The sequence below is a fragment of the Bacillus sp. FMQ74 genome (assembly GCF_001875785.1).
Taxonomy (GTDB): domain Bacteria; phylum Bacillota; class Bacilli; order Bacillales; family Bacillaceae; genus Bacillus; species Bacillus stercoris.
On record NZ_MOEO01000002.1, the window covers coordinates 286757 to 343970 of the forward strand.

Genomic DNA, 57214 nt, shown 5'->3' on the forward strand with positions numbered 1-57214 from the left:
ATCAATTATTTCCTGCTTGGAAGCCTGTCGCAATTCCATTGGTTCAGTTAAACGATGTCCCAAGCAGATTCGGGAGGAAAGAAATGATGAGAACGATTAAAGTAGGTTCCAGACGAAGCAAACTCGCTATGACTCAAACAAAATGGGTTATCCAAAAACTGAAGGAAATCAACCCTTCGTTTACTTTTGAAATTAAAGAGATCGTGACAAAGGGTGACCGGATTGTCGATGTCACACTCTCAAAAGTGGGTGGAAAAGGGCTGTTTGTCAAAGAAATTGAACAAGCGCTTTTAAACGAAGAAATTGATATGGCAGTGCACAGCATGAAGGACATGCCTGCTGTTTTGCCTGAAGGCCTTGTGATCGGCTGTATTCCTGAACGGGAAGATCCTCGTGATGCCCTTATTTCAAAGAATCGCGTAAAGCTTTCAGAAATGAAGGAAGGCGCTGTCATTGGCACAAGCAGTTTAAGAAGAAGCGCACAGCTTTTGATTGAGCGGCCTGACCTTACAATTAAATGGATTAGAGGGAATATAGATACGAGACTTCAAAAGCTTGAAACAGAGGATTATGACGCGATTATTTTAGCCGCTGCCGGCCTTTCCAGAATGGGGTGGAAGCAGGATGTCGTAACCGAATTCCTTGAGCCTGAGCGCTGTTTGCCTGCAGTGGGGCAAGGAGCACTGGCGATTGAGTGCCGAGAATCGGATGAAGAGCTGTTGACGTTGTTTTCTCAGTTTACAGATGAATATACAAAACGGACTGTTTTGGCAGAACGTGCTTTTTTAAATGCGATGGAGGGCGGCTGCCAGGTTCCGATCGCAGGCTACTCGGTGTTAAACGGACAGGATGAAATTGAAATGACAGGGCTTGTCGCTTCTCCTGACGGCAAAATCATTTTTAAAGAAACCGTCACCGGAAACGATCCGGAAGAAGTAGGAAAGCGCTGTGCCGCTCTTATGGCTGACAAAGGAGCAAAAGATTTAATTGATCGTGTAAAACGGGAGCTTGATGAGGATGGAAAATGATTTTCCCCTGAAAGGAAAAACAGTGCTTGTCACCCGGAATAAGGCACAGGCAACATCATTTCAGCAAAAAGTGGAGGCGCTCGGCGGAAAAGCGGTTTTGACCTCTTTGATTACGTTTCGCCCCGCTTTGCCGAATGATGTTGCGGAACAGGTGAGAGAGGATCTTGCCGCGCCAGGCTGGCTTGTTTTTACAAGCGTGAATGGGGCAGACTTCTTTTTTTCTTATCTGAAGGAAAATCAGCTTATTCTCCCTGCACATAAAAAAATTGCGGCTGTCGGTGAAAAAACCGCCTGCCGTTTAAAAACGCATAACGTATCGGTTGATGTAATGCCACAGGACTATATTGCTGAACAATTGGCTGCCGCTCTTAAGCAGCATGCTGAACCGGGGGAGCGGATTACCGTGATGAAGGGGAATTTGTCACGTGATGTGATAAAAAAAGAGCTTGTTCCGCTCGGTTTTGAAGTGACGGAATGGGTTCTCTACGAAACGATTCCGGACGAAGAAGGCATCAAGGCACTGAAAAAGGCTGCGGGTCAATATTCCTTTGACTATGTAACATTTACAAGTTCATCAACCGTACATACGTTTATGCATGTCTTGGGAGAAGAATTAAAAAAGTGGAAGGCGAATGAGACTGCCTGTATTACCATCGGACCTTTAACAAGGGACGCCCTTCTGACGTATGGCATTACATCGTATACACCAGATACATTTACAATAGATGGCATGCTTGAGTTAATGTGCAGCATGTCTAGAGAGGAAGAGAGAATATGAGTCAATCATTTAATAGACACCGCCGCCTGCGGTCATCAAAAGCAATGAGAGAGATGGTAAAGGAAACACGTTTGCATCCATCAGATTTTATATATCCGATTTTTGTCGTTGAAGGGCTTGAAGGCAAAAAAGCTGTTCCGTCAATGCCTGATGTTTATCATGTATCATTAGATCTATTGAAGGATGAAGTAGCTGAGCTGGTCAAACTGGGAATTCAATCTGTTATCGTGTTCGGCATCCCGGAAGAAAAGGATGATTGCGGAACTCAAGCGTACCATGATCACGGTATCGTTCAAAAAGCCATCACGGAAATTAAAAAACACTTCCCTGAAATGGTTGTTGTCGCTGACACGTGCTTATGCGAATATACAGACCACGGCCATTGCGGACTTGTCAAAGACGGGGTCATCCTCAATGATGAATCGCTTAAGCTATTAGCGCAGACAGCTGTCAGCCAAGCGAAGGCAGGTGCGGATATCATTGCGCCATCAAACATGATGGACGGATTTGTTACAGTGATCAGAGAAGCGCTCGATAAAGAAGGATTCGTCAATATTCCAATCATGTCTTACGCTGTAAAATATTCAAGTGAGTTTTACGGTCCGTTCCGTGACGCAGCAAACAGCACACCGCAATTTGGTGACCGCAAAACATATCAGATGGATCCTGCCAACCGTATGGAGGCACTCCGCGAAGCACAGTCAGATGTCGAGGAAGGCGCGGACTTTTTGATTGTCAAACCTTCGCTTTCATATATGGATATCATGCGTGACGTGAAAAATGAGTTTACTTTGCCGCTCGTCGCTTATAATGTAAGCGGAGAGTATTCAATGGTGAAGGCTGCAGCACAGAACGGCTGGATCAAAGAAAAAGAAATCGTGTTGGAAATTTTGACAAGCATGAAGCGCGCGGGTGCCGACCTGATTATTACGTATCATGCGAAAGACGCAGCGAAATGGCTTGCGGAGTAATTTTATTCAGTTGACAGGAGTTGAGGCAGATGAGAAGCTATGAAAAATCAAAAGCGGCTTTTAAAGAAGCGCAAAAACTCATGCCGGGCGGTGTGAACAGTCCCGTTCGCGCATTTAAATCGGTAGACATGGACCCGATTTTTATGGAGCGCGGAAAAGGCTCGAAAATCTTTGATATTGACGGGAATGAATATATTGACTACGTCTTGTCATGGGGGCCTTTAATTTTAGGGCATACAAATGACCGCGTCGTAGAAAGCCTCAAAAAAGTGGCTGAATACGGGACAAGTTTCGGTGCTCCGACTGAAGTGGAAAATGAACTGGCTAAGCTCGTCATTGATCGTGTGCCATCTGTAGAAATTGTACGAATGGTAAGCTCCGGAACAGAGGCTACAATGAGCGCCCTCCGTTTGGCAAGGGGCTATACGGGCCGCAACAAGATTTTAAAATTTGAGGGCTGCTACCACGGACACGGCGATTCCCTCTTGATTAAAGCAGGTTCAGGTGTTGCCACTCTCGGTCTGCCTGACAGCCCGGGGGTGCCTGAAGGCATTGCGAAAAACACCATCACCGTTCCGTACAATGATTTAGAAAGTGTAAAGCTTGCTTTCCAGCAATTCGGTGAAGACATTGCGGGAGTCATTGTAGAGCCGGTTGCCGGAAATATGGGCGTTGTTCCGCCGCAAGAAGGCTTCCTGCAGGGTCTGCGTGATATCACTGAGCAGTACGGCTCCCTGCTGATTTTTGATGAAGTGATGACAGGCTTCCGAGTCGACTATAACTGCGCTCAAGGCTACTTCGGCGTAACGCCTGATCTGACTTGTTTAGGAAAAGTAATCGGGGGCGGACTTCCTGTCGGCGCTTATGGCGGGAAGGCAGAAATCATGGAGCAGATCGCTCCGAGCGGTCCGATCTATCAAGCGGGTACATTGTCAGGCAACCCGCTTGCGATGACGGCTGGCTTAGAGACATTGAAACAGCTGACACCTGATTCCTACAAGAATTTCATCAAAAAAGGCGACAGGCTGGAAGAAGGAATTTCAAAAGCCGCCGAGGCACATGGCATTCCTCATACCTTTAACCGTGCAGGTTCCATGATTGGTTTCTTCTTTACAAACGAACCTGTCATCAATTATGAAACAGCGAAATCATCAGATTTGAAGCTGTTTGCAAGCTATTATAAAGGGATGGCAAATGAAGGGGTATTCCTTCCGCCGTCACAATTCGAAGGACTGTTTCTCTCAACGGCCCATACTGATGAAGATATTGAAAACACAATCCAGGCAGCTGAGAAAGTATTTGCTGAGATCAGCCGCAGATAAGAGTGAAAACCGGCATCAAGGACTCCTTGTGCCGGTTTTTTCGTGCGCTCCCACTCATATTTTCTCCAGTTCATACATACACCTTTAGTGACATCTAATTTTAAGGATTAGATGAAAGGAGGATATGAACTTGCCGCAAAATCATCGATTGCAATTTTCTGTAGAAGAATCGATCTGTTTCCAAAAAGGACAGGAAGTTTCTGAACTGCTTTCAATTTCATTAGATCCTGATATCAGGGTTCAGGAAGTAAATGATTATGTATCAATCAGAGGATCGCTTGAACTTACAGGTGAGTACAACATAGATCAAAACAAACATACCGAAGAGATGTATACAGATAAGCGGTTTGTTGAGCAAGTCAGAAAGAGAGAGGATGGAAGCGCGGAACTGGCTCACTGTTTTCCTGTGGATATTACCATCCCAAAAAATAAAGTGAGCCATTTACAGGATGTCTTTGTTTTTATTGACGCATTTGACTATCAATTAACGGATTCGCGCATTTTAACTATTCAAGCTGATTTAGCGATCGAAGGTCTTTTGGATGATACGCAAGACAAAGAACCGGAGATACCTTTATATGAAGCTCCTGAGGCATTCAGGGAGGAAGAGCTTTCAGAGCCGCCGGCACATAATGTAGAAGAACCAGGTGCAGCATCTGCTGAGAAAGCAGTTCTTCAGGATGAACCGCCAGAACTTTTTGTCTCAAAAGCAGGGCTCCGTGAAGAACTTGAGACAGAAAAAGCAGAATCTGAGCCGCCCGAATCGGTTGCTTCAGAACCAGAGGCCAGAGAGGATGTAAAAGAGGAAGACGAGGCTGAAGAGCATGCAGTGATGGAAGCAGAGGTTCGTACAGAATCGGAAACAGCAGAATCTGACCCAGAACCCAGTCCTTCACAAATAGAGATTCAAGAGATCGTTAAAGCAAAAAAAGAACTGCCAGAGCAAGCATCTGCAGCAGATGTTCGTGAAAAAGCAGACTCTCCAGCGGAGCCTGAGCTTCGTGAACACGCTGGCGCAGAAGAATCGCCTGTATTGGAAGCTGAACATCATTCAGAGACTATGATTACAGAGGAAAAAGCAGAAACGTCTATTCATGAATACGCCTTGCGTCAAGAGGCTCAAAATGAAGAAGCTCCTCAATCGGATCAGGCTGGTACTGCGCTTTGTCAAGAAGAGACGGAACCGGCTGAAGCTTTGGAGAATGTATCAGAGGCCGTTCTCTCCATAGAAGAAAGCAGAGAGAAAAAAACAGCTTCAGCTGTATATGCGGAGAATGACAAAGCCGATTTACACTTCAATCAAAAAACAGGCTCAGAGGAGGCTCAAGAAGAATGGCCTGAACCGGCCTATCGTACCTTCCTGCCCGAACAAGAAGAGGAGGATTCTTTTTATTCAGCGCCTAAGCTGCTGGAGGAGGAAGAACAAGAGGAAGAAAGCTTCGAAATTGAAGTGAGAAAAACACCACCGGCTGAAGAACCTATGGAAGAAACATCTTTTCAATCCTTCCAGCTGCCTGAATCCTCTGAGAATGAAAGGAAGGAAACGAATGCTGTTCCTAGGGTTTCTCCTGCTGCTGAAACGAAGGAACCTCAAACAAAGGAAAGTGATAATTCTCTTTATCTAACGAAACTTTTTACAAGAGAAGAGGATGAGTTTTCGAGAATGAAAATCTGCATTGTGCAGCAGGAAGATACGATCGAACGTTTATGCGAACGGTATGAAATTACATCCCAGCAGCTGATCAGGATGAATTCTTTAGCCTTGGATGATGAATTAAAAGCAGGACAGATTCTCTATATTCCTCAATATAAAAATAGCCATGCATAAACCGTAAGCGATCGGAAAATGTGGTGAATGAAATGGAAGATACCCAATCGGTTCTTCAGGAATACGGACTGACTGCTCAATTTATTGAGCCTGTCAGTCCTCTTGTTTGGAAAGTGTATACAGACTACGGCGTATTTGCCCTGAAAAAGTTGAAAGAGGGTCGCGACAGGCAATTTACAGATCATATGGTGGCGATTGAGGAAAAAGGTTTTCGTTCATTTGTTCCTGTTTACAGAACAAATAGCGGTGAGTTTTTCTCAGCAGGCAGGCAAAACGGAGATACCTACTATTTAATGCCTTGGCTTCAATTTGACCAAGAAGAAGAACGTGATCAGAAACATGCTTATTTATTTAGAGAAACAGCCCGCCTTCACGAAAGAACCACGCAGGAACTAAAGGTTAGGCGTGATGAGATTGAACGTTATTACGGTCAAACGAAAAAAAAGTGGGAACATGATAAGATCTTCTATGAACAGTTTGTGGATAGAGCAGAGAAGGAATGGTACCTTTCTCCTTTTGAACTCCAGGCCATAACCTATTTTTCAGAAACCATTTCCGCGGTGAACTTTGCGCTGGAGCGGTTGGAGGACTGGTATGAGTCGGCAAAGGAAAAGGACGTTTCAAGGGTTGTAATGAACCACGGCAGCCTGTCTATACACCATTTTCTATATAATGATACCGGGACCGGATATTTTACAAACTTCGAAAGAGCTTCTGTCGGTCCGCCGCAAAACGACCTGCTCGGATTTTTCACAAAAATGTTCAGAGGCTTTCCGAAAGCTTGTCCGGAATGCGTCGAATGGTTTTATGGATACACGAAATCATTTCCTTTACGTGAAGCGGAAGTCAGTCTATTTCTCAGCTATATGGCTTATCCGCAAGCCATGTACAAGGTGCTGTACGGTTATCAGGCCGGGAAAAGACAGCATGAAAAAGAGGAATGTACACAATTATTAAAGGCGTATTGGCAAATGAAAAATATAGAGCCGTTTGTGATGAAAATTCATCAGATTGAACAAGAGAAAAAATTTCAGGCTGAAAACGAGTCCACGTCTTAATGGCGCGGACTTGTTTGTTTATATCCATTCTAAATGAAGGGCGCAAGCTAAAAAGATTAGGATTGCGAGCAGCAAAACATCAAAGGTTGTCGGAAAGAAAATGGTTCTGATTCCTTGAAAAATCGTAATGGGAATTATCACTTGTGCGGATACAAGCCGAATTTGCCTGACCCATGGCGGCAGCGAATAAGAGCTGAAACGTTTCTTCACAGTGCATCCTCCTCTACGCATTTACAAGCATCATATGTAAACTTGGGCAATAGGTGCCTGCCCATCTGTATAGAAAGCGGTGTTTTTGGAAAAGATGATTGACGAATCAAAAACACTTTTACTATAATAAAGAACATAAATAATGTATACAATGAGCTGATAAATACACCTGCTTAGAACGGGAAGAGTACAAAAAAGGCGCATGCAGAGAGAGAGGCCGTTTGCTGAAAGGTTTCTTATGTTGTCTGATTGGAAGGTCGCCCGGGAGCATAATTTCTTGAAAGAAGAGTAGAGAAATTCGGGAAACACCCGTTATCCGTTATAAGTGCATGAACTGAAAGAGTTCATGAAAAAAGGTGGTACCGCGAAAGAGCTTTTCGTCCTTTTATAGGGATGAAGAGCTCTTTTTTCGTTCTCAGCCATTTTTAAACATGCTGGAGGGTTATGATGGAAACGAATGAACAAACAATGCCGACGAAATATGATCCGGCAGCGGTCGAAAAAGACCGATATGATTTTTGGCTAAAAGGCAAATTTTTTGAAGCGGGCAGTGACCAGACAAAAGAGCCATACTCTGTTGTCATCCCGCCGCCAAACGTAACTGGAAGACTACACCTTGGCCACGCATGGGATACAACGCTGCAAGACATTGTAACAAGAATGAAACGCATGCAGGGCTATGATGTGCTGTGGCTACCTGGCATGGACCACGCCGGCATCGCGACACAGGCTAAAGTGGAGGCGAAACTTCGTGAAGAAGGCAAATCCCGCTACGATTTAGGCCGTGAAAAATTCCTCGAAGAGACATGGAAGTGGAAGGAAGAGTATGCTGATTTTATTCGCAGCCAGTGGGCAAAATTAGGACTTGGCCTTGATTATTCCCGGGAACGTTTTACGCTGGATGAAGGCTTAAGCAAAGCGGTACGGGAAGTATTCGTTAAGCTTTATGAAAAAGGCCTGATCTACAGAGGCGAATATATTATTAACTGGGACCCAGCGACAAAGACAGCCCTATCCGACATCGAGGTGATTTACAAGGATGTTCAAGGCGCGTTCTATCATATGAGCTATCCGCTTGCTGATGGGACAGGTTCCATTGAAATTGCGACGACACGTCCTGAAACGATGCTCGGTGATACAGCAGTTGCCGTTCACCCTGAAGACGAACGCTATAAACACCTTATCGGAAAAACGGTGATCCTGCCGATTGTAAATCGTGAAATTCCGATTGTCGGTGATGACTATGTTGATATGGAATTTGGTTCAGGTGCGGTGAAAATTACGCCTGCTCATGATCCGAACGACTTCGAACTTGGCAACCGCCACAATTTAGAGCGCATTCTTGTCATGAATGAAGACGGAACGATGAATGAAAATGCATTGCAATATCAAGGTATGGATCGTTTTGAATGCCGCAAAAAGCTCGTAAAAGATTTACAGGAAGCGGGAGTGCTCTTCAAAATCGAGGATCATATGCATTCTGTCGGCCATAGTGAACGAAGCGGGGCTGTTGTGGAGCCTTATCTTTCTACACAATGGTTTGTGCGCATGCAGCCGCTTGCTGATGCAGCGATTGAGCTGCAAAAGAAAGAAGAGAAAGTTAACTTTGTGCCTGACCGTTTCGAGAAAACGTATTTACACTGGATGGAAAACATTCGCGACTGGTGTATTTCCCGTCAGTTATGGTGGGGGCATCGTATTCCTGCCTGGTATCATAAAGAAACAGGAGAGCTTTATGTCGGACTTGAAGCGCCGGAGGACAGCGAAAATTGGGAACAGGATACAGACGTGCTGGATACATGGTTCAGTTCTGCGCTATGGCCTTTCTCCACAATGGGCTGGCCTGATGTAACGGCTGAAGACTTTAAACGCTACTATCCGACAGACGTTCTCGTGACAGGGTATGACATCATTTTCTTCTGGGTGTCACGCATGATTTTCCAAGGCATTGAATTTACAAACGAGCGCCCGTTCAAGGATGTTTTAATCCACGGCTTAATCCGTGACGAGCAAGGCCGGAAAATGAGTAAATCTCTTGGCAACGGTGTCGATCCGATGGATGTCATTGACAAGTATGGAGCTGATTCTCTGCGTTATTTCCTTGCGACTGGAAGCTCTCCTGGCCAGGATCTGCGCTTCAGCTATGAAAAAGTGGAATCGACATGGAATTTTGCCAATAAAATTTGGAACGCTTCTCGTTTTGCATTAATGAACATGGACGGCATGACGTACGATGAGCTTGATCTGTCAGGCGAAAAATCAGTCGCTGACAAGTGGATTTTAACGCGATTAAATGAAACGATCGAGCACGTGACCCAGCTTGCTGACCGATATGAATTTGGTGAAGTCGGACGCCATTTATATAACTTTATTTGGGATGATTTCTGTGACTGGTATATTGAAATGGCGAAGCTTCCGCTTTATGGAGAAGACGAAGCGGCTAAGAAAACTACCCGTTCCATCCTTGCTTACGTGCTTGATCAAACGATGCGTCTGCTCCATCCGTTTATGCCATTTTTAACGGAGGAAATTTGGCAGCACCTTCCTCACCAAGGGGAATCGATTACAGTAAGTCAATGGCCTGTTGCCGTGCCGGAGCATACCGATACTGAAGCGGCAGCTGACATGAAGCTTCTTGTTGAGCTGATCCGTTCTGTGCGTAATATCCGCAGTGAAGTCAATACGCCAATGAGCAAGCAGGTTGAACTGTATATTAAAACAAGCACAGAAGAAATAGCAGCCCGCCTCGAAGCGAACCGTTCATATGTTGAACGCTTTACGAATCCGAGCGTGCTTAAAATCGGCACGGATATCGAGGCTGTTGATAAAGCGATGACTGCCGTTGTCTCAGGAGCAGAGGTTATTCTTCCGCTTGAAGGCTTAATTAATATTGATGAAGAAATTGCCCGTCTGCAAAAAGAATACGATAAGCTGACGAAAGAAGTCGAGCGCGTCCAAAAGAAACTTGGAAATGAAGGATTTATGAAAAAAGCGCCTGCACACGTAATTGATGAAGAACGTGAAAAAGAAAAAGATTATGTGGCAAAGCGTGACGCTGTTCAAAAACGAATGGCTGAGCTGAAGGGCTAATGAAAAGCCGGGGCGGTTTCTAGAGAAACCGCCTTGTCTTATAAAAGAGGGGATTATCATTGTTTACTGCATATCAAGAAGCGCGCAGCTGGATTCACGGGCGGCTGAAATTCGGGGTGAAACCCGGACTGGGCCGAATGAAGCAGCTGATGGCGCGGTTAGGACATCCTGAAAAAAAAATCCGCGCGTTCCACGTCGCAGGAACAAACGGTAAAGGATCAACTGTCGCTTTTATCCGTTCTATGCTGCAGGAAGCCGGGTATACGGTAGGAACGTTTACATCGCCTTATATCATTACGTTTAATGAACGGATCAGCGTAAACGGGACACCGATTACAGATGAGGAATGGACAGCTCTCGTCAATCAAATGAAACCGCACGTTGAAGCCCTTGATCAAACCGAATACGGACAGCCTACAGAATTTGAAATTATGACGGCCTGTGCATTTTTATATTTTGCAGAATTTCATAAGGTCGATTTTGTGATTTTTGAAACAGGTTTGGGCGGCAGATTTGATTCTACGAATGTAGTAGAGCCGCTTTTAACTGTGATCACAAGCATTGGACACGATCATATGAATATTTTGGGAAACACTATTGAAGAAATTGCAGGAGAAAAGGCCGGTATTATTAAAGAAGGTATTCCAATCGTTACAGCAGTTACCCAGCCGGAAGCTTTACAGGTCATCCGCCATGAAGCTGAACGGCATGCTGCGCCGTTCCAGTCATTACATGATACCTGTGTTATTTTCAATGAAGAGGCTCTGCCTGCAGGAGAACAGTTTTCATTCAAAACGGCCGAAAAATGCTATGAAGATATTCGGACATCCTTGATTGGCACCCATCAAAGACAAAATGCTGCTTTATCCATTTTGGCCGCGGAGTGGCTCAACAAGGAGAATATTGCCCATATCAGTGATGAAGCGTTAAGAAGCGGGCTTGTGAAGGCTGCTTGGCCGGGACGGTTAGAGCTTGTTCAAGAAGATCCTCCGGTTTACTTAGACGGTGCGCATAACGAAGAAGGTGTTGAAAAACTGGCGGAAACGATGAAGCAGCGTTTCGCCAATTCACGCATTTCTGTGGTATTTAGCGCGTTAAAGGATAAACCGTATCAGAACATGATTAAAAGACTGGAAACCATAGCTGATGAGATTCATTTTGCTTCTTTTGAGTTCCCGCGTGCTTCTCTTGCAAAAGATCTCTATGATGCAAGTGAAAACAGCAATAAAAGCTGGAGTGAAGATCCAGACGATGTGATCAAATTCATAGAAAGCAAAAAGGGCTCACATGAAATTGTGCTGATTACCGGGTCTCTTTATTTTATTTCTGACATTCGCAAACGGTTGAAATAAACGCATCCGGCTCCGGCAGAATCGAAAAAAGATTCTGCCGGCTTTTTTATGTGTAAAATTGCATAATCCCGATTGGAGTTCAGGTTTCTCATTTTGCTACAATCCATACCATAACTCAGTGAGTAAAGGTGTGTTGTCTATGCTATTCATTCTTTTTATCTTTGGGCTTATCCTTGGTTCTTTTTACTATACGGCCGGGCGCCGTATTCCCTTACATCTATCTATTATCGCGCCCCGTTCATCATGCTCGTTTTGCCGGCGGGCTTTAACTCCTGCAGAATTAATTCCTATCCTGTCATTCCTATTTCAAAAAGGTAAATGTAAAAGCTGCGGGCATAGGATTTCTTTTATGTATCCCGCGGCAGAGCTCGTGACAGCGTGTTTATTTGCCGCCGCAGGAATACGCTTTGGCATGTCGCTGGAATTGTTTACCGCTGTCGTGTTTCTCTCTCTTCTCATTATTGTTGCAGTGACAGATCTTCATTATATGCTGATTCCAAATCGAATATTGATTTTCTTTCTTCCCTTTTTGGCGGCCGCGAGATTGCTTTCTCCGCTTGATTCCTGGTATGCAGGTCTGTTAGGTGCGGCAGTCGGATTTCTAATACTGGCTTTAATTGCCGCAATCACCCATGGCGGAGTAGGGGGAGGAGATATTAAATTATTTGCGGTGATTGGCTTTGTGCTTGGTGTGAAAATGCTGGCGGCTGCATTTTTCTTTTCTGTTTTGATAGGTGCATTGTACGGGTTGGCAGCTGTTCTGACTGGTAGACTCGCCAAAAAGCAGCCGTTTCCCTTTGCCCCCGCAATAGCGGCAGGGAGTATTTTAACTTATTTATACGGGGACTCTATCATTTCGTTTTATATCAAAATGGCATCGGGATGACTGCTGAAAAATTTGACGAACGTTTTTTGGACAAGACGACAAAAGTCTTGTTCTTTTTTTTTTCGCCTGTGCTAAAGTGTGTAGCATGAAAAGCCGACAAGAACGGTCAAACAAATGAAGGGAGGAAGCGGAATTGAAAAAAAGAAAGAATAAAAAAAACAGTAAAGCCGCAGAAAAAGCCCTCAAGGTGACGATTAATGGAAAAGAAGAGACAGTTTACGAACAAGAGACACCAGATACAGAGGCAGATAAAAGCATGACATTTTCAAATTGGGAGGAAAAAAGAAAGGCAGAACAAGAGGTTGCGGCATCCCAGGAACATCCTGATGAAGATGAATTCAATTGGGATTCCGAGGAGGACAAGGTGTTTAAAGAGGACCCTAAAGTTGTTCCTCCTTATCAAAAGAAAAAAACAAAGCTTTATGCAAAAGGAAAGACCGGGGGTGCCAAACCAGTAAAAAGAGTGGCTGCGACGATTGCCTTCGCGGCTGTCATTGGCACTGGATTAGGGCTATTCGCGTTAAGCATATCGGGGAATAAAGAAGCGTCAGCACCGGCCTCTTTAGAAGATTCTCTAGGCAGCCAAACGGCAAAAGCCGGAGATGCTTCTGCTGATAAACAAACCTCAGGCACAGAAAAACAAGCGGCACAAACTGAAGGTACATACAAAACATACGCTGTGCAAGCCGGAAAATTTTCAAATGAAAAGGGTGCCGAAACGTTAACAGAACAACTAACCGAAAAGGGTTATTCTGCCGTTTCGCTGTCAAAGGATGACGGGTATACGTATGTTATTGCAGGCTTAGCAAGTGAAAAGGAGGTCTCACAGCAGTTAGGACAGCTTTTAATCGACAGTGATTTTGAAGCCTGGGGAGGAAAGGAGCTTTCTTTATCAATAGAGTCAGATATGACAGATTCTTTTAAGGAAACAGCGGAGCTTGCAGCAAAGGCGATTCTCGGCGAAGACATTACAAAAGCGAGTGTAGAAAAAATTGAAAAGTCGCTTGGTGAAACAAAAGCGTCAGAAACAGGAGAGAAAAAAGCGATTCTGCAGGCATTAAAGGAATTAGAGGAGCCAAGTGCTGCAGCCGGATGGAAGGCTCAGCAGCAGCTGTTAGCCGTCGTTAAATAAGAGAAAGTGCATGAGCCTTCGTCCTATAGTGACAGGCTTTTTTTATTTTGTCATGAAAAAGTTATTTTTCTGAAATTGTGACAAGCCCCGTGATTTGGTAGGATAAACGAGTATCTTTTTTTCTTAAGCAAACCCTGAAAGGATGACGAACATGACAAAACCGCTAATACTTGCATCACAATCTCCGCGCAGGAAAGAACTCCTCGATCTTCTCCAGCTGCCCTACTCTATTATTGTCAGTGAAGTAGAAGAAAAATTAAATCGAAACCTTTCACCTGAAGAAAACGTCCAATGGTTGGCAAAACAAAAAGCTAAGGCTGTTGCTGATCTCCACCCGCATGCAATTGTTATCGGTGCTGATACAATGGTATGCCTTGACAGCGAATGCCTCGGAAAACCGCAGGATCAAGAAGACGCTGCTTCCATGCTGCGGAGGCTTTCAGGCCGAAGTCACTCAGTAATAACCGCAGTCAGCATTCAAGCTGAAAATCACAGCGAGACTTTTTATGATAAGACAGAAGTTGCGTTTTGGCCCCTCAGTGAAGAAGAGATTTGGACGTATATTGAAACAAAAGAGCCGATGGATAAAGCAGGTGCATACGGCATCCAAGGAAGAGGCGCGCTTTTTGTAAAGAAAATAGATGGAGATTATTATTCAGTCATGGGCCTTCCTATATCAAAAACAATGAGAGCTCTACGTCATTTTGATATAAAGGCATGATGATTTTATAAACGGGAAGGGAAAGAAAAGGAGTGCTTGGTCATACACGATCTGCCATTAAAACTCAGAGATTTCCCAACGAAAGAAAAGCCAAGAGAACGGCTCCTGAAAGTCGGAGCCGAGAACTTAGCGAATCATGAACTTTTGGCTATATTATTGCGGACAGGGACTAAACACGAATCTGTTTTGGATCTGTCAAACCGGCTCCTGCGCTCTTTTGACGGGCTGCGTCTGCTGAAGGAAGCATCGGTTGAAGAGCTGTCAAGCATCCCGGGAATCGGTATGGTAAAAGCGATTCAAATACTGGCTGCAGTGGAGCTCGGAAGCCGAATTCATAAATTAGCCAACGAAGAACATTTCGTCATTCGCTCCCCGGAAGACGGCGCTAATCTTGTCATGGAGGATATGCGCTTTTTAACCCAGGAGCATTTTGTCTGTTTATACTTAAATACAAAAAATCAAGTCATCCATAAACGCACCGTATTTATCGGAAGCCTGAATTCATCTATTGTCCACCCGCGAGAGGTGTTTAAAGAAGCGTTTAAACGATCTGCCGCTTCCTTTATCTGTGTTCATAATCATCCATCTGGAGATCCGACGCCGAGCAGGGAAGATATTGAAGTGACAAGACGGCTGTTTGAATGCGGAAACCTGATTGGCATCGAGCTGCTCGACCATTTGGTGATCGGGGACAAAAAATTTGTGAGTTTAAAGGAAAAAGGATATTTGTAACACTTTTTTTTTCGTCGAATTAAGCTATAATAGAGTTTATGAGTTTTTCCCTTTAGGGTATTTTTGCTTTAAGAAAGGAAGATACATACATATGTTTGGAATTGGTGCAAGAGACCTTGGTATAGATCTTGGAACTGCGAATACGCTTGTTTTTGTAAAAGGAAAAGGAATTGTTGTGAGAGAGCCGTCAGTTGTCGCTTTGCAGACGGATACGAAATCGATTGTTGCTGTCGGAAATGATGCGAAAAATATGATTGGACGGACACCGGGCAACGTGGTGGCTCTGCGCCCGATGAAAGACGGCGTTATCGCTGATTATGAAACAACGGCGACGATGATGAAATATTACATCAATCAGGCCATAAAAAATAAAGGCATGTTTGCCAGAAAACCATATGTAATGGTATGTGTTCCATCAGGTATTACAGCTGTTGAAGAACGCGCTGTTATCGATGCGACAAGACAGGCGGGAGCGCGTGACGCGTATCCGATTGAAGAGCCATTTGCCGCAGCAATCGGAGCCAATCTGCCAGTTTGGGAACCGACTGGAAGCATGGTTGTTGATATCGGGGGCGGTACGACAGAAGTTGCAATTATTTCCCTCGGAGGCATCGTAACGTCTCAATCAATCCGCGTAGCCGGTGATGAGATGGATGACGCGATTATCAACTACATCAGAAAAACGTACAACCTGATGATCGGTGACCGTACGGCTGAAGCGATTAAAATGGAAATCGGATCTGCAGAAGCTCCTGAAGAATCCGATAACATGGAAATCCGCGGACGTGATCTGCTGACAGGTCTGCCGAAAACAATCGAAATTACAGGAAAAGAGATTTCCAACGCTCTGCGCGACACTGTATCTACAATTGTCGAAGCCGTGAAGAGCACACTCGAAAAAACACCGCCTGAGCTTGCAGCAGATATCATGGACAGAGGTATAGTGTTAACCGGCGGCGGAGCGCTTCTTCGCAATTTGGACAAAGTCATCAGCGAAGAAACGAAAATGCCGGTCCTTATCGCCGAAGATCCGCTTGATTGTGTAGCGATCGGAACAGGAAAAGCACTGGAGCACATCCATCTTTTCAAAGGGAAAACTAGATAATCGGGAGTTCAATAGAAGAGGTGTAACACGATGCCGAATAAGCGGTTAATGCTATTACTTCTGTGTATTATCATATTGGTGGCTATGATTGGATTTTCGCTGAAGGGCGGCCGCAATACCACCTGGCCTGAGAAAGTGATCGGCGATACGACGGGAGTATTTCAAAATATTTTTCATACGCCTGCCGAATTTTTTGCAGGAATATTCGAGAACATCAATGATTTAAAAAACACATACAAAGAAAACGAGCGTCTGAGAGAAAAGCTTGACGGACAGACACAATATGAAGCCAAGCTTCAAGAGCTTGAAGAAGAAAACAAATCCTTGCGTGACGAGCTTGGCCATGTCAAATCGATTAAGGATTACAAGCCGATTTTGGCAACAGTCATCGCCAGGAGCCCTGATAATTGGGCGAAACAGGTCACCATTAACAAGGGGACTCAGCAAAACGTAGCGAAAGATATGGCCGTTACAAACGAAAAAGGCGCATTAATCGGCAAGATCAAAAGTTCCGGACTGAACAATTTCACTTCAACTGTTCAGCTTTTAAGCGATACTGACCGCAATAACAGAGTAGCGACGAAAATTTCCGGAAAAAAAGGCAGCAAAGGCTACGGCTTGATCGAAGGATATGACAAAGAGAAAAAACGTCTTAAGATGACAATTATTGAGCGTAAAGATAAACAAGACGTGAAAAAAGGCGATCTTATTGAAACATCAGGCACAGGCGGTGTTTTCCCAGAAGGGCTGACAATCGGTGAAGTGACTGATATCGAGTCGGATTCCTATGGATTAACGAAAGTTGCTTATGTAAAACCTGCGGCTGACCTTACCGATTTAAATAATGTGATTGTTGTTAACCGTGACGTGCCGACTGTCGATACAGAGGAGGAAGGATCGTGAAACGTTTCCTTCTCCCTTTCGTTATGATGCTAGTTTTTTCTGCGGAAAGCATTTTTACAGATTTGGTGCATTTTCCTTTCGTTACAGATGACCAAGTGCTCGCCCCGCGTTTTTTGATGCTTGTATTGATATTTATGTCGGCTTTCATCAACCAAAAACACGCGATGATTTACGGATTTATATTTGGTTTTCTATATGACATGAACTATACAAGTCTATTAGGCGTTTACATGTTTGGTTTTGCCGGGTTATGCTATTTGGCTTCAAAAGCGTTTAAAGTGCTGCATACAAACGCTTTTGTAGTGATATTGATAGCGGTTCTCGCTGTGTGCCTGCTCGAATTTTACGTATTCGGCATTCAGTCTTTGATTCATAAAGACATTATGACGTTTAACGGCTTTGTGCTTGACCGGTTTATACCGACAGTTTTATTGAATATTGCAGCAGCTCTTATTCTTGTTCTGCCATTTAGATTATTTTTTATGAGTCTAAAGAAAGAATTGAGAGATGAGTAAAAAGGATTTTATCTTTTTTTGACGAAATGAGTATGTTGTTGAGGTGAATATTGTGAAGACCAAAAAGCAGCAATATGTAACAATAAAAGGAACAAAGAATGGATTAACATTGCATCTTGATGATGCGTGTTCTTTTGATGAGCTTCTCGATGGTCTTCAGAATATGCTGTCAATTGAACAATATACCGATGGAAAAGGCCAGAAAATCAGCGTCCATGTTAAGCTGGGAAATCGCTTTTTATATAAGGAGCAAGAGGAACAGCTGACTGAATTGATTGCGTCAAAGAAAGATTTGTTTGTTCATTCTATTGACAGTGAAGTCATTACTAAAAAAGAAGCACAGCGGATAAGAGAGGAAGCCGAAATTATTTCTGTTTCGAAAATTGTCCGTTCAGGCCAGGTGCTGCAGGTAAAAGGCGACTTGCTCCTGATCGGTGACGTGAATCCCGGCGGAACAGTCAGGGCCGGAGGGAACATTTTTGTTCTGGGCTCCCTGAAAGGAATCGCGCACGCCGGGTTTAATGGAAATAATCAAGCGGTCATCGCCGCCTCTGAAATGCTGCCGACACAACTAAGAATCAATCATGTGTTAAATCGCTCCCCAGACCACATTCAAAAAGGGAACGAAATGGAATGTGCTTATTTAGATACAGACGGAAATATGGTCATTGAACGCCTTCAACATTTGGCTCATTTAAGACCTGATCTAACAAGGCTTGAGGGAGGAATGTGAATTGGGTGAGGCTATCGTAATAACTTCGGGAAAAGGCGGAGTAGGTAAAACAACAACATCTGCGAACCTCGGTACCGCCTTAGCCATTTTAGGGAAGCGCGTATGCTTAGTGGATACTGATATAGGACTGCGTAACCTTGATGTTGTAATGGGTCTTGAAAATAGAATTATTTACGATCTTGTAGACGTTGTAGAGGGCAGATGCAAAATGCATCAGGCGCTCGTAAAAGACAAACGTTTTGATGATCTGCTTTATTTAATGCCCGCTGCTCAAACGAGCGATAAGACAGCTGTTGCTCCTGAACAAATTAAAAACATGGTCCAAGAGCTCAAACAGGAATTTGACTATGTCATCATAGACTGTCCTGCGGGAATCGAGCAAGGGTACAAAAATGCCGTTTCCGGAGCTGATAAAGCGATTGTGGTCACTACGCCTGAAATCTCAGCCGTTCGTGATGCTGACCGTATTATAGGGCTGCTGGAGCAAGAAGAAAATGTTGAATCGCCGCGCCTTGTTGTAAACAGAATCAGAAATCACCTGATGAAAAACGGTGACACGATGGATATCGACGAAATCGTACAGCATCTGTCGATCGATTTGCTCGGAATCGTGGCTGATGATGATGAAGTCATTAAAGCTTCCAATCATGGCGAACCGATTGCGATGGACCCGAAAAACCGCGCTTCCATTGCATATCGAAATATTGCCCGCCGTATTTTAGGTGAATCTGTTCCTTTACAAGTGCTTGAAGAGCAAAACAAAGGAATGATGGCTAAGATTAAGTCATTTTTCGGCGTAAGATCTTAATATGATAGAATCAAAGAGAAGAATCTGACAAAGCAAATGCTGTGTCAGGTTTTTTTGTTTTTGTCTGCTTTGTTCCTGACTAAACCGAATATTTGCCATGGACAAGACATATGATGTACAAACCCAACGAATGCAAAGGATGATGGCAATGAGTCACAGAGCAGATGAAATCAGAAAACGATTAGAGAAAAGAAGAAAGCAGCTTTCCGGCTCAAAGCGTTTCTCTACTCAGACAGTTTCTGAAAAGCAGAAACCCCCGTCCTGGGTGATGGTAACGGATCAGGAAAAGCATGGAACACTTCCGGTCTACGAAGATAACATGCCAACATTCAACGGAAAACACCCATTGGTGAAAACAGATTCAATTATCCTGAAATGTCTTCTTTCGGCCTGCCTTGTTCTCGTTTCCGCTATAGCCTATAAAACAAACATTGGACCCGTCAGCCAGATTAAACCCGCCGTTGCCAAAACTTTCGAAACTGAATTTCAATTTGCCTCGGCAAGCCATTGGTTTGAAACAAAATTTGGAAATCCGCTTGCTTTCCTGGCTCCTGAACACAAAGATAAGGAACAGCAGGTTGAAGTAAGCAAAGATCTGGTCGCGCCGGCATCCGGGAAAGTACAGCAGGACTTTCAGGACAATGGGGAAGGAATTAAAGTCGAAACAAGCAGCGATACGATTGATAGCGTAAAGGAAGGCTATGTGGTTGAAGTCAGCAAAGACAGCCAGACGGGATTGACAGTTAAGGTGCAGCATGCTGACAACACCTATAGTATTTATGGCGAGCTCAAAGATGTGGATGTTGCTTTATATGATTTTGTGGATAAAGGCAAAAAGCTCGGTTCAATTAAGCTTGATGATCATAATAAAGGGGTCTATTATTTTGCCATGAAAGACGGCGATAAATTTATTGATCCGATTCAGGTGATTACATTTGAATAAATGGCTCGACCTTATCTTAAAGATCCATGTGCATCCTTTTCTTTGGATTATCGCGGCGCTGGGGCTGCTCACAGGCCATATGAAAGCATTATTATGTCTGCTCCTAATTGTATTGATTCATGAGCTGGGGCATGCTGCTCTGGCCGTGTTTTTTTCTTGGAGAATCAAGCGTGTATTTTTGCTGCCGTTTGGCGGAACGGTTGAAGTGGAAGAGCACGGGAATCGGCCGTTAAAGGAAGAATTTGCGGTCATTATTGCCGGCCCTCTTCAGCACATCTGGCTTCAGGTTGCTGCCTGGATGCTTGCAGAAGCCTCAGTGATTCATCAGCATACCTTTGAACTCTTCACCTTTTATAATCTTTCTATTTTATTTGTCAATCTACTGCCGATTTGGCCGCTGGATGGCGGAAAACTGTTATTTTTGTTGTTTTCCAAACAGCTGCCTTTTCAAAAGGCTCACCGGCTCAATCTAAAAACGTCGCTCTGCTTCTGCCTGTTGCTTGGGTGCTGGGTTTTATTTGTGATTCCTCTGCAAATCAGCGCATGGGTTTTGTTTGTCTTTCTGGCTGTTTCTTTGTTTGAGGAATATCGGCAAAGGCACTATATCCACGTGAGGTTTCTTCTTGAAAGGTATTACGGAAAAAACCGGGATCTTGAGAAACTTCTGCCGCTGACAGTAAAGGCGGAGGATAAAGTCTATCACGTGATGGCCGAGTTCAAACGAGGCTGTAAGCATCCGATTATTATAGAAAAATCAGGCCAGAAGCTTAGCCAGCTTGATGAGAATGAGGTGCTGCACGCTTACTTTGCTGATAAGCGGACGAATTCTTCCATGGAGGAACTGCTGCTGCCCTACTAAAACTGATTGACAAACGCCTTGTATTTTGGTATATTTTTTAATGTTATGGATGTAGCACCATTGCTACAACCGCTCAGTACAGGTGTTAAGAGCTTTTACAGCCCCCTGGTATCTGGCGAGTCTTAGTCTAATAGGAGGTGCAGAGAATGTACGCAATCATTAAAACAGGCGGTAAACAAATCAAAGTTGAAGAAGGCCAAACTGTTTACATCGAAAAACTTGCTGCTGAAGCAGGTGAAACAGTTACTTTTGAAGACGTTTTGTTTGTTGGCGGAGACAACGTGAAAGTCGGCAACCCTACAGTTGAAGGCGCGACAGTAACGGCTAAAGTTGAAAAACAAGGCCGCGCGAAAAAAATCACTGTTTTCAGATACAAACCAAAGAAAAACGTTCATAAAAAACAAGGTCATCGTCAGCCTTACACTAAAGTGACGATCGAAAAAATCAACGCGTAAGCATGATTCAGACAACAATCAGAAGGTCTCATGATAAAGGCATATTGTCTTTTGAAATGACGGGCCACGCGAATTTTGCTGAACATGGACAAGATCTTGTTTGTGCCGGAGTGACAGCCGTTGTGTTTGGAGCCGTTAACGCGGTCATTGTGCTTGCGGGCTTCGAGCCGCTTCTTGATATAGGGGAGGACGGAGGTTATTTTTATTTTGAATTTCCTGAATCTCTTGATCCGGATGCGCGCCAAAAAGCTCAGCTGCTGATTGAAGGCATGATTGTTTCGCTGGAGACAATCGAACGGGATTACAAAGACAACTTGCGTGTGACCACAAACATAATATAGGAGGTGAGCTACATGCTTAGATTAGATCTTCAGTTTTTCGCTTCTAAAAAAGGAGTAGGTTCTACAAAGAACGGACGTGACTCTGAGGCTAAACGTTTAGGCGCTAAACGTGCTGACGGTCAATTCGTAACAGGCGGTTCTATCCTTTACCGTCAACGCGGAACAAAAATTTACCCAGGTGAAAACGTGGGCCGCGGCGGAGATGACACTCTATTTGCGAAAATCGACGGAACTGTTAAATTCGAACGTTTCGGCCGTGACCGCAAAAAAGTGAGCGTATATCCTGTAGCTCAATAATGATTCAAAAAACTCCGGTCGTTGATGACTGGAGTTTTTTTTGCAATATGCGGAGTAAACACCTAGAATGAAATGCAGAGTATGTGCGAGCAGACCCCGCCAAGAATGAGAATAAACATCTCAAACCCACTGGATATGTTCCCCAAGCAGTAATACATAAAATGTTCTGCCTGGCTGCAAATCAACCAAAGCGCCAGAAAAAAGGAACATGATATTTCTGGGAAAAACAATTGTTTTTCTAACAAAGCCTTCTCTGTTATAATTCATAATACACACTTATACAGACTCCTAAATAAGAAATTAAATGATTGGGAGTGCGAAAATGAAGGATGTTTCAAAAAATCAAGAAGAAAATATAAGCGACACGGCATTAACAAATGAACTGATTCATCTGCTTGGCCATTCCCGGCATGATTGGATGAATAAGCTGCAGCTGATTAAAGGAAACTTAAGCTTGCAGAAGTATGACCGCGTCTTTGAAATGATTGAAGAAATGGTTATAGATGCAAAGCACGAATCAAAGCTCTCAAACCTGAAAACACCGCATTTGGCGTTTGATTTTCTTACATTTAATTGGAAAACCCATTATATGACGCTTGAATATGAAGTTCTTGGAGAAATCAAGGATTTGTCGGCTTATGACCAAAAGCTGGCGAAACTGATGAGAAAGCTGTTTGATTTGTTTGATCAAGCGGTCAGCAGAGAGAGCGAAAACCATTTAACGGTTTCGCTCCAAACAGATCATCCTGACAGACAGTTGATTCTATACCTTGATTTCCACGGCGCCTTTGCCGATCCATCTGCTTTTGATGATATTCGGCGGAATGGATATGAGGACGTTGTTATCATTCGTTTTGAAATCACAAGTCACGAATGTCTGATTGAAATTGGGTTGGACTAGCGGAGTTTTTAACGGTTAGAACGGAGGACATTATGTTTGTAGATCAGGTGAAAGTATATGTAAAAGGCGGCGACGGCGGCAACGGGATGGTTGCGTTTCGCCGTGAAAAGTATGTGCCAAAAGGCGGCCCTGCCGGCGGTGACGGAGGAAAGGGAGGAGACGTCGTTTTTGAAGTGGATGAAGGTCTCCGCACCCTGATGGATTTTAGATACAAAAAACATTTTAAAGCGATTCGCGGCGAGCATGGCATGTCCAAAAACCAGCACGGACGAAATGCTGATGATATGGTCATTAAAGTTCCCCCGGGCACCGTTGTGACAGACGATGATACAAAACAGGTCATTGCTGATTTAACAGAGCACGGACAACGGGCTGTCATTGCAAGAGGCGGAAGAGGCGGAAGAGGAAATACCCGCTTTGCTACACCGGCTAATCCCGCGCCTCAGCTTTCAGAAAACGGCGAGCCGGGAAAAGAACGCTACATTGTTCTTGAATTAAAAGTGCTTGCAGATGTTGGACTCGTTGGGTTCCCGAGCGTGGGAAAATCGACGTTACTGTCTGTTGTCTCATCTGCAAAGCCGAAAATAGCGGATTATCACTTTACAACGCTTGTGCCAAATCTCGGCATGGTTGAAACGGATGACGGACGCAGCTTTGTAATGGCAGATTTACCAGGACTGATTGAAGGCGCACACCAAGGCGTCGGACTTGGCCATCAGTTTTTGCGCCATATTGAACGGACACGAGTTATTGTTCACGTCATTGACATGTCCGGCTTAGAAGGCCGCGATCCGTATGATGATTATGTCACGATTAATCAGGAACTGAGCGAGTACAATCTGCGACTCACTGAGCGTCCGCAAATTATCGTTGCAAATAAAATGGACATGCCGCAGGCTGCGGAAAATCTTGAAGCCTTTAAAGAAAAACTGACAGATGATTATCCGGTATTCCCAATCAGCGCGGTGACAAGAGAAGGCCTTCGCGAGCTTCTGTTTGAGGTTGCCAATCAGCTTGAGAACACACCGGAATTCCCGCTGTATGACGAGGAAGAGCTTACACAAAACCGTGTCATGTACACGATGGAAAATGAAGAAGTGCCATTTAACATTACACGCGATCCGGACGGTGTATTTGTGCTTTCAGGAGACAGCCTTGAGCGATTATTCAAGATGACTGATTTCTCACGTGATGAATCGGTTAAACGGTTTGCGAGACAGATGCGCGGAATGGGTGTTGATGAAGCACTCAGAGAACGCGGAGCCAAGGATGGAGATATTATCAGGCTTCTTGAATTTGAATTTGAATTTATTGATTAATGAATGTTGGCTGAGAAGAGAGCCTGGTGCCAGGCTCTCTATTTTAAAGGGGAGATGCAAATGAAAGAGGAGACATTTTATCTTGTCCGTGAAGATGTATTGCCCGATGCAATGAGAAAAACGTTGGAAGTCAAAAAGCTGCTTGATCGAAAAAAAGCAGACTCAGTAGCTGATGCCGTTCAAAAGGTTGATTTAAGCCGAAGTGCATTTTATAAATACAGAGATGCTGTTTTTCCATTCTACACTATGGTTAAAGAACAAATTATCACACTTTTCTTTCATTTAGAGGACAGGTCAGGTGCATTATCTCAGCTCCTTCAAGCGGTAGCTGATTCTGGAAGCAACGTTCTATCCATTCACCAGACCATTCCGCTTCAAGGGAGAGCAAATGTGACACTGTCTATCAGTACGTCTGCAATGGAAGAAGACATTCATACATTAATGAATAAGCTCAGGAAGTTTGATTTTGTAGAAAAGGTTGAAATATTAGGTTCAGGTGCATAAGGGAGAGAAAATCGTCATGAAAGTCGGTTATTTAGGTCCAGCAGCTACATTTACACATCTAGCAGTCAGTTCTTGTTTTCAAAACGGCGCCGAACATGTTGCTTACCGCACCATTCCGGAGTGTATAGACGCGGCAGTTGCAGGCGAAGTTGAATTCGCTTTTGTTCCTTTGGAAAATGCATTAGAAGGATCAGTAAATCTGACAATAGACTATTTAATACATGAACAGCCCTTGCCAATCGTGGGTGAAATGACGTTGCCGATTCATCAGCATTTGCTCGTCCATCCCTCTAGAGAGAATGCGTGGAAAGAGCTCGACAAAATTTACTCGCATTCACACGCGATTGCGCAATGCCATAAATTTCTCCATCGTCATTTTCCTTCCGTTCCATATGAATACGCCAATTCTACCGGGGCGGCAGCAAAGTTCGTCAGTGACCATCCCGAGCTGAATATCGGGGTCATTGCCAATGATATGGCAGCTTCTACATACGAATTAAAAATCGTGAAACGGGATATACAGGATTATAGGGACAATCATACAAGATTTGTTATCCTGTCCCCGGATGAAAACATATCTTTTGAAGTGAATTCAAAATTGAGTTCCAGGCCGAAAACGACCTTAATGGTCATGCTTCCGCAGGATGATCAGTCGGGGGCGCTGCATAGAGTGCTGTCTGCATTTTCTTGGAGAAATTTAAACTTGTCAAAAATTGAGTCACGTCCGACTAAAACGGGGTTAGGCCATTATTTCTTTATTATTGATATTGAGAAAGCGTTTGATGATGTCTTGATTCCAGGGGCCATGCAGGAGCTTGAAGCGCTTGGCTGCAAAGTGAAGCTTTTGGGTGCATACCAGTCCTACCAATTATAAAAAAAGCCCTCTAGAGGGCTTTTTTTAGTCTTTAATTAAAATGCCGGCTTCTTCGAGTGCTTGGCAGGCTTGATCGATGCGGTGTTCATCAGGTGCTGTCAGTGTATGCAGATGCACGCCGTCGGTCAGCTGTGATAAGTAGGCAGCATTCGTAGAATTGATTTTTTTAATGAAATGGCTAACTTCCTTCCGGGTGCCTACTTGGATGGCTGCAGTTAAATCTCCGTAAACGGGATGCTCAATTTTTACGTCTTTCACTGTAACACCTTCGTCCACGATGAGCTGCAGTTCCTCTTCTGTCCGTTCAGGACTGTGCAGACATGCTATGATCCTTTCCGCCTGCTGGTGCTGCTGAGCGGCCGCATCCATGTATACATATCCTTGGCTTGTGGCGATTATCGGTTCATTTTTCGCTTTCAAGAGCGATATATCCTGTACAATAACCTGTCTTGAAACGTTTGCTTTTTTTGCGAGTTCTCCTCCTGTCAGCGGTGATTTAGATTCCTTCAGCCACAGAAGAAGCTGGTCACGCCTGTTGGCGCCCATAAGCTTTAATTCCTCGGTCAATATCAAATTCTCCTTTCTTTTGTTCCCAAAGCACTGTAAACGTATGTAATAACTGATCCAGCTGGTCAGCTGTTGTATGCCTGCCAAAAGAGATGCGGATAAATTGCAGAGCTTCTTGTTCCGTTTTTCTTAATGCTTTCATCGTTGCTGACGGACCGTGGTAACCGGCAGAACAAGCGCTGCCCGTTGAAATGCAAATATTGCTCCGATTACATTCTAACATAACATATTGTCCTTCAAATGAGTGAAAAAAACACCCTACAATATGCGGAAGACATTCTGTTTGTGAAGTGTCTGCCGCAAGGGTTACAGGGAGAGACCGCATACGGATTTGGTCTAGAAAGTATGTTCTTAATGCCTCATTGCGGGATATCTGTTTTTCCATTTCGCTTACGATCAATTCCGCAGCGGCAGTGAAGGCTCCGATCCCGGGAACATTTACGGTGCCGGCTCTGAATCCTCGTTCGTGAGTAGTGAGAGGATAAACGGGTTTCCAAGGTGCATCCGACCGGATATAGACCGCACCCACTCCTTTAGGTCCATGGATTTTATGGCTTGATATTGAGAGTGCATCTATTCCCAAATCTTCTGTATTGATAGGAATTTTCCCAAACGTTTGAACAGCGTCGCAATGAAGAAGAATATCCCTGTTATGCAGGTATGAGGACAGACGTTGAATGGGCTGAATGATCCCGGTTTCAGAATTGGCATGCTGAATAGATATCAAGCCTGTCTCCGGACGAATATGAGTTGCTAATATTTCCTCGGTAATAAGCCCGTATTCATTCGGTTGAATGATGGTGACATCAAATCCATGCTGTTCCAGATAAGCAGCACAGTTTTGAATAGACTGATGCTCCATGGCGGTCGTAATAAAATGTCTTTTCGTTTTTGGCAGGCCGTTTAGCAATGATTGAATGGCCAGAAAATTAGATTCAGTGCCGCCGCTTGTAAAATAGATGCCGCTTGCTTCACCGCCAATGATGTTGGCGATTTTTTCACGGCAGTACTCCAGTATGTGATTTGCTTTTCCTCCTGCATCGTGCAGGCTGCTTGCATTTCCGTACATCTCCATGCTGAGCTTCTGATATACGTTAAGAGCCTCCTCACAAATCGGCGTTGTCGCTGCATAATCTAAATAAATCATCCGGTCTTCCCCCATCCGTTCTCCATAAAAAACTCTTGAGTTTATTTTATCCTTGTGTAAATATAGGTGTCAAGACAGGTGTAAACAACAGGAGGGTGGCATATGTCTAAAAAGACGATTGCAGTCATCGGTTCAGGGGCGGCGGCACTTTCTTTAGCGGCAGCTTTCCCGCCGTCATACAAAGTGACTGTTATCACAAAAAAAAGCGTCAAAAACAGCAATTCTGTCTATGCACAAGGCGGGATTGCTGCGGCCTATGCAAAAGGTGACTCGATTGAAGCCCATCTGGAGGATACGTTATACGCAGGATGCGGCCATAATAATCTAGCTATTGCAGCAGATGTTTTACATGATGGAAAAATGATGATTCAAAGCCTATTGGAGCGTGAATTTCCATTCGACCGCAATGAACGAGGCGATGTTTGTCTCGGAAGAGAAGGAGCCCACTCATACAACCGTATATTTCATGCAGGCGGAGACGCAACAGGCAGGCTGCTTGTCGATTTTTTGCTCAAACGGATCGACAGCAAAATCAAGTTAATCGAGCATGAAATGGCAGCAGATTTGCTTATAGAGGATGGCCGATGTATCGGCGTCATGACAAAAGACTGCAAGGGGCGGCTCAAGGTAAGGCATGCAGACGAAGTTGTGCTGGCTGCCGGCGGCTGCGGAAACCTGTTTCTTCACCATACGAATGATCCCTCTGTCACAGGTGACGGTCTTTCTCTTGCTTACAGGGCCGGAGCGGAAGTAACGGACTTAGAGTTTACTCAGTTTCACCCGACACTGCTTGTGAAAAATGGTGTTTCCTATGGGCTTGTGTCAGAAGCTGTCAGAGGGGAAGGCGGATGTTTAGTAGACGAAAACGGCCGCCGGGTTATGGCTGACCGGCATCATTTAGGTGACCTGGCTCCAAGGGACGTTGTCTCACGGGTTATTCACGAGGAAATGGCAAAAGGAAATCGCGTTTATATTGATGTCAGTGCGATTTCTGATTTTGAAGTGCGTTTCCCTACCATCACCGCCATTTGTGAAAAAGCAGGGGTTGATATCCATAGCGGAAAAATCCCTGTTGCTCCGGGAATGCACTTCTTAATGGGAGGTGTTTCAGTTAATCGCTGGGGAGAAACGACAGTACCGGGGCTTTATGCGATTGGCGAGACTGCATGCTCTGGTTTACATGGAGCGAACCGGCTAGCGAGCAATTCCTTATTGGAGGCGCTGGTGTTTGGAAAAAGAGCAGCAGAGCATATTATGCAAAAACCGGTTTATAACAGGCAATATCAAGCGACTCCCAAAAACGTATTCTACGAGGTGCCGGATATAGAGGTGCATGAACTGCAAAGCAAAATGACAAGCCACATGTCTATTCTGCGGGAACAAAGCAGTTTGATTGAGCTTAGCATCTGGCTACATACGCTGCCTTTTCAAAAAAAGAATGTGAAGGATATCACAATTCGGCAGATGGAACTTTCTCATTTATGGCAAACTGCAAAGCTGATGACATTTTCTGCGCTTTTGCGGGAGGAAAGCAGAGGGGCTCACTTCCGCACCGATTTTCCTCATGCAGAGGTAAGCTGGCAAGGAAGACAAATTGTCCATACAAAAAAAGGAACGAAGATCAGAAAAAACGAGGGGATTTGGAACAATGAATCATTTACAGCTGAAAAAATTACTGAATCACTTTTTTCTTGAGGATATTGGGACAGGGGATCTTACATCGCAGTCTATCTTTGGAGAACAGAGCTGTGAAGCGGAGATTGTTGCAAAGTCAGAGGGTATCTTTGCAGGGGCTGCGGTGATAAAAGAAGGCTTTGCTTTATTAGATGAAAACGTTCAAATCATTTTACACAAAAAAGATGGCGACATTTTGCGAAAAGGTGAAGTGATTGCGGTATTACGCGGTCCGGCGGCAGTGCTTCTTTCAGGAGAGCGGGTCGTATTAAATCTTATTCAGAGGCTGTCAGGAATTGCGACGATGACAAGAGAGGCTGTCCGCAGGCTGGATGATGAACAGATTAAAATTTGTGACACGAGAAAAACAACGCCGGGGCTGAGAATGCTGGAAAAATACGCTGTCAGAGCGGGCGGAGGGTATAATCATCGATTTGGCTTATATGACGGTGTCATGATTAAAGACAATCATATTGCTGCATGCGGCTCTATTTTAGAGGCATGCCAGAAAGCTCGTCATGCCGTGGGGCACATGGTAAATATCGAAGTGGAAATTGAAACGGAGGACCAGCTGCGGGAAGCAATTGAAGCAGGCGCAGATGTGATTATGTTTGACAACTGTCCGCCAGATACGGTCCGTCATTTTTCAAGTCTCACACCAGACCATATAAAAACTGAAGCCTCTGGCGGGATTACGTTAGAATCTTTGCCTGCTTATAAAGGGACAGGTGTGAATTATATATCATTAGGATTTCTGACTCATTCCGTCAAAAGTTTAGACATCAGCATGGATGTTACGTTATCAAATGAATCTATGGAGGAATGCCGTTATGTCAATTCTTGATGTGATCAAACAATCGAATGATTTGATGCCCGAAAGTTATAAAGGACTGTCGAGAAAGGATATGGAAACGCGTGTTGCCGCCATTAAGAAAAAGTTTGGCAGCAGGCTCTTTATACCAGGCCATCATTATCAAAAGGATGAAGTGATACAATTTGCTGACCAAACAGGCGACTCCCTGCAATTGGCCCAAGTAGCGGAAAAAAACAAAGAAGCTGATTACATCGTATTTTGCGGCGTTCACTTTATGGCAGAGACTGCTGATATGCTGACAGGCGAGCAGCAAACTGTTGTCCTGCCAGATATGAGAGCTGGGTGTTCTATGGCTGACATGGCTGACATGCAGCAGACCAATAGGGCATGGGAGAAGCTTCAGCATATATTTGGAGATACGATCATACCTTTAACTTATGTGAACTCCACTGCGGAGATCAAGGCATTCGTCGGAAAGCATGGCGGAGCAACTGTGACTTCTTCGAATGCGAAAAAAGTGCTTGAATGGGCGTTTACACAGAAAAAAAGAATTTTATTTTTGCCTGATCAGCATCTAGGGAGAAATACGGCTTATGATCTGGGCATTGCGCTTGAAGATATGGCAGTGTGGGACCCGATGACAGATGAATTAGTGACTGAATCCGAGCATACGAATGTGAAAGTGATTTTGTGGAAAGGGCATTGCTCTGTTCACGAGAAATTCACCACTAAAAATATCCATGATATGAGAGAGCGTGACCCCGACATTCAGATCATTGTGCACCCGGAATGCTCACACGAAGTCGTGACACTAAGCGATGATAGCGGATCAACTAAATATATTATCGATACAATCAACCAAGCTCCGGCGGGAAGCAAGTGGGCAATCGGGACAGAAATGAATCTTGTCCAGCGGATCATTCACGAGCACCCTGATAAACAAATTGAATCACTCAACCCTGACATGTGCCCTTGCCTGACAATGAACCGAATCGATTTGCCGCATTTGTTGTGGTCGTTGGAACAAATTGAAAAAGGAGAGCCTTCAGGCGTCATTAAGGTGCCAAAAGCCATTCAGGAGAATGCACTCCTTGCCCTGAATCGAATGCTTTCGATCACGTAGATCAGAAATATTTCCCTTCCTGTACTCATAACTTCTTTTGTTCAGGCATATGTTGTGAAGAAACATATTGTAATCACAGCTGAACTGTTCACGTTTTGCATAGGAGGGGAAAACGTTGAAAATCCATATCGTTCAAAAAGGCGATTCGCTCTGGAAAATAGCTGAAAAGTACGGAGTCGATGTTGAGGAAGTGAAAAAACTCAATACACAGCTCAGTAATCCAGACTTAATCATGCCTGGAATGAAAATAAAAGTGCCGTCAGAAGGAGTCCCGGTCAGAAAAGAGCCAAAAGCGGGCAAAAGTCCTGCGGCCGGGAGTGTGAAGCAAGAACATCCATATGCGAAAGAGAAGCCTAAATCCGTTGTCGACGTAGAAGACACAAAGCCGAAAGAAAAGAAGTCCGTGCCGTATGTCCCGCCGATGCCTAATTTGCAGGAAAATGTGTATCCTGAAGCTGATGTGAACGAGTATTATGATATGAAACAGCTTTTCCAGCCTTGGTCGCCTCCTAAACCGGAGGAGCCGAAAAAACATCATGACGGAAATATGGATCATATGCATCATATGCAAGATCAATTTCCACAACAGGAGGCTATGAGTAATATGGAAAATGCAAATTATCCGAATATGCCTAATATGCCAAAAGCGCCAGAAGTAGGCGGTGTAGAAGAAGAAAACGTTCATCACACAGTTCCGAATATGCCGGCTGTTCAGCCTTATTTTCATTATCCGGCTCATTTTGTACCGTGTCCGGTGCCTGTTTCGCCAATTCTTCCAGGATCCGGATTGTGCTATCCGTTCTATCCTGCACATGCTTATCCAATGTATCCGATGCATGGATTCCAGCCAAGCTTTGTGTCGCCTCAGTTTGACCCGGGTTATGAAAACCAGCATCATGAAAACAGCCACCACGGACATTACGGTTCATACGGTGAACCGCATTACGCATCTCCGGCTTATGGATCTCCGTATGGACATATGCCTTATGGCCCTAATTATGGCACTCCCCAAGTAATGGGAGCGTACCAGCCTGCTGCGGCTCCTGGTTACATGCCGTACAAAGATCATGACGACTGCGGCTGTGACGGTGATCATCAGCCATATTTCTCTGCTCCTGGCTATTCGGGACTTGGTGCTTTTGGAAGCCCTAATATGCCGTATGGCACAGCTAACCCAAATCCAAACCCATATTCGGCTGGAGTTTCTATGCCAATGACGAATCAGCCTTCTGTAAACCAAATGTTTGGCCGGCCGGAAGAGGAAAATGAGTGATCGTTCGGAACGATGTAAATCGTTCCTTTTTTTGTTTTCAAGCAGATCACTGCCAAATGGACAGAACTGACACGCTTAACATGCCCCTCGGACGCACATGATAAAAACGAGCAAACATGCTCAATTCGTCCACGGGGGGTTTTTCCATTGGGTAAAAAAATGACGATCGCTAGCTTGATTCTTATGACAGCCGGCTTAACAGCATGCGGAGCAAACGATAATGCCATGAATGATACGCGCAATAACGGCAATACCCGTCCAATCGGATATTATACAAATGAAAACGATGCTGACAGACAGGGAGACGGAATCGACCACGATGGTCCTGTTTCTGAATTAATGGAGGATCAGAACGACGGTAACCGAAACACCACGAATGTAAATAACCGTGACCGTGTTACTAATGACGATCGTGTTCCTCTGGCTACTGACGGAACATATAACAACACGAATAATCGAAACATGAATCGGAATGTGGCGTACAACGGGTATGACAACCAAGAAAACAGAAGACTGGCAGCCAAAATTGCCAACCGTGTGAAACAAGTGAAAAACGTCAATGACACACAAGTGATGGTATCGGATGACCGAGTAGTTGTCGCAGTCAGAAGTCACAGCGATTTCACAAAGTCTGACAGAGATCATGTCGCAAAAGCTGCTCGCAACTATGCGAATGGCCGTGACGTCCAAGTATCGACAGATAAAGGACTGTTCAGAAGACTTCATAAAATGAACACCCGCTAAGGATGAAAGGCTGCCGGAAGTGATAGTGATATTCGGCAGCCTTTTTCTTTGCATCAGCGAACAATACCCATTAAAGTGTACATAGAAAAAGGAAAAGCAGGTGAAAACATGGCAGGACATTCTAAGTGGAAAAACATACAAAAGAGAAAAAATGCACAGGATGCAAAGCGCGGGAAAATATTTATGAAGCTTGCGAAAGAAATCTATGTGGCAGCGAAAGAAGGCGGAGCGGATCCGGAAGCAAATTCAGCATTGCGTTTAGTTATCGAAAAAGCAAAAGGCGCCAATATGCCCAATGATAATATAGACCGGGCCATTAAAAAAGCTGCGGGAGGCCAAGATGGAAGCAGCTATGAAGAAATCACCTATGAAGGCTACGGTCCTTCAGGGATTGCCGTCATGGTTGAATGCGTAACAGATAATAAAAACCGAACGGCGTCAAATGTGCGAACTGCCTTTAATAAAAATGGCGGAAGTCTGGGAGAGAGCGGATGTGTAGCCTTTTTATTTGAACGGAAGGGATTCATTACGATAGACCGGACTAAACAGCAAATAGAAGAAGATGAGCTCATGCTTGATGTGCTGGAAGCAGGAGGAGAAGAGCTGCGGGCTGAAGAAGACTTATATGAGGTTTTAACTGAGCCTGAGCATTTTGAAGAGGTAAAAACAGCGCTCGAATCGAAATATCCAATTTCTTCAGCGGAGGTGACCATGCTTCCCAAAACCTATGCAGATGCCGATGATCAGGCTGTTGAGAAACTGGAAACATTAATAGACATCCTTGAAGATGATGATGATGTTCAAGAAGTGTATACCAATTATCGCTTATAAAAAAACCGGCACGATGTCATATCGGGCCGGTTTTTAGTTTGTTCAAGAGACACGTTCATTTTCATTAGTGTATTCTTTCTCCCAGAAATCAGCGTTTTTGATACCCAGCGCTTTCGGATCAAAGACTGGGTCTAAGCCCTGCTTCTTTTGGCGTTCATAATCTTTTAAAGCGAGAAGCGCAGGCTTGGCAAGCAGAACAATGGCAATGACATTCAGCCATACCATAATGCCAAGCCCTGCATCGCCCAATGCCCAAGCAAGTGAAGCTGTTTTCACAGTCCCATAGAACGTGGCGGCTAAAATAATCAGTTTTAAGCCGAGCATTGCCCATTTGCTTTCTCTGCCCCGTGCTAAATAAGCGATATTTGTTTCTGCGATGTAGTAATACGCCATAATTGTTGTAAATGCGAAGAAGAATAAAGCGATGGCAACAAAGCCTGCACCGAATCCGGGGAGAACACTGTCAATTGCCGCTTGTGTGAAACCAGGTCCTGCTTCTACGCCTTTAAGGTGATGAACGATAAAGGAACCATCTGCAGCCTGGGTATTGTACATACCGGTAAACAAGATCATGAAAGCTGTAGCGGAACATACAAACAAGGTGTCGATATAAACAGAAAATGCCTGAACCAGCCCCTGCTTGACCGGATGAGAAACTTCTGCAGCGGCTGCCGGATGCGGTCCTGTTCCCTGGCCGGCTTCGTTTGAGTAAATGCCACGTTTAACACCCCAGGATATCGCCATGCCAATTAAGCCGCCAAAAGCGGAATCCAATGCAAAAGCGCTTTTGAATATCAATGAGATCACAGCAGGCAATTCAGACACATTCATGACAATAATAATCAAAGACAGCAGGATATATCCAAGGGCCATAAATGGAACAATCATTTGCGCCGCATTAGCAATTCGTTTGACGCCGCCAAAAATAATAAACCCTAATAATAAAACGAGAGCACACCCTGTGATGAAAGGAGAGATGCCGAATGCATTTTTGACTCCGGCCGCAATGGAGTTGGACTGTACGCCTGGCATCAGAAGGGCCATTGCAATCAGGGCAGCAGCGGCAAATAAGACTGCAAACCACTTAATGCCTAAGCCTTTTTCTATATAATAAGCAGGGCCGCCCCGATATTGACCGTCTTGTTTCACTTTATAAATTTGGGCAAGCGTTGATTCAACAAAGGCACTCGCCGCCCCGATAAAGGCAATCGCCCACATCCAGAACACAGCGCCGGGTCCGCCGAATGCAATTGCTGTCGCCACTCCTGCGATGTTCCCTGTACCCACTCGGCCGGACAGCGCAATCGATAATGCTTGAAAAGAAGAAACGCCAGCTTCAGAGCTCTTTCCTTTAAACATCAGAACAATCATTTCTTTCAAATGTCTGACTTGTAAAAAACGGGTCATAATTGAAAAGACCAATCCAATTCCCAATAAAATATAAATGACGGGGGTACTCCATAAGACCGCGTTTAAACTAGCAACAATATCTGCCATCAAGCTTCCTCCTCACTTCCATTCGAATACATGTATAAAAAGGATTTTGGGCTAATCGAACTATTTCTACAATCGATTTGTCACATTATATGACTGATAATTATCAATAAGAAGAGGAAGGAAAAAAGAAAAAACGCGGCGTATCGATTACGTTGCGTTTTTCTGCCGGGCCAACTTAGGGCAATTGTTATAAAATCCTTGCAACAAATAGCCTAGTTCAGTCAAACCGTATATAAAAGAACAAGCAATCACAATTGCTTGTTCAACTTATTCATGTATCGTCACCTCACTTGCGCCTGAGGCGGTTCTTCACGGATCCAATGATCATCTTTTCGCCAATCATACGTTTCATCAGTATCGAGGTGTAATGTCTGATTGCCGATTTTCACTGTATTGTGATTGATCCACGTCACTGCTGGACGGCTGTCCGGATAATTCCAATAGATTGTTCTCTTGACAAGTGTTTTTTCATTTACAAGTTCACCTCTGGCCGCATCTAAGCTTAAGGTGTTTTGGGATACGTAAGTGTTTAACGTATAGCTGCCGTCAGGCGATTCAACCGATTGGACGAGATTTCCTTTCGGAACGTTTTTTAGTGAAAATAACATCCAATAAACGGCGCCGCCGAAGAATACCAGCAACATAAACATCAACGGGACTTTACTGCGTGTCTTGATGTGACTCTCTCCCTTTTTTTCTCTCATTTTACCATATATCGGATTCATATGATCTTTACATTTCTTTAAAATTAACTCAATAAAGCAATGATATGATGAACTAAAACCAATAAGGGTGAGGGGAGACAGAAATGAAGAAAACGCATTGTCATTCCGGCGAGAAGGACTCAGAAGCGGTCTACTTAACTGTGAGAGGCTATCGAATTAAGCTGTCGCCTGAACAAATGAAACTGATTTCTACCGTAAGATAGTAAACTGCAGAACAAAGGCAGCCACAAGCGGCTGCCTTTTTGATTTAAGAATACTTTCTTTTCCGCTGTACGAAATGCCTTTGAAACCAATCTTTCTTATATAAAAATGCGATGATCTCCAGCCAAAAACCCGGAATCTTTTTGGGGAATATCGGTTTTTTGTAGAGTGAATGATATGCTGATTTTAAGTCGTCCCACTGCGTACATGTTTTTGTCTGCTCAAATCTCGCAACATCAATCACCCGCACCGCTCCGGTTTCTGTCAATATCAGATTCCGCAAATGAATGTCTGACGGGTTCAGTCCGGCTGCCCGGGCGTCAGAAAGCGCTTCTTCAACCTGCTGAATCATGTCATCACTGATTGCAATGCCTTTCTTCAGACAGTTATAAAAGGTTTCACCTTCAATATATTCCATGAGAATAAATGAATCGCCAGTTTCGTAAATGTCAGGATAGAATGCGGATCCGGCTAATTTTTCATAGATCGCTGCTTCTTTGACTGCTGTCGCCTGATACTCCGGAAAAAATACTTTCAGCGCCATCTTCCGGCCGCCTTCTGTTAAGGCAAACACATAGGCGCTTCTTCCCTTGCCGATTAGTGTTAATTTCTCGGATTTCTCTTTGACTTTATCAAATCTGCTGTTTTTGCGGTATATGACTGAATGGGCCAGTTCCTCTGCTTTTGTCAGCATTTCATTCACCTTCTTTGCTCTATTTTATGCAGTCGTTTATAGGAAAATCATAAACTGTTCAGGAAAAAGAGCCTAATTCTAGTGTATCTGGTCTTGAAGAAGAAGGCTACTTATAAGCATAAATTGTGATAAAAGAGACATAGAGCGTTTATTTCCATTCTTGAAAAGCGCTTACAAATGGGATAGTATTAATTTTAAATAAAGCGCTTTCGTGAATATTCAAGGGGGAACATGCGATGACAAAACAGATTGTGACAGGGATTATCGGTGCAGGCCGCATCGGCAAACTTCATATTCAAAATATAAGCCGGATTCCTCACATGAAAATAAAAGCAATCTCTGATATTCAGGCGAGCCGTATAAAAAGCTGGGCCGACAGTCATCAGATTGAATACATAACTTCTGATTATCGTGATTTATTACATGATCCTGAAATTGATGCTGTTTTTATTTGCTCACCTACAGCCGTACATGCACAGATGATCAGAGAAGCAGCCGAAGCGAAAAAGCATATTTTTTGTGAGAAGCCAGTTAGTTTCTCTCTGGAAGAAACAAGAGAAGCGCTTGCGGCCGTCCGGAAACATGGGGTAACACTTCAAGTCGGTTTTAACCGCCGCTTTGATCCTCATTTTAAGAAAATCAAAACAGTTGTTGAAAATGGAGAAATCGGTACTCCTCACTTATTAAAAATCACGTCCCGGGACCCGGAACCCCCGAATATAGATTATGTCCGTATGTCAGGCGGCTTGTTTATGGATATGTCAATCCATGATTTTGATATGGCCAGATATATTATGGGAAGCGAAGTGACGGAAGTGTATGCAAAAGGGGCGGCTTTGGTGAATCCTTCTTTTGCGGAGCTGGGCGATATTGATACAGCTGTTATTACACTGACTTTTGAAAACGGTGCCATGGCCGTGATTGATAACAGCCGCCAAGCAGTGTACGGATATGACCAGCGGGTAGAGGTTTTCGGGACGAAAGGCTCTGCAGCGGCGGACAATAGCAGGCCGACGACGGTTGAAGTGTCCACCGCTGATTTCGTGATGAAGGATAAACCGCATTTCTTTTTCCTTGAACGCTATAAGGATGCGTATGAGGAGGAGATTCTCCGTTTTGCAGAAGCGATCGGCACAAACCAGGAGACTGCCTGCACCGGCAATGACGGTTTACAGGCCGAACGGATTGCCAGGGCAGCACAGCAATCGCTTGCTTTTGGCATGCCTGTCAGTATTGAGCACACTGAAAAAATTGCTTTTTAATCAAAAAGGATTACAATTGCGCAAGCTTGGGTATATACTCCATTGATACTTTAAGTAGGCGGTGGAGAAAATGAATACAGTACATGCTAAAGGAAATGTTTTGAACAAAATCGGAATTCCTTCTCACATGGTTTGGGGTTATATTGGCGTTGTCATCTTTATGGTTGGAGACGGCCTCGAACAAGGCTGGCTGTCTCCTTTTCTCGTTGATCATGGTCTCAGTATGCAGCAATCCGCATCGTTATTTACGATGTACGGCATTGCTGTCACCATCTCGGCTTGGCTTTCAGGGACGTTTGTGCAAACGTGGGGGCCGAGAAAAACGATGACGATCGGATTGCTTGCGTTTATCCTCGGTTCGGCCGCTTTTATCGGCTGGGCGATTCCTCATATGTATTATCCGGCTCTCTTAGGAAGCTATGCCCTTAGAGGCTTAGGATATCCGCTGTTTGCATACTCTTTTCTCGTGTGGGTATCATACAGCACCTCTCAAAAAATTCTCGGAAAAGCCGTCGGCTGGTTTTGGTTTATGTTTACGTGCGGCCTTAACGTACTCGGCCCGTTCTATTCCAGCTATGCGGTTCCCTCCTTTGGAGAAATCAATACGCTTTGGAGCGCATTGCTGTTTGTGGCGGCAGGCGGATTTTTGGCCTTATTTTTTAACAAAGATAAATTCACCCCGGTAAAAAAACAAGATCAGCCGAAATGGAAAGAACTGTCGAAGGCATTTACAATTATGTTTGAAAACCCTAAGGTCGGCATCGGCGGAGTGGTCAAAACGATTAATGCAATAGGACAATTTGGGTTTGCCATCTTTCTTCCGACTTATTTAGCACATTACGGGTATTCGGTTTCGGAATGGCTGCAAATTTGGGGGACGCTGTTTTTTGTGAATATTGTGTTTAATATCATTTTTGGAGCAGTTGGAGATAAACTTGGCTGGCGCAATACCGTCATGTGGTTTGGAGGTGTCGGATGCGGCATTTTTACACTGGCGCTTTATTACACGCCTCAGCTGATCGGGCATCAGTATTGGGTGATGATGATGATTGCCTGCTGCTACGGCGCGGCATTAGCCGGCTATGTTCCATTAAGCGCTCTTTTGCCGACGCTTGCACCTGATAATAAAGGTGCTGCCATGTCAGTGTTGAACCTGGGATCTGGTTTATGTGCGTTTATCGCGCCGGGCATCGTGAGCCTTTTCATTGGACCGCTCGGTGCAGGCGGCGTAATTTGGATCTTTGCGGCATTGTATTTTTTCAGTGCTTTTCTGACGCAATTCTTGACAATCCCTGAGCAAGGAACAGATGTGTATACGGAGGAACGGTTTATCAGGGAAAATGTGCAGACAAATTTTGATAAAACGGTTAAGCAGTAGCCTCTTTGGTCAAACTAATCATAAACGTGTGCAAAGAGGTGTAGAGGGTGAAACGATTCAGCACGGCGTATCTTTTGCTGGGCATTCTTTGCTCAGCCGCAGTATTTCAAATAGGCGCTCCTTCCCGCGCGCTTGGCGCGGAAGTGGAGCACTATGAACCGCTGCAGGTGCATGTGCAGCTTGAAAAGGTGTATTTGGACGGCGATGTCAGCATTGAGCATAAGCGTGAAAAAGTGCTTTCCATGGATGACTTTTGGGCGGCTTATGCCGGCTGGACGCTTGTGGAACAAAAAAAGGGATATGTGCTCTTCCGGAAGCAAATGGACGATATTTCTCCGCTCAGCAAAGTGAACGGGTATATCGGTGTATCGGATAATGGAGTGATTTCCACTTTTCATGGGCGGCCTGAGCCAGCTTCCGAACCAATTCAGTCTTTTTTTCAAATTGATTTAGAAAGGCTGGAAAGCCACATGCAAAAAAATCTGTTGAAAGGCATTCCATTTCGGACAAAAGCGGAGTTTGAGGATGTCATCGAACATATAAAGACATACAGCGGGTAACGTCATCTGATTGAAGACATGTATTCATGTCTTTTTTTTCGTGAAAGAATGAGAGAGAAGCGAACATATGTTAACTTTTCTATAAGACTTTGGCTGTTTTTATGGTACAATGAAGAACAGTCAAAGAGGTGAATTTGCGTGATTGAATTTGTTAAAGGGACGATTGATTATGTATCTCCCCAATATATTGTCATAGAGAACGGAGGCATCGGCTATCAGATTTTTACGCCGAATCCGTTTATATATAAGGAGAGAAGCCAAGAAACGATTTTTACATACCATCATATCAGAGAGGATGCTTTTTCGCTTTACGGTTTTTCAACGAGAGAAGAGAAGGCGCTCTTTACAAAGCTGTTAAACGTGACCGGAATTGGGCCGAAAGGAGCACTTGCCATCTTGGGCTCGGGTGATCCGGGAGCGGTCATTCAAGCAATTGAAAATGAGGATGAAGCTTTTTTGGTCAAGTTTCCTGGAGTAGGAAAGAAAACCGCACGCCAGATTATTCTAGATTTAAAAGGAAAGCTGGCAGATGTTGTGCCTGAAATGATTGAAAATCTGTTTAATCATGAAGAAAGGCTTGAAAAGCAAACAGCGGAAACGGCTCTCGAAGAAGCACTTGAAGCCCTCAGGGTTCTCGGATATGCTGAAAAAGAAATCAAAAAGGTGCTTCCTCACCTTAAAAAAGAAATTGGGCTGACAACAGACCAATATGTGAAAAAAGCATTACAAAAACTATTAAAGTAAGGTGATGTTCATGGATGAACGGCTCGTCTCAAGTGAAGCAGACAACCATGAATCAGTGATAGAGCAAAGCCTGAGACCGCAAAATCTGGCACAGTATATCGGGCAGCATAAAGTGAAAGAAAATTTGCGCGTGTTTATAGATGCGGCGAAAATGAGACAGGAGACGCTGGATCATGTTCTTCTGTACGGGCCGCCCGGACTTGGAAAAACAACGCTTGCTTCCATTGTTGCAAATGAAATGGGAGTGGAATTGCGGACGACATCAGGGCCTGCGATTGAAAGGCCTGGTGATTTGGCTGCTATATTAACGGCGCTTGAACCGGGAGATGTATTATTTATTGATGAAATACATAGGCTGCACAGATCGATTGAAGAGGTGCTTTATCCTGCAATGGAAGACTTTTGCCTGGATATTGTGATCGGAAAAGGTCCTTCTGCCCGCTCAGTGCGACTTGACCTGCCGCCATTTACACTGGTGGGAGCTACGACGAGGGTAGGGCTTTTGACGGCTCCTTTAAGAGACAGATTCGGCGTCATGTCACGCCTTGAGTACTATACTCAAGAAGAGCTGGCCGATATTGTCACGAGAACTGCGGATGTATTTGAGGTTGAGATTGATAAACCGTCTGCTCTTGAAATTGCAAGGCGGTCTAGAGGTACGCCACGCGTGGCGAACCGCCTGCTGAGAAGGGTGCGCGATTTCGCCCAAGTCCTGGGTGACAGCCGGATTACGGAAGACATTTCTCAGGATGCGCTGGAGCGGCTTCAGGTTGACCGTCTCGGTTTGGATCATATTGATCATAAGCTGTTGATGGGCATGATTGAAAAATTTAACGGCGGCCCAGTAGGCCTTGATACGATTTCAGCTACGATCGGTGAGGAATCGCATACGATTGAAGACGTATATGAACCATATCTGCTGCAAATTGGATTTATCCAAAGAACGCCGCGTGGAAGGATCGTGACACCGGCCGTTTATCATCATTTCCAAATGGAGGCTCCCCGATATGACTGAATTTCCTAAGATCATTATGATTCTTGGTGCTGTTTTGTTTATCATCGGAGCAGTTTTACATTTTGTCGGCAAGCTGCCGGGAGATATCTTTGTGAAAAAAAGAAATGTCACGTTTTTCTTCCCGGTTGTCACTTGTATTATCATAAGTGTGGTATTATCAATTTTGCTTAATCTTTTCGGCAGAATGAAATAACAAAAGACTAGAATAAAGGTGAAGTTATCATGAAAGTCGATTTATTTGATTTTGAACTACCAGAACGTTTAATTGCACAAGTACCGTTGGAGCAGCGCGATGCTTCAAGGCTGATGGTGCTTGATAAACATACAGGAGAGCTGACTGACAGCTCGTTTAAACACATTATCAGCTTCTTTAACGAAGGAGATTGTCTTGTGCTGAACAATACCCGTGTACTGCCTGCGCGGTTATTCGGCACAAAAGAGGATACCGGTGCGAAAGTGGAGCTTCTTTTGCTGAAACAAGAAACCGGCGATAAATGGGAAACACTTGCCAAACCGGCGAAACGGGTGAAAAAAGGAACCGTTGTCACATTTGGAGACGGAAGATTGAAGGCAGTTTGCACGGAAGAGCTTGAGCACGGCGGCAGAAAAATGGAGTTTCAATATGACGGTATTTTCTACGAGGTGCTGGAATCCCTTGGAGAGATGCCGCTTCCGCCATATATCAAAGAACAGCTTGATGACAAAGAGCGCTACCAGACCGTGTATTCAAAAGAAATCGGCTCTGCCGCTGCGCCTACAGCAGGCCTTCACTTCACGGAAGAAATCTTACAGCAGCTGAAAGATAAAGGCGTGCAAATTGAGTTCATCACACTCCACGTTGGCCTTGGAACATTTCGCCCTGTGAGTGCCGATGAAGTGGAAGAGCATAATATGCATGCAGAGTTTTATCAAATGTCGGAAGAAACGGCTGCGGCTTTAAACAAAGTAAGAGAAAATGGCGGCAGGATTATTTCTGTCGGCACGACCTCGACACGCACGCTTGAAACGATTGCCGGAGAACATGACGGGCAATTTAAAGCATCGAGCGGCTGGACATCTATTTTTATTTATCCGGGCTATGAATTTAAAGCCATTGACGGAATGATTACAAACTTCCATTTGCCGAAATCATCATTGATTATGCTGGTCAGCGCACTTGCCGGAAGAGAAAACATTCTGCGTGCCTATAACCATGCGGTGGAAGAGGAATACCGTTTCTTCAGCTTCGGAGACGCGATGCTGATTATCTAAATTGAGAACAGGAGGCCTCATTAAAAGTGGCTGAACAACCAATACGCTATGAATTTATAAAAGAATGCAAACAAACAGGAGCGCGGCTGGGCAAAGTGCATACGCCTCACGGCTCCTTTGAAACGCCGGTTTTTATGCCGGTCGGCACACTGGCGACAGTCAAAACAATGGCGCCTGAAGAGCTGAAAGCAATGGATGCGGGCATCATCTTAAGCAATACCTATCACCTATGGCTGCGTCCGGGTCACGATATTGTCAAAGAAGCGGGCGGGCTTCATAAGTTTATGAACTGGGACCGCGCAATTTTAACAGATTCAGGCGGTTTTCAGGTCTTTTCTTTAAGCAAGTTTCGTAATATAGAGGAAGAGGGCGTCCATTTTCGCAACCACCTAAATGGGGACAAGCTGTTTTTATCTCCGGAAAAAGCGATGGAGATCCAAAACGCACTCGGCTCCGATATTATGATGGCGTTTGACGAATGCCCGCCATACCCGGCAGAGTACGATTACATGAAGCGTTCAGTTGAGCGGACAAGCCGCTGGGCGGAACGCTGTCTGAATGCACACAATCGTCAGGATGAACAAGGGCTGTTTGGTATTGTCCAAGGCGGAGAATATGAAGATCTGCGCACACAAAGTGCGAAGGACTTGATTTCCCTTGATTTTCCGGGATATGCTATAGGCGGATTGTCTGTCGGTGAACCGAAGGATGTGATGAACCGTGTACTCGAGTTTACAACACCGCTCTTGCCGAAGGATAAACCGAGATATCTGATGGGAGTCGGTTCTCCGGACGCGCTGATCGACGGAGCAATCCGCGGGGTCGATATGTTTGACTGTGTGCTGCCTACTCGGATTGCAAGAAACGGCACAGTGTTTACAGCTGAAGGACGACTCAATATGAAAAATGCGAAATTCGAAAGAGACTTCCGTCCGATTGATGAAGAGTGTGATTGCTATACATGTAAAAACTACACTCGCGCGTATATTAGGCACTTGATTCGCTGCAATGAAACATTTGGCCTTCGATTAACAACTTACCATAACCTTCATTTTCTGTTACACTTAATGGAGCAGGTAAGACAGGCTATTCGCGAGGATCGTCTGGGTGATTTCAGAGAAGAGTTCTTTGAGCGTTACGGCTACAACAAGCCAAATGCGAAAAGCTTCTGAATAAACAATAACAGGCTTACAGAAAGGGGTGAAAATGATGACTGGCACTTTAGGCACATTGGTTCCTATTATTTTAATGTTTGCGGTCCTTTACTTCTTGCTGATTCGTCCTCAGCAAAAGCAGCAAAAGGCTGTACGCCAAATGCAGGAGGAACTGAAAAAAGGCGATTCAGTAGTGACAATCGGGGGATTGCACGGTACTGTTGACTCTATCGATGAGAGCAAAGTCGTAATTAAGACTGGTGAAAACACACGTCTTACGTTCGACCGTCGCGCGATCAGAGAAGTTTCTGCTGCTGAATAACAGCAGGAGCTATACATAGCAAACAAAAAAAGAGCGGGTGAGCCCGCTCTTTTTTATGTGGAAGACCTGTTTCCCCTCATGTTCACACCGAAAATCCCGCCCAGCATGCACACCCCTAAAAACCCCAGATGGAAGAGCAGCTGTTCTGCCGTAAATGTCTTTCCGAATCCTAAATACTGAAACAATAAGATAATCAGAGAAAAACTTAAGGCGGTCAATGCGCCAATCATCCAGCCTCTTTCCTTGCCTTTCCCGCCTGAAATGAATCCGCCGATAAATAAAGAGAGAAATGAGATAGCGGTGATCAGCCAGTTAAATGATGACTCTTCCAGCGAGGTTGCGGTCAATAAAAGTGAAACCGCTAAGCTTGTCAGGAGCATGGCTGAAAATATGGCGATTAAGCCGTAAAGAATGCCTTTTCCAACTTGTTTCGTTTCCTCCATGATTGTCTCCTCTCTGCCTGTATTAAAAGGCTTCTGTTCTTTTTGTGCAAAACCGTCAGACATGCTGATGGCTCGTCTTTGTAAAAATGTATTCCCTTAACCCTTGAATTAGACGTAAAAGCTTTATGAAATACAATCGGTTTTTCTTACATAAATTGTTCGTTTTGTTGCATCCTATGATGAGTCGGAGGTGCATGATGGAAGAGCTTCTCACTATTGCGTTTCGCACAATCGTATTGTATTTTGTGATACTGATCATTTTTCGTTTTATGGGCAAACGGGAGATCGGGGAGCTTAGCATTTTAGACCTCGTTGTCTTTATCATGATGGCTGAAATTGCCGTTTTGGCCATAGAAAACGTAGAAGATCATTTATTTCACACCATTTTGCCAATGCTTGTATTAATGGTTATTCAAGTGACATTCGCATACTTATCTTTAAAAAACCGAAAAGTCCGCCAGCTTCTTGACGGCAAGCCGACCATAATTATTAAATATGGGAAAATTGACGAAGACGCCATGAGATCACAGCGGTATAATTTTGATGATTTAATGGTTCAGCTCAGAGAAAATAGTATCGACAGAGTAGCTGATGTATCATTTGCCATTTTAGAACCGTCGGGCAAACTGACTATTGTAAAGAAAGAAAATAGCGGAGAGCATCGGCAGCTCGACTTGCCGCTCATCCTTGACGGCTCCATTCAAACTGAAAACCTGTCCAGAATCGGTAAAGATAAACAATGGCTGCTTGAAAATTTGCAAAAACACGGATACACAAACCCTTCTGATATTTCATTTTGCTCGTTTACAGACGGAGAATTATATATTGATGAAAAAGATGGGCACCGTACGTGACCATTATCGGATGATCAAACGTCCGATAATGGGAATGCGGCGAAGCTCATCTTTTTTAATTAAACGGAAAACGAGCAGGAGGGCAATGTAAATAGCAGCGCTCACCGCAATCCATCCGGTGAGGTTCACAGCCTCAGATGCTCCAAAATGAATATATTGTTTGATGGCGGAGCTGATGAATCCGCAAATCACAATAACAGCGAAGCTGAGTGCGTATTCCTTAATTTTGATGCTGATCGGCAGCACTTTGCTTACGGTTGCTGCATGCAATAGCGTGACGAGCACCATGCCTGTGACAATGGCTAATGCCGCCCCCATAATGCCAAGAGACGGCCTTGTGGCAAGGACAAAAATAAGGCCTGTTTTGACAAGCGCTCCGATTAAGCTGTTCATCATCGCAGCTCCTGCCAAATTAAGCGCCTGCAGCACAGCTTGAAGTGGGCCTTGGAAATAATAAAGCAGAAAAAACGGGGCCATCACTTTTATAAATACAGCTGCGCTTGAGGAACCGTACATCACTCTCATCAGCTCATCCGCAAATACAAATAAAATAACAACTGAAATGCCTCCGCTGAGCAGACAGAGACGCATCGCCTGTTCCAAGCGGTATTCCACCACCTGCAATTTTTTCTGCTCCATTCCTTCACTGATCGCAGGAACAAGCGCGGTCGACAAAGAATATGTAATAAAGCTGGGCAGAGTCAGCAGAGTCATAGCAAAGCCGGTCAGTTCACCGTATTGCTTTGTTGCGGAAATTGTCGCCACACCTGCAATGGCAAGGCTTTGAGCGACGACAATCGGCTCGAAAAACCAAGAGAGGTTTCCGATAAAGCGGCTCCCGGTAGTTGGAAGGGATACGCTCATTAATTGGGTAAAGGTTTGTTTTCCATTTTTAATTGACTGGAAAAAATGCTTTCTGATTTTAATTGTTTTTTTATACTTAAAGCAAACAAATAAATAAAGAAGTGATGCCAGCTCACCTGCCACTGAGGAAAGCATTGCCCCCGCTGCAGCATATTCAATTCCGTAAGGGAGAAAAATCGTCGTGCAGACAGCCACGAGTGAAATACGGACGACCTGTTCAAGGACTTGTGACATTGCGAGCGGGTTCATATTCTGTTTTCCTTGAAAGTACCCCCTCAGCACACTCGATATAGCAATAATCGGCACAACCGGCGTAATGGCCAGAAGCGGGTACAGTGTTCGTTTATCTGTCAGCATCGTTTCAGCCATAACCGGGGCGAAAAACAGAAACAGCGGTGTAAAGATGAGGCTGAGCACTCCCGTGATGGTCAGAGACATGACTAAAATGTTTTTCGTTTTTTGATGATCTCCGCGCGCACTGGCTTCAGCGACAAGCTTGCTGATCGCGACCGGCAGACCGAACTGAGTTAATGTAGTGGCCAAGAAAAAGGTAGGCGCCGCCATCATGTAAAGCCCGACCCCTTCTTCACCGATAAAACGGGCGATAACCACCCGGTTGACAAACCCGAGCATTCTTGTAACCATCCCTGCTGCGATAAGAATAAGAGTGCCCTTTAAAAACGTCTGTTTCGCCATTTTTACCCCCTGCCTTCTCAAACTACCTGGAATCATATACAATAAAGATATGCGTATATATCGTCCAAGCATGACAAGTCTTCATGAAAAACAATAAAAAAGGAGCGTGGAATTCATGGAGAAGCATCCCGCCGATCTATATAAAGACCACGTCAGGCCGTTTCTTTACAGCAAACTGGAAGAGTTTAAGATTCTCGGGTATGATGATGTTGAACTTGAAAGTTTGTGGTCATACTTAACAGATAAGAAGTGGAAAAAGAAAACGGAACTGAATATTTATGAACTGGCGAGTGATATTTTATCAGTGAAAATTGGCGAATTTATGAATTATGCAACCGTTGAGTCATTCAAAACGTCTAATTGGCTGGGCAGTGAAGAAGGACAGGAAGCATTGGAAGAACTGCTGAGATAGCAGATTGATTCGCACAGGTTTAAGGGAGGATATACATAATGAAAAAAGGACGCTTGATTGCGTTTTTCCTTTTCGTTTTATTGATCGGCACGGGCTTGGGCTACTTTACGAAGCCTGCCGCTAACAATATTACGTTAGGATTGGATTTGCAAGGCGGATTTGAGGTGCTGTATGATGTACAGCCTGTAAAAAAAGGTGACAAAATCACAAAAGACGTTCTGGTCAGCACAGTAGAGGCGTTGAACCGCCGGGCCAATGTTCTTGGTGTCAGCGAACCGAACATCCAAATTGAAGGGAATAACCGGATTCGCGTTCAGCTCGCTGGGGTGACAAACCAAAACAGAGCGCGTGAAATTCTGGCAACTGAAGCGCAGCTTTCTTTCAGAGATACGAATGACAAAGAATTGTTGAATGGCTCCGACCTCGTCGAAAACGGAGCTAAACAAACATATGACGCCAAAACAAATGAACCGATTGTCAGCATTAAACTGAAAGATGCTGATAAATTCGGCGAAGTGACCAAAAAGGTTATGAAAATGGCGCCAAATAACCAGCTTGTCATTTGGATGGATTATGAAAAAGGGGATTCCTTTAAAAAAGAGGTTCAAAAAGAGCACCCTAAATACGTATCAGCTCCAAATGTAAGTCAAGAATTAAACACAACAGACGTTACAATAGAAGGGAAATTTACGGTTCAAGAAGCGAAAGATCTAGCAAGCATTTTAAACGCAGGTGCACTTCCTGTGAAACTGACTGAAAAGTATTCGACATCAGTAGGCGCACAATTTGGACAGCAGGCTCTCCATGATACGGTGTTTGCCGGTATTGTCGGTATCGCAATTATTTTCTTATTTATGCTTTTCTATTACCGTCTGCCGGGATTTATCGCGGTGATTACGCTATCCGTTTATATCTACATTACACTCCAGGTCTTTGATTGGATGAATGCTGTACTTACGCTTCCGGGGATTGCCGCGCTCATTCTAGGGGTAGGGATGGCGGTTGACGCCAACATCATCACCTATGAGCGGATTAAAGAAGAGCTTAAGCTAGGCAAGTCAGTCCGCTCTGCCTTCCGTTCAGGAAACAGACGGTCTTTTGCAACAATTTTTGACGCGAATATTACAACGATTATTGCCGCGGTTGTGCTCTTTATCTTTGGGACAAGCTCTGTTAAAGGGTTTGCGACAATGCTGATCCTGTCGATTTTGACAAGCTTTATTACTGCTGTTTTCTTATCAAGATTTCTTCTCGCTCTCCTTGTTGAAAGCAGATGGCTTGATCGGAAAAAAGGCTGGTTTGGTGTTAATAAGAAGCATATTATGGATATTCAGGATACGGACGAAAATACAGAGCCGCATACGCCGTTCCAAAAATGGGATTTCACGAGTAAACGCAAATATTTCTTTATTTTCTCCAGTGCGGTCACGATTGCCGGGATTATTATCCTGCTTGTGTTTAAGCTGAATCTTGGCATTGACTTCGCAAGCGGTGCACGGATTGAAGTGCAAAGTGACCATAAGCTGACGACAGAGCAAGTTGAGAAGGATTTTGAATCTCTGGGTATGGACCCTGATACTGTTGTTCTGTCAGGTGAAAAGAGCAATGTCGGTGTTGCCCGTTTTGTTGGAGTGCCTGATAAAGAAACGATTGCCAAAGTAAAAACGTACTTTAAAGACAAATACGGGACAGAGCCGAATGTCAGCACAGTTTCACCGACAGTCGGTAAAGAGCTGGCGAGAAACGCGCTGTACGCAGTTGCTATAGCTTCTATTGGCATCATCATTTACGTTTCAATCCGGTTCGAATACAAAATGGCGATTGCCGCAATCGCTTCACTGCTATATGACGCATTCTTCATCGTCACGTTCTTCAGTATTACAAGGCTGGAGGTTGATGTTACGTTCATCGCAGCCGTCTTGACGATTATCGGGTATTCGATTAACGATACAATTGTTACATTTGACAGGATTCGTGAGCATATGAAAAAGCGCAAGCCGAAAACATTTGCCGACCTGAACCATATTGTAAACCTAAGCCTGCAGCAAACCTTTACACGTTCAATTAACACGGTATTAACTGTTTTAATTGTTGTTGTGGCATTGCTGATCTTTGGAGCATCTTCTATTTCTAACTTCTCAATTGCTTTATTGATCGGGCTGTTAACAGGCGTTTATTCCTCTCTCTACATTGCCGCACAGATTTGGCTTGTATGGAAAGGGAAAGAATTGAAAAAAGATCCGGCGCAATAAAAAAACAGGCTGTCCTCTGCGGGACAGCCTGTTTTTTGAAGTTTCATTGAACTTAAAATAGACATTTGCTATAATGACATACGCTTACATTTAAACATATATATGGTGTTAAACGTGTTTGTGACTGGTTTTCAGATATGTAGGAGGGTTTTATATGAGGGTTCGCGAATCAGAGCTGCCGGGCATAGGACAAAAAGTTGAAATGGTTACTAGAAATCGTGATAAAATTTCAATTATCATTCATCATGACGGACGGAGAGAGCTTTACTATTTTGACGAAAACGACCATGAAGAATGTGTTGCCTCCGTGCAGTTTGATGACGCTGAAGCAAGGCAAATTTCTGCAATTCTTGGCGGAATGGCATATAAACCGAAAGCAATAGAACAGGTCGAGTCAGCCCTTGATGATTTAATGATAGAGTGGTGTAAAGCAGAGGCGGGAGCGCCTGCCATTCATCAGACGATTGGTGATTTGGATGTGGGGCAGGAATATCATGTGACGGTCATTGCAATTATTAAGAAGAATCAGGATAAACAACTAAATCCGAGCTCTGAAACAGTCATTGATGAAGGCGATACACTTGTCATGTCCGGTGAGGGAAACGGACTGAAGAGGCTGATCCGGGAAAAATTGACCGCAAACATGGCTTAACACTAGGTTAAGCCATGTTTAAAACCAGTCTTGATAGGGAAAGTTACCTCAATAAGAAGTTTGGGGGAAAGAGAATGAATAAACAATGGACCATTATTTTCGCACTTATTTTTACCTTAATCGTAGCTATTTTTGCAGTCATTAACGTTCGATCCGTAGAAGTTGATTACCTGTTTGGCAGGTCAGAGTGGCCGCTCATTCTTGTTATTTTAGGCTCGGTTTTAATGGGAGCGCTCATCGTATTTTCTGTCGGCATTTTTCAAGTGATGAAATTAAAGCGGGAAATCAAAACGCTGCGGAAAGAAAATAGAACTGCAATACATAAACAAGAGGATACCCATCTAGCTGATCAGACCGACACACAGGATGCTTCAGCCATGATTGAGAAAAAAGACTAGTTTTCGAATATTATTTGAAACCCCTCAGCCTGCTCTAGTATAATAGGGTGGTTGAGGGGTGAATTTATGTTAGCGTCAAAAATGCGATGGGAAATCCAGCGACCAGATCAGGATAAGGTCAAATCACTCACAGAACAATTGCATATAACACCTCTTGTTGCGTCCCTGCTTGTAAAAAGAGGCTTTGATACGGCAGAAAGCGCGAGGCTGTTTTTACATACAAAGGATGCCGATTTTTATGATCCTTTTGAAATGAAAGGCATGAGAGAAGCGGCAGATCGAATAAAACAGGCGATTTCACAACAAGAACAGATTATGATATATGGCGATTATGACGCCGATGGGGTTACCAGTACGTCAGTGATGCTTCACACGCTGCAAAAACTATCGGCTCAAGTTGATTTTTATATACCTGACCGTTTTAAAGAAGGCTATGGACCTAATGAACAGGCGTTTCGTGCGATTAAAGAACGGGGCTTCTCTTTGATCATTACGGTTGATACAGGAATTGCCGCTGTGCATGAAGCGAAGGTGGCGAAAGAACTCGGGCTGGATGTCATCATTACAGATCATCACGAACCGGGACCGGAGCTTCCGGATGTCCATGCGATCGTCCACCCGAAGCAGCCGGGCTGCACTTACCCGTTTAAAGAGCTTGCAGGGGTCGGAGTCGCGTTTAAGCTGGCCCATGCTTTATTGGGTGAACTTCCGGATGAACTGCTTGACCTGGCGGCAATCGGCACCATTGCTGATCTTGTCCCGCTGCATGACGAAAACAGATTAATTGCAACACTAGGACTTGAAAGGCTCCGGCGGACAAACCGGCTCGGCTTAAAAGAACTGATTAAGCTGTCAGGCGGAGACATCGGAGAAGCGAACGAAGAAACTGTCGGATTCCAGCTCGCACCAAGGCTGAATGCCGTCGGAAGAATCGAACAGGCGGACCCAGCTGTTCATTTGCTCATGTCAGAGGATTCGTTTGAAGCGGAAGAGCTTGCCGCAGAAATTGACCAGCTGAACAAAGAACGCCAAAAAATGGTCAGCAAAATGACGGATGAAGCGATTGAAATGGTTGAACGGCAAGGGCTCGATCAAACTGCAATTGTCGTGGCAAAAGCCGGATGGAACCCGGGAGTCGTCGGGATTGTGGCTTCAAAGCTTGTGGACCGTTTCTATCGCCCTGCTATTGTGCTTGGCATTGATGAAGAAAAGGGGATCGCTAAAGGTTCGGCCCGAAGCATCAGGGGATTTAATTTATTTGAGAGTCTTTCTGAATGCAGAGATATTCTTCCTCATTTCGGCGGCCATCCAATGGCAGCGGGGATGACGCTGAAAGCCGAGGATGTGCCTGATTTGCGAAGCAGGCTGAATGAAATAGCGGACAATACGCTTACGGAAGAGGATTTTATTCCTGTACAGGAAGTCGACCTTGTCTGCGGCGTCGAGGACATTACAGTTGAAAGCATCACAGAAATGAACATGCTGTCCCCTTTTGGCATGCTGAACCCGAAACCGCACGTTCTCGTAGAAAACGCAGTACTGGAAGATGTCCGCAAGATAGGCGCAAATAAAACTCATGTCAAAATGACGATCAAAAATGAGTCGTCTCAGCTTGATTGCGTCGGTTTTAATAAAGGTGAACTCGAAGAAGGCATCGTACCGGGATCGAGAATTTCCATTGTCGGTGAGATGTCAATCAACGAATGGAACAATCGGAAAAAACCGCAGCTTATGATAAAGGACGCCGCTGTTTCTGAATGGCAGCTGTTTGATTTAAGGGGAAAACGGACGTGGGAAGACACAGTTTCCACCCTTCCATCTGCTAAACGGGCCATTGTCTCTTTCAAAGAAGACTCAACAACACTTCTTCAAACTGAAGGACTTCGTCAAGAAGTGCAGGTCATCAGCTCAGAAGATCAAGCAAAGGCGTTTGACCTCGATGGTGCATATATTGTATTACTGGATCCGCCGCCTTCGTTGGACATGCTCGCACGTTTGCTGGAAGGAAAGGCGCCTGAGCGGATATATTTTATTTTTCTCAATCATGAGGACCACTTTTTATCAACTTTTCCCGCAAGAGACCACTTTAAATGGTATTATGCGTTCTTGCTGAAAAGAGGCGCTTTTGATGTGAAAACACACGGTTCAGAGCTTGCAAAACATAAAGGCTGGTCCGTTGAAACAATCAATTTCATGACAAAGGTGTTTTTTGATCTCGGTTTTGTTAAAATAGAGAATGGTGTGCTGTCTGTTGTGAGCGGAGCAAAAAAACGTGACTTAACAGACTCACAAACATATCAGGCGAAACAGCAGCTGATGGAACTGGATCAAAAGCTGAATTATTCTTCTGCTGAAGAGCTGAAGGAATGGCTGAATAAGCTGATGAAACAAGATTCAGAGGCTTATGAAAGTACGAGGAGGACATAAAACAGATGGATTTAAAACAATACGTAACAATTGTACCGGATTACCCGAAAGAGGGCGTGCAATTTAAAGATATTACGACACTGATGGATAAAGGCGATGTATACCGCTATGCCACAGATCAAATTGTTGAATATGCGAAAGAAAAGCAAATCGATTTGGTCGTTGGCCCTGAAGCGCGCGGCTTTATTATCGGCTGTCCTGTTGCTTACGCGCTTGGCGTAGGTTTTGCGCCGGTCCGCAAAGAAGGCAAATTGCCTCGTGAAGTAATCAAAGTGGATTATGGCTTGGAATACGGAAAAGACGTATTAACGATCCACAAAGATGCGATTAAGCCTGGTCAGCGTGTGCTTATTACAGATGACCTGCTTGCGACAGGCGGCACAATTGAAGCGACGATCAAACTTGTTGAAGAGCTTGGCGGCGTTGTTGCTGGTATCGCTTTCTTAATCGAGCTTTCTTACCTTGACGGCAGAGATAAGCTGGAAAATTACGACATCTTAACATTGATGAAATACTAAGGATAATCGCATAACGAAAAAGCACTCCATGTCAGGGTGCTTTTTTCCTATTGTTTTGCATTTATTTTATATAATATTTGGCTAATTGAACTTCTGCTCTTTACATCTTTCGTTTTTTTCTTGATAATAAACTACAATACAGTTTACATTCTAAAAAAGGTGATTCCATGGCGAACGAACAAGTATTGACTGCCGAGCAAGTTATTGATAAAGCGCGCAGCTATCTATCTGATGAGCATATCGCATTTGTCGAAAAAGCATATCTGTACGCTGAAGATGCTCATCGCGAGCAATACCGCAAATCGGGCGAGCCATATATTATTCATCCGATTCAGGTTGCGGGGATACTCGTCGATCTTGAAATGGACCCTTCCACAATCGCGGGCGGATTTTTGCACGATGTCGTGGAAGATACAGATGTGACGCTCGATGACCTGAAAGAAGCATTTTCCGAAGAAGTGGCAATGCTTGTAGACGGCGTAACGAAACTCGGCAAAATTAAATATAAATCTCAAGAGGAACAGCAGGCGGAAAATCATCGCAAAATGTTTGTCGCTATGGCTCAAGATATCAGGGTCATATTGATCAAGCTGGCGGATCGTCTTCACAATATGCGGACACTGAAACATCTGCCTCAGGAAAAACAGCGGAGAATCTCCAATGAAACGCTGGAAATTTTTGCTCCTTTGGCGCATCGTCTCGGGATCTCAAAAATTAAATGGGAATTGGAAGATACGGCGCTCCGTTATTTGAATCCTCAGCAATATTACAGAATTGTCAACCTCATGAAGAAGAAACGTGCAGAACGTGAGCTTTATGTCGATGAGGTTGTCAATGAAGTGAAGAAACGTGTCGAAGAAGTGAATATCAAGGCTGACTTCTCGGGACGTCCGAAACATATTTACAGCATCTATCGAAAAATGGTGCTGCAAAATAAGCAATTCAATGAAATTTACGATTTGCTGGCTGTCCGTATTCTTGTGAATAGCATAAAGGACTGCTATGCGGTGCTCGGCATCATTCACACATGCTGGAAACCGATGCCCGGCAGATTCAAAGATTATATTGCAATGCCGAAGCCAAATATGTATCAATCGCTTCATACAACGGTTATTGGGCCTAAAGGCGATCCGCTGGAAGTGCAGATCCGCACCTTTGAAATGCATGAAATAGCGGAATACGGGGTTGCGGCTCACTGGGCTTATAAAGAAGGGAAAGCAGCCAATGAAGGTGCAACCTTTGAGAAAAAGCTTTCTTGGTTCCGTGAAATTTTAGAATTTCAAAATGAATCGACAGATGCAGAAGAATTTATGGAATCGCTCAAAATTGATTTGTTCTCTGACATGGTGTATGTCTTTACGCCAAAAGGAGATGTAATCGAGCTTCCGTCCGGTTCTGTTCCGATTGATTTTTCTTACCGGATTCACTCTGAGATCGGCAATAAAACAATCGGTGCCAAAGTAAACGGAAAAATGGTTACGCTTGACCATAAGCTTAGGACAGGTGATATCGTTGAAATTCTCACCTCTAAGCATTCCTACGGTCCGAGCCAGGATTGGGTGAAGCTTGCCCAAACATCCCAAGCGAAGCATAAAATCCGTCAATTCTTTAAGAAACAGCGGCGTGAAGAAAATGTCGAAAAAGGCCGTGAACTGGTCGAAAAAGAAATAAAAAACCTGGATTTTGAATTGAAGGATGTTTTAACGCCGGAGAATATTCAAAAGGTTGCTGACAAATTTAATTTCTCAAATGAAGAAGATATGTACGCAGCGGTCGGTTACAACGGCATTACAGCTCTGCAAGTGGCAAACCGCTTAACAGAAAAAGAGAGAAAACAGCGCGATCAGGAAGAACAGGAAAAGATCGTTCAGGAAGTCACTGGGGAACCTAAGCCATACCCTCAAGGAAGAAAACGGGAAGCTGGTGTTCGCGTCAAGGGCATCGACAACCTCCTTGTCCGTTTATCAAAATGCTGCAATCCTGTGCCGGGTGACGATATTGTCGGCTTTATCACAAAAGGCAGAGGGGTTTCGGTCCATCGCGAAGACTGTCCGAATGTCAAAACGAATGAAGCCCAAGAGCGGCTGATCCCGGTAGAGTGGGAACATGAGTCACAGGTTCAAAAGCGCAAGGAATACAATGTTGAGATAGAGATTCTTGGGTATGACCGTCGCGGATTGCTGAACGAGGTACTCCAGGCAGTGAATGAAACGAAAACAAATATTTCATCTGTCTCTGGCAAATCGGATCGCAATAAAGTGGCAACCATTCATATGGCGATTTTTATTCAGAACATCAATCACTTGCACAAAGTCGTCGAGCGTATTAAACAGATTAGAGATATCTACTCTGTGCGCCGCGTCATGAACTAAAGGGGTTAGAAAATGAGATTAGTTGTTCAGCGAGTAACAGAAGCAAGCGTTACAGTGGACGAAGAGGTCGTCGGCCAAATTGGACAAGGCCTCATGGTGCTGGTCGGCATCACTCACGATGACACAGAAGAGGATGCAGCTTATTTAGCCGATAAAGTTGTCCATCTCCGTATTTTCGATGACAGTGAAGGAAAAATGAATCTGTCTCTTTTAGATATAGGAGGAGAGATTTTATCCGTCTCACAGTTTACGCTTTATGGAGATACGAAAAAAGGGCGCCGGCCGAACTACATGAACGCGGCCAAACCTGATAAAGCTTTAGGTCTTTATGAAAAATGGAATGACCTGCTTCGTGAAAAAGGAATCAAAGTAGAGACCGGAACGTTTGGAGCCATGATGGATGTTCAGCTTACAAACTCCGGACCGGTCACGCTTATGATGGATTCAAAATAAAAAAGCTGCCAAGAGGCAGCTTTTTTTATTGGAAGTACTTCTCTAATCCGCTTTCGATCCCATCTGTTACTTTTTCTTGGTATGAATTGCTATGTACAACGGCTTCTTCCTGCGGATGGCTTACATATCCCAGCTCATACAGCATAGCGGGCTGTCTGTTTTCCCGGAGCACATAATAATCCCCGAATAATACGCCGCGATCTGGAATGGAAGACCGCTTTACCACTTCAGA

61 protein-coding genes, 2 pseudogenes and 2 other annotated features (2 of these 65 cut by a window edge) are annotated in these 57214 nt (G+C 44.3%); of the genes and pseudogenes, 52 read left to right on the forward strand and 11 right to left on the reverse strand.

Features of this window, described 5'->3' with window-relative positions:
• The 7 genes from BLL41_RS05920 to cotN all read left to right on the forward strand — a co-directional run.
• On the forward strand, positions 1–51 hold the 3' end of the coding sequence (locus BLL41_RS05920; protein WP_003222575.1) for a cytochrome c biogenesis protein. 780 nt of this gene lie to the left of the window's left edge; 51 of the gene's 831 nt are visible here — the last part of the coding sequence; its start codon lies off the left edge, out of view; the stop codon is at positions 49–51.
• A 32-nt stretch (positions 52–83) separates the two neighbouring features.
• On the forward strand, positions 84–1028 hold the full coding sequence (hemC, locus tag BLL41_RS05925; protein ID WP_083427942.1) for a hydroxymethylbilane synthase: 945 nt from the start codon (positions 84–86) through the stop codon (positions 1026–1028).
• Positions 1018–1806, forward strand: a complete 789-nt coding sequence (gene hemD / locus BLL41_RS05930; RefSeq protein ID WP_071577124.1) for a uroporphyrinogen-III synthase — start codon at positions 1018–1020, stop codon at positions 1804–1806. Before hemC ends, hemD begins: the two co-directional genes overlap by 11 nt.
• Positions 1803–2777 (forward strand): porphobilinogen synthase, encoded by a 975-nt coding sequence (hemB, locus tag BLL41_RS05935; RefSeq protein ID WP_071577125.1) that lies wholly within the window; start codon positions 1803–1805, stop codon positions 2775–2777. Before hemD ends, hemB begins: the two co-directional genes overlap by 4 nt.
• 29 nt (positions 2778–2806) lie before the next feature.
• On the forward strand, positions 2807–4099 hold the full coding sequence (gene hemL / locus BLL41_RS05940) for a glutamate-1-semialdehyde 2,1-aminomutase (RefSeq protein WP_071577126.1): 1293 nt from the start codon (positions 2807–2809) through the stop codon (positions 4097–4099).
• A gap of 130 nt (positions 4100–4229) precedes the next feature.
• Positions 4230–5927, forward strand: a complete 1698-nt coding sequence (locus BLL41_RS05945; RefSeq protein ID WP_071577127.1) for a LysM peptidoglycan-binding domain-containing protein — start codon at positions 4230–4232, stop codon at positions 5925–5927.
• 32 nt (positions 5928–5959) lie between these two features.
• Positions 5960–6985 (forward strand): spore coat protein CotN, encoded by a 1026-nt coding sequence (cotN, locus tag BLL41_RS05950; RefSeq protein ID WP_071577128.1) that lies wholly within the window; start codon positions 5960–5962, stop codon positions 6983–6985.
• Positions 6986–7003: 18 nt separating this feature from the next.
• Here the strand turns inward: cotN and BLL41_RS05955 are convergent, their stop codons facing one another.
• The gene (locus tag BLL41_RS05955; RefSeq protein WP_003222590.1) at positions 7004–7195 is read right to left on the reverse strand and encodes a hypothetical protein; all 192 of its coding nucleotides are present in this window, start codon (positions 7193–7195) and stop codon (positions 7004–7006) included.
• 165 nt (positions 7196–7360) lie between these two features.
• Positions 7361–7583: a binding site (T-box leader), on the forward strand.
• A gap of 59 nt (positions 7584–7642) precedes the next feature.
• On the opposite strand from BLL41_RS05955, the gene valS reads away from it, so the two are divergent.
• From valS to rpmA, 16 genes are all read left to right on the forward strand, one after another.
• On the forward strand, positions 7643–10285 hold the full coding sequence (gene valS / locus BLL41_RS05960) for a valine--tRNA ligase (protein ID WP_071577129.1): 2643 nt from the start codon (positions 7643–7645) through the stop codon (positions 10283–10285).
• Between the two features lie 59 nt (positions 10286–10344).
• Positions 10345–11637 carry a bifunctional folylpolyglutamate synthase/dihydrofolate synthase gene (locus BLL41_RS05965; RefSeq protein ID WP_071577130.1) on the forward strand — a complete coding sequence of 431 codons (1293 nt, stop codon included), beginning with the start codon at positions 10345–10347 and terminating at the stop codon, positions 11635–11637.
• Positions 11638–11776: 139 nt separating this feature from the next.
• The gene (locus tag BLL41_RS05970; protein ID WP_071577131.1) at positions 11777–12523 is read left to right on the forward strand and encodes a prepilin peptidase; all 747 of its coding nucleotides are present in this window, start codon (positions 11777–11779) and stop codon (positions 12521–12523) included.
• A gap of 133 nt (positions 12524–12656) precedes the next feature.
• A complete protein-coding gene (gene spoIIB, locus BLL41_RS05975; RefSeq protein ID WP_071577132.1) occupies positions 12657–13655 on the forward strand; it encodes a stage II sporulation protein SpoIIB in 999 nt (332 codons plus the stop codon).
• A gap of 151 nt (positions 13656–13806) precedes the next feature.
• Positions 13807–14376, forward strand: a complete 570-nt coding sequence (locus tag BLL41_RS05980; RefSeq protein ID WP_071577133.1) for a Maf family nucleotide pyrophosphatase — start codon at positions 13807–13809, stop codon at positions 14374–14376.
• A gap of 36 nt (positions 14377–14412) precedes the next feature.
• The gene (gene radC, locus BLL41_RS05985; protein ID WP_071577134.1) at positions 14413–15108 is read left to right on the forward strand and encodes a RadC family protein; all 696 of its coding nucleotides are present in this window, start codon (positions 14413–14415) and stop codon (positions 15106–15108) included.
• A gap of 91 nt (positions 15109–15199) precedes the next feature.
• Positions 15200–16213, forward strand: coding sequence for a cell shape-determining protein MreB (gene mreB, locus BLL41_RS05990; RefSeq protein ID WP_003229650.1), 1014 nt, complete (start codon positions 15200–15202; stop codon positions 16211–16213).
• A gap of 30 nt (positions 16214–16243) precedes the next feature.
• Positions 16244–17116, forward strand: a complete 873-nt coding sequence (gene mreC, locus BLL41_RS05995) for a rod shape-determining protein MreC (RefSeq protein ID WP_003222609.1) — start codon at positions 16244–16246, stop codon at positions 17114–17116.
• Positions 17113–17631, forward strand: a complete 519-nt coding sequence (gene mreD / locus BLL41_RS06000) for a rod shape-determining protein MreD (RefSeq protein WP_071577135.1) — start codon at positions 17113–17115, stop codon at positions 17629–17631. The genes mreC and mreD overlap by 4 nt, the downstream gene beginning before the upstream one ends.
• Positions 17632–17683: 52 nt before the next feature.
• On the forward strand, positions 17684–18364 hold the full coding sequence (minC, locus tag BLL41_RS06005) for a septum site-determining protein MinC (RefSeq protein ID WP_069149992.1): 681 nt from the start codon (positions 17684–17686) through the stop codon (positions 18362–18364).
• Position 18365: 1 nt separating this feature from the next.
• Positions 18366–19172 (forward strand): septum site-determining protein MinD, encoded by an 807-nt coding sequence (minD, locus tag BLL41_RS06010; protein ID WP_014664846.1) that lies wholly within the window; start codon positions 18366–18368, stop codon positions 19170–19172.
• Positions 19173–19320: 148 nt separating this feature from the next.
• Complete coding sequence (gene spoIVFA / locus BLL41_RS06015) at positions 19321–20115, forward strand: stage IV sporulation protein SpoIVFA (RefSeq protein ID WP_071577136.1); 795 nt, start codon at positions 19321–19323, stop codon at positions 20113–20115.
• Positions 20108–20974, forward strand: coding sequence for a stage IV sporulation intramembrane metalloprotease SpoIVFB (spoIVFB, locus tag BLL41_RS06020; RefSeq protein ID WP_071577137.1), 867 nt, complete (start codon positions 20108–20110; stop codon positions 20972–20974). The genes spoIVFA and spoIVFB overlap by 8 nt, the downstream gene beginning before the upstream one ends.
• Positions 20975–21031: 57 nt before the next feature.
• Positions 21032–21107 (forward strand) — a sequence feature (ribosomal protein L21 leader region).
• 13 nt (positions 21108–21120) lie between these two features.
• Positions 21121–21429 carry a 50S ribosomal protein L21 gene (gene rplU, locus BLL41_RS06025; RefSeq protein ID WP_003229668.1) on the forward strand — a complete coding sequence of 103 codons (309 nt, stop codon included), beginning with the start codon at positions 21121–21123 and terminating at the stop codon, positions 21427–21429.
• Positions 21430–21431: 2 nt separating this feature from the next.
• Positions 21432–21770, forward strand: coding sequence for a ribosomal-processing cysteine protease Prp (locus BLL41_RS06030; RefSeq protein WP_071577138.1), 339 nt, complete (start codon positions 21432–21434; stop codon positions 21768–21770).
• Between the two features lie 12 nt (positions 21771–21782).
• Entirely contained in the window at positions 21783–22067 is a 285-nt protein-coding gene (gene rpmA, locus BLL41_RS06035) for a 50S ribosomal protein L27 (RefSeq protein ID WP_003222623.1), read from the forward strand.
• 120 nt (positions 22068–22187) lie between these two features.
• Here the strand turns inward: rpmA and BLL41_RS22525 are convergent.
• A pseudogene (locus tag BLL41_RS22525) lies at positions 22188–22312 on the reverse strand (hypothetical protein).
• 77 nt (positions 22313–22389) lie between these two features.
• Between BLL41_RS22525 and spo0B the strand changes: the two are divergent.
• From spo0B to pheA, 4 genes are read left to right on the forward strand one after another with little or no spacing between them, the layout of a single operon-like run.
• A complete protein-coding gene (gene spo0B / locus BLL41_RS06040; protein WP_071577139.1) occupies positions 22390–22968 on the forward strand; it encodes a sporulation initiation phosphotransferase Sop0B in 579 nt (192 codons plus the stop codon).
• 32 nt (positions 22969–23000) lie between these two features.
• Positions 23001–24287 carry a GTPase ObgE gene (obgE, locus tag BLL41_RS06045; RefSeq protein ID WP_071577140.1) on the forward strand — a complete coding sequence of 429 codons (1287 nt, stop codon included), beginning with the start codon at positions 23001–23003 and terminating at the stop codon, positions 24285–24287.
• Positions 24288–24347: 60 nt separating this feature from the next.
• Positions 24348–24791: a transcriptional regulator ThrR gene (thrR, locus tag BLL41_RS06050; protein ID WP_003222630.1), complete on the forward strand. Its 444-nt coding sequence runs from the start codon at positions 24348–24350 to the stop codon at positions 24789–24791.
• Between the two features lie 16 nt (positions 24792–24807).
• The gene (gene pheA / locus BLL41_RS06055) at positions 24808–25665 is read left to right on the forward strand and encodes a prephenate dehydratase (RefSeq protein ID WP_071577141.1); all 858 of its coding nucleotides are present in this window, start codon (positions 24808–24810) and stop codon (positions 25663–25665) included.
• Positions 25666–25689: 24 nt separating this feature from the next.
• On the opposite strand, the gene BLL41_RS06060 is transcribed toward pheA, so the two are convergent.
• On the reverse strand, positions 25690–26232 hold the full coding sequence (locus tag BLL41_RS06060) for a transcription repressor NadR (RefSeq protein ID WP_071577143.1): 543 nt from the start codon (positions 26230–26232) through the stop codon (positions 25690–25692).
• Positions 26192–27379, reverse strand: coding sequence for an IscS subfamily cysteine desulfurase (locus BLL41_RS06065; RefSeq protein WP_071577270.1), 1188 nt, complete (start codon positions 27377–27379; stop codon positions 26192–26194). Before BLL41_RS06065 ends, BLL41_RS06060 begins: the two co-directional genes overlap by 41 nt.
• A gap of 102 nt (positions 27380–27481) precedes the next feature.
• Here BLL41_RS06065 and nadB point away from each other — a divergent pair, with 102 nt between their 5' ends.
• From nadB to BLL41_RS06095, 6 genes are all read left to right on the forward strand, one after another.
• Complete coding sequence (gene nadB / locus BLL41_RS06070; protein ID WP_071577145.1) at positions 27482–29074, forward strand: L-aspartate oxidase; 1593 nt, start codon at positions 27482–27484, stop codon at positions 29072–29074.
• Positions 29028–29897 carry a carboxylating nicotinate-nucleotide diphosphorylase gene (gene nadC, locus BLL41_RS06075; protein WP_071577147.1) on the forward strand — a complete coding sequence of 290 codons (870 nt, stop codon included), beginning with the start codon at positions 29028–29030 and terminating at the stop codon, positions 29895–29897. Before nadB ends, nadC begins: the two co-directional genes overlap by 47 nt.
• On the forward strand, positions 29884–30990 hold the full coding sequence (nadA, locus tag BLL41_RS06080) for a quinolinate synthase NadA (protein ID WP_071577148.1): 1107 nt from the start codon (positions 29884–29886) through the stop codon (positions 30988–30990). The genes nadC and nadA overlap by 14 nt, the downstream gene beginning before the upstream one ends.
• Before the next feature lie 115 nt (positions 30991–31105).
• The gene (safA, locus tag BLL41_RS06085; RefSeq protein WP_071577149.1) at positions 31106–32263 is read left to right on the forward strand and encodes a spore coat assembly protein SafA; all 1158 of its coding nucleotides are present in this window, start codon (positions 31106–31108) and stop codon (positions 32261–32263) included.
• Between the two features lie 147 nt (positions 32264–32410).
• On the forward strand, positions 32411–33007 hold the full coding sequence (gene sgpA, locus BLL41_RS06090; protein ID WP_071577150.1) for a spore germination protein SgpA: 597 nt from the start codon (positions 32411–32413) through the stop codon (positions 33005–33007).
• A 108-nt stretch (positions 33008–33115) separates the two neighbouring features.
• Positions 33116–33838 (forward strand): YebC/PmpR family DNA-binding transcriptional regulator, encoded by a 723-nt coding sequence (locus tag BLL41_RS06095; protein WP_071577152.1) that lies wholly within the window; start codon positions 33116–33118, stop codon positions 33836–33838.
• Positions 33839–33880: 42 nt separating this feature from the next.
• Here BLL41_RS06095 and BLL41_RS06100 read toward each other — a convergent pair whose 3' ends face one another.
• From BLL41_RS06100 to BLL41_RS22530, 3 genes and pseudogenes are all read right to left on the reverse strand, one after another.
• Positions 33881–35335: an alanine/glycine:cation symporter family protein gene (locus tag BLL41_RS06100; RefSeq protein ID WP_071577154.1), complete on the reverse strand. Its 1455-nt coding sequence runs from the start codon at positions 35333–35335 to the stop codon at positions 33881–33883.
• A gap of 167 nt (positions 35336–35502) precedes the next feature.
• A pseudogene (locus BLL41_RS22980) lies at positions 35503–35587 on the reverse strand (hypothetical protein); the annotation flags it as partial.
• A 29-nt stretch (positions 35588–35616) separates the two neighbouring features.
• Positions 35617–36060, reverse strand: coding sequence for a DUF5412 family protein (locus BLL41_RS22530; protein ID WP_071577156.1), 444 nt, complete (start codon positions 36058–36060; stop codon positions 35617–35619).
• A gap of 83 nt (positions 36061–36143) precedes the next feature.
• Between BLL41_RS22530 and BLL41_RS22535 the strand changes: the two genes are divergently transcribed.
• Entirely contained in the window at positions 36144–36263 is a 120-nt protein-coding gene (locus tag BLL41_RS22535; RefSeq protein ID WP_071577157.1) for a hypothetical protein, read from the forward strand.
• A 44-nt stretch (positions 36264–36307) separates the two neighbouring features.
• Here BLL41_RS22535 and BLL41_RS06120 read toward each other — a convergent pair whose 3' ends face one another.
• Entirely contained in the window at positions 36308–36955 is a 648-nt protein-coding gene (locus BLL41_RS06120; RefSeq protein WP_071577159.1) for a phosphotransferase, read from the reverse strand.
• Between the two features lie 236 nt (positions 36956–37191).
• On the opposite strand from BLL41_RS06120, the gene iolG reads away from it, so the two are divergent.
• The 9 genes from iolG to yajC all read left to right on the forward strand — a co-directional run bounded on the left by iolG (position 37192) and on the right by yajC (position 44641).
• The gene (gene iolG, locus BLL41_RS06125; protein WP_071577161.1) at positions 37192–38217 is read left to right on the forward strand and encodes an inositol 2-dehydrogenase; all 1026 of its coding nucleotides are present in this window, start codon (positions 37192–37194) and stop codon (positions 38215–38217) included.
• A 70-nt stretch (positions 38218–38287) separates the two neighbouring features.
• Positions 38288–39595 (forward strand): MFS transporter, encoded by a 1308-nt coding sequence (locus tag BLL41_RS06130; RefSeq protein WP_071577163.1) that lies wholly within the window; start codon positions 38288–38290, stop codon positions 39593–39595.
• 47 nt (positions 39596–39642) lie between these two features.
• Positions 39643–40155, forward strand: coding sequence for a sporulation cell-cell signaling protein BofC (bofC, locus tag BLL41_RS06135; RefSeq protein ID WP_040082284.1), 513 nt, complete (start codon positions 39643–39645; stop codon positions 40153–40155).
• A 138-nt stretch (positions 40156–40293) separates the two neighbouring features.
• Entirely contained in the window at positions 40294–40899 is a 606-nt protein-coding gene (ruvA, locus tag BLL41_RS06140; RefSeq protein ID WP_071577165.1) for a Holliday junction branch migration protein RuvA, read from the forward strand.
• 10 nt (positions 40900–40909) lie between these two features.
• Entirely contained in the window at positions 40910–41914 is a 1005-nt protein-coding gene (ruvB, locus tag BLL41_RS06145) for a Holliday junction branch migration DNA helicase RuvB (protein WP_014664823.1), read from the forward strand.
• Positions 41907–42107, forward strand: coding sequence for a DUF2905 domain-containing protein (locus BLL41_RS06150; RefSeq protein WP_071577167.1), 201 nt, complete (start codon positions 41907–41909; stop codon positions 42105–42107). Before ruvB ends, BLL41_RS06150 begins: the two co-directional genes overlap by 8 nt.
• A 29-nt stretch (positions 42108–42136) precedes the next feature.
• Positions 42137–43165, forward strand: a complete 1029-nt coding sequence (queA, locus tag BLL41_RS06155) for a tRNA preQ1(34) S-adenosylmethionine ribosyltransferase-isomerase QueA (RefSeq protein ID WP_014664821.1) — start codon at positions 42137–42139, stop codon at positions 43163–43165.
• A gap of 26 nt (positions 43166–43191) precedes the next feature.
• A complete protein-coding gene (gene tgt, locus BLL41_RS06160; protein WP_014664820.1) occupies positions 43192–44337 on the forward strand; it encodes a tRNA guanosine(34) transglycosylase Tgt in 1146 nt (381 codons plus the stop codon).
• Positions 44338–44374: 37 nt separating this feature from the next.
• A complete protein-coding gene (gene yajC / locus BLL41_RS06165; RefSeq protein WP_003237527.1) occupies positions 44375–44641 on the forward strand; it encodes a preprotein translocase subunit YajC in 267 nt (88 codons plus the stop codon).
• 53 nt (positions 44642–44694) lie between these two features.
• On the opposite strand, the gene BLL41_RS06170 is transcribed toward yajC, so the two are convergent.
• Complete coding sequence (locus BLL41_RS06170) at positions 44695–45084, reverse strand: TIGR04086 family membrane protein (RefSeq protein ID WP_032727405.1); 390 nt, start codon at positions 45082–45084, stop codon at positions 44695–44697.
• Positions 45085–45281: 197 nt separating this feature from the next.
• Between BLL41_RS06170 and BLL41_RS06175 the strand changes: the two genes are divergently transcribed.
• Positions 45282–45938, forward strand: a complete 657-nt coding sequence (locus BLL41_RS06175) for a DUF421 domain-containing protein (RefSeq protein WP_071577168.1) — start codon at positions 45282–45284, stop codon at positions 45936–45938.
• Between the two features lie 3 nt (positions 45939–45941).
• Here the strand turns inward: BLL41_RS06175 and spoVB are convergent, their stop codons facing one another.
• On the reverse strand, positions 45942–47498 hold the full coding sequence (gene spoVB / locus BLL41_RS06180; protein WP_071577169.1) for a stage V sporulation protein B: 1557 nt from the start codon (positions 47496–47498) through the stop codon (positions 45942–45944).
• 115 nt (positions 47499–47613) lie between these two features.
• Here spoVB and comN point away from each other — a divergent pair, with 115 nt between their 5' ends.
• The 8 genes from comN (at position 47614) to dtd (ending at position 56982) form a co-directional block, all read left to right on the forward strand.
• Positions 47614–47910, forward strand: a complete 297-nt coding sequence (gene comN, locus BLL41_RS06185) for a post-transcriptional regulator ComN (protein WP_003229735.1) — start codon at positions 47614–47616, stop codon at positions 47908–47910.
• Positions 47911–47948: 38 nt separating this feature from the next.
• Positions 47949–50162: a protein translocase subunit SecDF gene (gene secDF / locus BLL41_RS06190; RefSeq protein WP_040082294.1), complete on the forward strand. Its 2214-nt coding sequence runs from the start codon at positions 47949–47951 to the stop codon at positions 50160–50162.
• Positions 50163–50316: 154 nt separating this feature from the next.
• On the forward strand, positions 50317–50814 hold the full coding sequence (locus BLL41_RS06195) for a cation:proton antiporter regulatory subunit (RefSeq protein ID WP_071577170.1): 498 nt from the start codon (positions 50317–50319) through the stop codon (positions 50812–50814).
• A 74-nt stretch (positions 50815–50888) separates the two neighbouring features.
• Entirely contained in the window at positions 50889–51212 is a 324-nt protein-coding gene (locus BLL41_RS06200) for a LapA family protein (protein ID WP_003229740.1), read from the forward strand.
• A 66-nt stretch (positions 51213–51278) separates the two neighbouring features.
• On the forward strand, positions 51279–53639 hold the full coding sequence (gene recJ / locus BLL41_RS06205) for a single-stranded-DNA-specific exonuclease RecJ (RefSeq protein ID WP_071577171.1): 2361 nt from the start codon (positions 51279–51281) through the stop codon (positions 53637–53639).
• Between the two features lie 5 nt (positions 53640–53644).
• Positions 53645–54157 carry an adenine phosphoribosyltransferase gene (locus BLL41_RS06210; protein WP_029727134.1) on the forward strand — a complete coding sequence of 171 codons (513 nt, stop codon included), beginning with the start codon at positions 53645–53647 and terminating at the stop codon, positions 54155–54157.
• Between the two features lie 167 nt (positions 54158–54324).
• A complete protein-coding gene (relA, locus tag BLL41_RS06215; RefSeq protein ID WP_003229747.1) occupies positions 54325–56529 on the forward strand; it encodes a GTP diphosphokinase in 2205 nt (734 codons plus the stop codon).
• 12 nt (positions 56530–56541) lie between these two features.
• Positions 56542–56982, forward strand: a complete 441-nt coding sequence (gene dtd, locus BLL41_RS06220; protein WP_071577172.1) for a D-aminoacyl-tRNA deacylase — start codon at positions 56542–56544, stop codon at positions 56980–56982.
• Between the two features lie 25 nt (positions 56983–57007).
• On the opposite strand, the gene BLL41_RS06225 is transcribed toward dtd, so the two are convergent.
• Positions 57008–57214 carry the 3' portion of an N-acetylmuramoyl-L-alanine amidase family protein gene (locus BLL41_RS06225; protein WP_071577173.1) on the reverse strand. It continues 1350 nt past the right edge of the window, so 207 of the gene's 1557 nt are visible here — the last part of the coding sequence; the start codon falls outside the window, past its right edge; the stop codon is at positions 57008–57010.

What these genes read in the sequence shown, in the direction of transcription:
- BLL41_RS05970 (WP_071577131.1), top strand. Translation starts at nt 11,777, where the DNA reads ATGCTATTCATTCTTTTTATCTTTGGGCTTATCCTTGGTTCTTTTTAC.
- spo0B (WP_071577139.1), top strand. Translation starts at nt 22,390, where the DNA reads ATGAAGGATGTTTCAAAAAATCAAGAAGAAAATATAAGCGACACGGCA.
- BLL41_RS06120 (WP_071577159.1), bottom strand. Translation starts at nt 36,955, where the DNA reads ATGCTGACAAAAGCAGAGGAACTGGCCCATTCAGTCATATACCGCAAA.
- recJ (WP_071577171.1), top strand. Translation starts at nt 51,279, where the DNA reads ATGTTAGCGTCAAAAATGCGATGGGAAATCCAGCGACCAGATCAGGAT.
- spoIVFA (WP_071577136.1), top strand. Translation starts at nt 19,321, where the DNA reads ATGAGTCACAGAGCAGATGAAATCAGAAAACGATTAGAGAAAAGAAGA.
- BLL41_RS05980 (WP_071577133.1), top strand. Translation starts at nt 13,807, where the DNA reads ATGACAAAACCGCTAATACTTGCATCACAATCTCCGCGCAGGAAAGAA.
- secDF (WP_040082294.1), top strand. Translation starts at nt 47,949, where the DNA reads ATGAAAAAAGGACGCTTGATTGCGTTTTTCCTTTTCGTTTTATTGATC.
- BLL41_RS06065 (WP_071577270.1), bottom strand. Translation starts at nt 27,379, where the DNA reads ATGATTTATTTAGATTATGCAGCGACAACGCCGATTTGTGAGGAGGCT.
- BLL41_RS06195 (WP_071577170.1), top strand. Translation starts at nt 50,317, where the DNA reads ATGAGGGTTCGCGAATCAGAGCTGCCGGGCATAGGACAAAAAGTTGAA.
- BLL41_RS06200 (WP_003229740.1), top strand. Translation starts at nt 50,889, where the DNA reads ATGAATAAACAATGGACCATTATTTTCGCACTTATTTTTACCTTAATC.
- hemD (WP_071577124.1), top strand. Translation starts at nt 1,018, where the DNA reads ATGGAAAATGATTTTCCCCTGAAAGGAAAAACAGTGCTTGTCACCCGG.
- nadC (WP_071577147.1), top strand. Translation starts at nt 29,028, where the DNA reads ATGAATCATTTACAGCTGAAAAAATTACTGAATCACTTTTTTCTTGAG.
- BLL41_RS06210 (WP_029727134.1), top strand. Translation starts at nt 53,645, where the DNA reads ATGGATTTAAAACAATACGTAACAATTGTACCGGATTACCCGAAAGAG.
- iolG (WP_071577161.1), top strand. Translation starts at nt 37,192, where the DNA reads ATGACAAAACAGATTGTGACAGGGATTATCGGTGCAGGCCGCATCGGC.
- rplU (WP_003229668.1), top strand. Translation starts at nt 21,121, where the DNA reads ATGTACGCAATCATTAAAACAGGCGGTAAACAAATCAAAGTTGAAGAA.
- BLL41_RS06030 (WP_071577138.1), top strand. Translation starts at nt 21,432, where the DNA reads ATGATTCAGACAACAATCAGAAGGTCTCATGATAAAGGCATATTGTCT.
- BLL41_RS22535 (WP_071577157.1), top strand. Translation starts at nt 36,144, where the DNA reads ATGAAGAAAACGCATTGTCATTCCGGCGAGAAGGACTCAGAAGCGGTC.
- cotN (WP_071577128.1), top strand. Translation starts at nt 5,960, where the DNA reads ATGGAAGATACCCAATCGGTTCTTCAGGAATACGGACTGACTGCTCAA.
- ruvB (WP_014664823.1), top strand. Translation starts at nt 40,910, where the DNA reads ATGGATGAACGGCTCGTCTCAAGTGAAGCAGACAACCATGAATCAGTG.
- spoVB (WP_071577169.1), bottom strand. Translation starts at nt 47,498, where the DNA reads ATGGCGAAACAGACGTTTTTAAAGGGCACTCTTATTCTTATCGCAGCA.
- mreC (WP_003222609.1), top strand. Translation starts at nt 16,244, where the DNA reads ATGCCGAATAAGCGGTTAATGCTATTACTTCTGTGTATTATCATATTG.
- nadA (WP_071577148.1), top strand. Translation starts at nt 29,884, where the DNA reads ATGTCAATTCTTGATGTGATCAAACAATCGAATGATTTGATGCCCGAA.
- obgE (WP_071577140.1), top strand. Translation starts at nt 23,001, where the DNA reads ATGTTTGTAGATCAGGTGAAAGTATATGTAAAAGGCGGCGACGGCGGC.
- BLL41_RS06100 (WP_071577154.1), bottom strand. Translation starts at nt 35,335, where the DNA reads ATGGCAGATATTGTTGCTAGTTTAAACGCGGTCTTATGGAGTACCCCC.
- BLL41_RS06170 (WP_032727405.1), bottom strand. Translation starts at nt 45,084, where the DNA reads ATGGAGGAAACGAAACAAGTTGGAAAAGGCATTCTTTACGGCTTAATC.
- rpmA (WP_003222623.1), top strand. Translation starts at nt 21,783, where the DNA reads ATGCTTAGATTAGATCTTCAGTTTTTCGCTTCTAAAAAAGGAGTAGGT.
- BLL41_RS22530 (WP_071577156.1), bottom strand. Translation starts at nt 36,060, where the DNA reads ATGAATCCGATATATGGTAAAATGAGAGAAAAAAAGGGAGAGAGTCAC.
- dtd (WP_071577172.1), top strand. Translation starts at nt 56,542, where the DNA reads ATGAGATTAGTTGTTCAGCGAGTAACAGAAGCAAGCGTTACAGTGGAC.
- BLL41_RS06130 (WP_071577163.1), top strand. Translation starts at nt 38,288, where the DNA reads ATGAATACAGTACATGCTAAAGGAAATGTTTTGAACAAAATCGGAATT.
- BLL41_RS06095 (WP_071577152.1), top strand. Translation starts at nt 33,116, where the DNA reads ATGGCAGGACATTCTAAGTGGAAAAACATACAAAAGAGAAAAAATGCA.
- relA (WP_003229747.1), top strand. Translation starts at nt 54,325, where the DNA reads ATGGCGAACGAACAAGTATTGACTGCCGAGCAAGTTATTGATAAAGCG.
- hemL (WP_071577126.1), top strand. Translation starts at nt 2,807, where the DNA reads ATGAGAAGCTATGAAAAATCAAAAGCGGCTTTTAAAGAAGCGCAAAAA.
- hemC (WP_083427942.1), top strand. Translation starts at nt 84, where the DNA reads ATGATGAGAACGATTAAAGTAGGTTCCAGACGAAGCAAACTCGCTATG.
- BLL41_RS06175 (WP_071577168.1), top strand. Translation starts at nt 45,282, where the DNA reads ATGGAAGAGCTTCTCACTATTGCGTTTCGCACAATCGTATTGTATTTT.
- comN (WP_003229735.1), top strand. Translation starts at nt 47,614, where the DNA reads ATGGAGAAGCATCCCGCCGATCTATATAAAGACCACGTCAGGCCGTTT.
- pheA (WP_071577141.1), top strand. Translation starts at nt 24,808, where the DNA reads ATGAAAGTCGGTTATTTAGGTCCAGCAGCTACATTTACACATCTAGCA.
- BLL41_RS06150 (WP_071577167.1), top strand. Translation starts at nt 41,907, where the DNA reads ATGACTGAATTTCCTAAGATCATTATGATTCTTGGTGCTGTTTTGTTT.
- nadB (WP_071577145.1), top strand. Translation starts at nt 27,482, where the DNA reads ATGTCTAAAAAGACGATTGCAGTCATCGGTTCAGGGGCGGCGGCACTT.
- queA (WP_014664821.1), top strand. Translation starts at nt 42,137, where the DNA reads ATGAAAGTCGATTTATTTGATTTTGAACTACCAGAACGTTTAATTGCA.
- thrR (WP_003222630.1), top strand. Translation starts at nt 24,348, where the DNA reads ATGAAAGAGGAGACATTTTATCTTGTCCGTGAAGATGTATTGCCCGAT.
- yajC (WP_003237527.1), top strand. Translation starts at nt 44,375, where the DNA reads ATGACTGGCACTTTAGGCACATTGGTTCCTATTATTTTAATGTTTGCG.
- mreB (WP_003229650.1), top strand. Translation starts at nt 15,200, where the DNA reads ATGTTTGGAATTGGTGCAAGAGACCTTGGTATAGATCTTGGAACTGCG.
- valS (WP_071577129.1), top strand. Translation starts at nt 7,643, where the DNA reads ATGGAAACGAATGAACAAACAATGCCGACGAAATATGATCCGGCAGCG.
- hemB (WP_071577125.1), top strand. Translation starts at nt 1,803, where the DNA reads ATGAGTCAATCATTTAATAGACACCGCCGCCTGCGGTCATCAAAAGCA.